The organism is Shewanella livingstonensis (assembly GCF_003855395.1).
GTDB classification, from domain to species: Bacteria; Pseudomonadota; Gammaproteobacteria; order Enterobacterales; family Shewanellaceae; genus Shewanella; species Shewanella livingstonensis.
This window is the reverse complement of sequence record NZ_CP034015.1, coordinates 4,263,295-4,320,965: the sequence shown is the minus strand read 5'-3', so window position 1 is coordinate 4,320,965 and position 57,671 is coordinate 4,263,295. Positions and strand designations below refer to the sequence as shown.

General features: G+C 41.7%; 52 protein-coding genes (2 of these 52 only partly in view). 16 read left to right on the top strand and 36 right to left on the bottom strand.

Translation table 11 applies throughout. The annotated features are described in order from the left end of the window. Nucleotides 1–237, top strand: the 3' end of a protein-coding gene (locus EGC82_RS18770; protein ID WP_124732102.1) for a tetratricopeptide repeat protein. 534 nt of this gene lie to the left of the window's left edge; 237 of the gene's 771 nt are visible here — the last part of the coding sequence; the start codon falls outside the window, past its left edge; it ends in the stop codon at nucleotides 235–237. A gap of 214 nt (nucleotides 238–451) precedes the next feature. On the opposite strand, the gene EGC82_RS18765 is transcribed toward EGC82_RS18770, so the two are convergent. From EGC82_RS18765 to EGC82_RS18755, 3 genes are all read right to left on the bottom strand, one after another. Next, nucleotides 452–1,348 carry a phosphoribulokinase gene (locus EGC82_RS18765; protein WP_124732101.1) on the bottom strand — a complete coding sequence of 299 codons (897 nt, stop codon included), beginning with the start codon at nucleotides 1,346–1,348 and terminating at the stop codon, nucleotides 452–454. A gap of 139 nt (nucleotides 1,349–1,487) precedes the next feature. Next, nucleotides 1,488–1,730 (bottom strand): YheU family protein, encoded by a 243-nt coding sequence (locus EGC82_RS18760; protein ID WP_124732100.1) that lies wholly within the window; start codon nucleotides 1,728–1,730, stop codon nucleotides 1,488–1,490. Between the two features lie 12 nt (nucleotides 1,731–1,742). Further along, nucleotides 1,743–2,756 carry a hydrolase gene (locus EGC82_RS18755; protein WP_124732099.1) on the bottom strand — a complete coding sequence of 338 codons (1,014 nt, stop codon included), beginning with the start codon at nucleotides 2,754–2,756 and terminating at the stop codon, nucleotides 1,743–1,745. Nucleotides 2,757–2,868: 112 nt separating this feature from the next. Here EGC82_RS18755 and EGC82_RS18750 point away from each other — a divergent pair, with 112 nt between their 5' ends. Further along, nucleotides 2,869–3,381 carry a TAT leader-containing periplasmic protein gene (locus EGC82_RS18750; protein ID WP_124732098.1) on the top strand — a complete coding sequence of 171 codons (513 nt, stop codon included), beginning with the start codon at nucleotides 2,869–2,871 and terminating at the stop codon, nucleotides 3,379–3,381. 22 nt (nucleotides 3,382–3,403) lie between these two features. Continuing rightward, entirely contained in the window at nucleotides 3,404–4,993 is a 1,590-nt protein-coding gene (locus EGC82_RS18745; RefSeq protein WP_124732097.1) for a GMC family oxidoreductase, read from the top strand. Nucleotides 4,994–5,172: 179 nt separating this feature from the next. Here EGC82_RS18745 and EGC82_RS18740 read toward each other — a convergent pair whose 3' ends face one another. Continuing rightward, nucleotides 5,173–5,643, bottom strand: coding sequence for a TIGR02444 family protein (locus EGC82_RS18740; protein WP_124732096.1), 471 nt, complete (start codon nucleotides 5,641–5,643; stop codon nucleotides 5,173–5,175). Nucleotides 5,644–5,717: 74 nt separating this feature from the next. Next, on the bottom strand, nucleotides 5,718–7,625 hold the full coding sequence (locus EGC82_RS18735) for an ABC transporter ATP-binding protein (protein WP_124732095.1): 1,908 nt from the start codon (nucleotides 7,623–7,625) through the stop codon (nucleotides 5,718–5,720). Nucleotides 7,626–7,801: 176 nt separating this feature from the next. Here EGC82_RS18735 and EGC82_RS18730 point away from each other — a divergent pair, with 176 nt between their 5' ends. After that, the gene (locus EGC82_RS18730) at nucleotides 7,802–7,999 is read left to right on the top strand and encodes a YheV family putative zinc ribbon protein (RefSeq protein ID WP_164839165.1); all 198 of its coding nucleotides are present in this window, start codon (nucleotides 7,802–7,804) and stop codon (nucleotides 7,997–7,999) included. Between the two features lie 45 nt (nucleotides 8,000–8,044). Here the strand turns inward: EGC82_RS18730 and EGC82_RS18725 are convergent, their stop codons facing one another. From EGC82_RS18725 to sfsA, 8 genes are all read right to left on the bottom strand, one after another. After that, the gene (locus EGC82_RS18725; protein ID WP_124732093.1) at nucleotides 8,045–8,563 is read right to left on the bottom strand and encodes a DUF4124 domain-containing protein; all 519 of its coding nucleotides are present in this window, start codon (nucleotides 8,561–8,563) and stop codon (nucleotides 8,045–8,047) included. 480 nt (nucleotides 8,564–9,043) lie between these two features. After that, entirely contained in the window at nucleotides 9,044–9,898 is an 855-nt protein-coding gene (panC, locus tag EGC82_RS18720; RefSeq protein ID WP_124732092.1) for a pantoate--beta-alanine ligase, read from the bottom strand. Between the two features lie 93 nt (nucleotides 9,899–9,991). Further along, the gene (gene panB, locus EGC82_RS18715; protein ID WP_124732091.1) at nucleotides 9,992–10,786 is read right to left on the bottom strand and encodes a 3-methyl-2-oxobutanoate hydroxymethyltransferase; all 795 of its coding nucleotides are present in this window, start codon (nucleotides 10,784–10,786) and stop codon (nucleotides 9,992–9,994) included. 62 nt (nucleotides 10,787–10,848) lie between these two features. Further along, nucleotides 10,849–11,340: a 2-amino-4-hydroxy-6-hydroxymethyldihydropteridine diphosphokinase gene (gene folK, locus EGC82_RS18710; protein ID WP_124732090.1), complete on the bottom strand. Its 492-nt coding sequence runs from the start codon at nucleotides 11,338–11,340 to the stop codon at nucleotides 10,849–10,851. A gap of 5 nt (nucleotides 11,341–11,345) precedes the next feature. Next, nucleotides 11,346–12,647, bottom strand: coding sequence for a polynucleotide adenylyltransferase PcnB (gene pcnB, locus EGC82_RS18705; protein ID WP_164839246.1), 1,302 nt, complete (start codon nucleotides 12,645–12,647; stop codon nucleotides 11,346–11,348). 241 nt (nucleotides 12,648–12,888) lie between these two features. Further along, nucleotides 12,889–13,770: a tRNA glutamyl-Q(34) synthetase GluQRS gene (gene gluQRS / locus EGC82_RS18700; RefSeq protein WP_124732088.1), complete on the bottom strand. Its 882-nt coding sequence runs from the start codon at nucleotides 13,768–13,770 to the stop codon at nucleotides 12,889–12,891. A 138-nt stretch (nucleotides 13,771–13,908) separates the two neighbouring features. Next, complete coding sequence (gene dksA / locus EGC82_RS18695) at nucleotides 13,909–14,352, bottom strand: RNA polymerase-binding protein DksA (protein ID WP_124732087.1); 444 nt, start codon at nucleotides 14,350–14,352, stop codon at nucleotides 13,909–13,911. Nucleotides 14,353–14,470: 118 nt separating this feature from the next. Further along, complete coding sequence (sfsA, locus tag EGC82_RS18690; protein WP_124732086.1) at nucleotides 14,471–15,175, bottom strand: DNA/RNA nuclease SfsA; 705 nt, start codon at nucleotides 15,173–15,175, stop codon at nucleotides 14,471–14,473. Between the two features lie 144 nt (nucleotides 15,176–15,319). Here sfsA and pepB point away from each other — a divergent pair, with 144 nt between their 5' ends. Continuing rightward, the gene (gene pepB / locus EGC82_RS18685) at nucleotides 15,320–16,594 is read left to right on the top strand and encodes an aminopeptidase PepB (RefSeq protein WP_124732085.1); all 1,275 of its coding nucleotides are present in this window, start codon (nucleotides 15,320–15,322) and stop codon (nucleotides 16,592–16,594) included. Nucleotides 16,595–16,638: 44 nt separating this feature from the next. On the opposite strand, the gene thpR is transcribed toward pepB, so the two are convergent. Next, complete coding sequence (gene thpR, locus EGC82_RS18680; protein ID WP_124732084.1) at nucleotides 16,639–17,235, bottom strand: RNA 2',3'-cyclic phosphodiesterase; 597 nt, start codon at nucleotides 17,233–17,235, stop codon at nucleotides 16,639–16,641. A 185-nt stretch (nucleotides 17,236–17,420) separates the two neighbouring features. Here thpR and EGC82_RS18675 point away from each other — a divergent pair, with 185 nt between their 5' ends. The 3 genes from EGC82_RS18675 to mrcB all read left to right on the top strand — a co-directional run bounded on the left by EGC82_RS18675 (nucleotide 17,421) and on the right by mrcB (nucleotide 24,752). Further along, nucleotides 17,421–19,670, top strand: coding sequence for a putative bifunctional diguanylate cyclase/phosphodiesterase (locus tag EGC82_RS18675; RefSeq protein ID WP_124732083.1), 2,250 nt, complete (start codon nucleotides 17,421–17,423; stop codon nucleotides 19,668–19,670). 146 nt (nucleotides 19,671–19,816) lie between these two features. Further along, nucleotides 19,817–22,384 carry an ATP-dependent helicase HrpB gene (hrpB, locus tag EGC82_RS18670; RefSeq protein WP_462939091.1) on the top strand — a complete coding sequence of 856 codons (2,568 nt, stop codon included), beginning with the start codon at nucleotides 19,817–19,819 and terminating at the stop codon, nucleotides 22,382–22,384. A gap of 67 nt (nucleotides 22,385–22,451) precedes the next feature. Beyond that, entirely contained in the window at nucleotides 22,452–24,752 is a 2,301-nt protein-coding gene (gene mrcB / locus EGC82_RS18665; RefSeq protein WP_124732082.1) for a penicillin-binding protein 1B, read from the top strand. A 127-nt stretch (nucleotides 24,753–24,879) separates the two neighbouring features. On the opposite strand, the gene EGC82_RS18660 is transcribed toward mrcB, so the two are convergent. The 8 genes from EGC82_RS18660 to EGC82_RS18625 all read right to left on the bottom strand — a co-directional run bounded on the left by EGC82_RS18660 (nucleotide 24,880) and on the right by EGC82_RS18625 (nucleotide 31,689). Beyond that, nucleotides 24,880–25,707 (bottom strand): ion transporter, encoded by an 828-nt coding sequence (locus EGC82_RS18660; RefSeq protein WP_124732081.1) that lies wholly within the window; start codon nucleotides 25,705–25,707, stop codon nucleotides 24,880–24,882. 130 nt (nucleotides 25,708–25,837) lie between these two features. Further along, the gene (locus tag EGC82_RS18655) at nucleotides 25,838–26,173 is read right to left on the bottom strand and encodes a hypothetical protein (protein WP_124732080.1); all 336 of its coding nucleotides are present in this window, start codon (nucleotides 26,171–26,173) and stop codon (nucleotides 25,838–25,840) included. Nucleotides 26,174–26,196: 23 nt separating this feature from the next. Then, on the bottom strand, nucleotides 26,197–26,850 hold the full coding sequence (locus EGC82_RS18650; protein ID WP_124732079.1) for a hypothetical protein: 654 nt from the start codon (nucleotides 26,848–26,850) through the stop codon (nucleotides 26,197–26,199). Between the two features lie 6 nt (nucleotides 26,851–26,856). After that, a complete protein-coding gene (locus EGC82_RS18645; protein WP_124732078.1) occupies nucleotides 26,857–27,546 on the bottom strand; it encodes a PspA/IM30 family protein in 690 nt (229 codons plus the stop codon). Between the two features lie 10 nt (nucleotides 27,547–27,556). Further along, entirely contained in the window at nucleotides 27,557–27,970 is a 414-nt protein-coding gene (locus EGC82_RS18640; RefSeq protein WP_124732077.1) for a YjfI family protein, read from the bottom strand. Between the two features lie 79 nt (nucleotides 27,971–28,049). After that, on the bottom strand, nucleotides 28,050–29,810 hold the full coding sequence (locus EGC82_RS18635; RefSeq protein ID WP_124732076.1) for a polyamine aminopropyltransferase: 1,761 nt from the start codon (nucleotides 29,808–29,810) through the stop codon (nucleotides 28,050–28,052). Between the two features lie 3 nt (nucleotides 29,811–29,813). Then, the gene (locus EGC82_RS18630) at nucleotides 29,814–30,713 is read right to left on the bottom strand and encodes a DUF350 domain-containing protein (RefSeq protein WP_124732075.1); all 900 of its coding nucleotides are present in this window, start codon (nucleotides 30,711–30,713) and stop codon (nucleotides 29,814–29,816) included. 13 nt (nucleotides 30,714–30,726) lie between these two features. Further along, a complete protein-coding gene (locus tag EGC82_RS18625; protein ID WP_124732074.1) occupies nucleotides 30,727–31,689 on the bottom strand; it encodes a hypothetical protein in 963 nt (320 codons plus the stop codon). 157 nt (nucleotides 31,690–31,846) lie between these two features. Between EGC82_RS18625 and glnE the strand changes: the two genes are divergently transcribed. After that, the gene (glnE, locus tag EGC82_RS18620) at nucleotides 31,847–34,702 is read left to right on the top strand and encodes a bifunctional [glutamate--ammonia ligase]-adenylyl-L-tyrosine phosphorylase/[glutamate--ammonia-ligase] adenylyltransferase (RefSeq protein ID WP_124732073.1); all 2,856 of its coding nucleotides are present in this window, start codon (nucleotides 31,847–31,849) and stop codon (nucleotides 34,700–34,702) included. Nucleotides 34,703–35,081: 379 nt separating this feature from the next. Here the strand turns inward: glnE and EGC82_RS18615 are convergent, their stop codons facing one another. Then, on the bottom strand, nucleotides 35,082–36,035 hold the full coding sequence (locus tag EGC82_RS18615) for a sodium-dependent bicarbonate transport family permease (RefSeq protein WP_124732072.1): 954 nt from the start codon (nucleotides 36,033–36,035) through the stop codon (nucleotides 35,082–35,084). Nucleotides 36,036–36,247: 212 nt separating this feature from the next. Here EGC82_RS18615 and EGC82_RS18610 point away from each other — a divergent pair, with 212 nt between their 5' ends. Beyond that, entirely contained in the window at nucleotides 36,248–36,532 is a 285-nt protein-coding gene (locus EGC82_RS18610; RefSeq protein ID WP_124732071.1) for a DUF3081 domain-containing protein, read from the top strand. 50 nt (nucleotides 36,533–36,582) lie between these two features. Here the strand turns inward: EGC82_RS18610 and zapE are convergent, their stop codons facing one another. Further along, nucleotides 36,583–37,776, bottom strand: a complete 1,194-nt coding sequence (zapE, locus tag EGC82_RS18605) for a cell division protein ZapE (RefSeq protein ID WP_124732070.1) — start codon at nucleotides 37,774–37,776, stop codon at nucleotides 36,583–36,585. 139 nt (nucleotides 37,777–37,915) lie between these two features. On the opposite strand from zapE, the gene EGC82_RS18600 reads away from it, so the two are divergent. Continuing rightward, the gene (locus EGC82_RS18600; RefSeq protein WP_124732069.1) at nucleotides 37,916–38,710 is read left to right on the top strand and encodes a polymer-forming cytoskeletal protein; all 795 of its coding nucleotides are present in this window, start codon (nucleotides 37,916–37,918) and stop codon (nucleotides 38,708–38,710) included. Between the two features lie 118 nt (nucleotides 38,711–38,828). On the opposite strand, the gene EGC82_RS18595 is transcribed toward EGC82_RS18600, so the two are convergent. The 3 genes from EGC82_RS18595 to EGC82_RS18585 form a co-directional block, all read right to left on the bottom strand. Further along, complete coding sequence (locus EGC82_RS18595) at nucleotides 38,829–39,743, bottom strand: L,D-transpeptidase family protein (protein ID WP_164839244.1); 915 nt, start codon at nucleotides 39,741–39,743, stop codon at nucleotides 38,829–38,831. A gap of 167 nt (nucleotides 39,744–39,910) precedes the next feature. Continuing rightward, nucleotides 39,911–41,461 carry a nitric oxide reductase transcriptional regulator NorR gene (norR, locus tag EGC82_RS18590; RefSeq protein WP_124732067.1) on the bottom strand — a complete coding sequence of 517 codons (1,551 nt, stop codon included), beginning with the start codon at nucleotides 41,459–41,461 and terminating at the stop codon, nucleotides 39,911–39,913. A gap of 129 nt (nucleotides 41,462–41,590) precedes the next feature. Beyond that, nucleotides 41,591–43,873, bottom strand: coding sequence for a nitric-oxide reductase large subunit (locus tag EGC82_RS18585; RefSeq protein WP_124732066.1), 2,283 nt, complete (start codon nucleotides 43,871–43,873; stop codon nucleotides 41,591–41,593). Between the two features lie 435 nt (nucleotides 43,874–44,308). On the opposite strand from EGC82_RS18585, the gene slyA reads away from it, so the two are divergent. The 4 genes from slyA (at nucleotide 44,309) to EGC82_RS18565 (ending at nucleotide 48,060) form a co-directional block, all read left to right on the top strand. Continuing rightward, on the top strand, nucleotides 44,309–44,788 hold the full coding sequence (gene slyA / locus EGC82_RS18580) for a transcriptional regulator SlyA (RefSeq protein ID WP_124732065.1): 480 nt from the start codon (nucleotides 44,309–44,311) through the stop codon (nucleotides 44,786–44,788). A 1-nt stretch (nucleotide 44,789) separates the two neighbouring features. Beyond that, nucleotides 44,790–45,848, top strand: coding sequence for an HlyD family secretion protein (locus EGC82_RS18575; protein WP_124732064.1), 1,059 nt, complete (start codon nucleotides 44,790–44,792; stop codon nucleotides 45,846–45,848). 152 nt (nucleotides 45,849–46,000) lie between these two features. Continuing rightward, nucleotides 46,001–47,029 carry a DUF2955 domain-containing protein gene (locus EGC82_RS18570; RefSeq protein WP_124732063.1) on the top strand — a complete coding sequence of 343 codons (1,029 nt, stop codon included), beginning with the start codon at nucleotides 46,001–46,003 and terminating at the stop codon, nucleotides 47,027–47,029. Between the two features lie 164 nt (nucleotides 47,030–47,193). Then, the gene (locus EGC82_RS18565; protein ID WP_124732062.1) at nucleotides 47,194–48,060 is read left to right on the top strand and encodes a tetratricopeptide repeat protein; all 867 of its coding nucleotides are present in this window, start codon (nucleotides 47,194–47,196) and stop codon (nucleotides 48,058–48,060) included. A gap of 98 nt (nucleotides 48,061–48,158) precedes the next feature. Here EGC82_RS18565 and EGC82_RS18560 read toward each other — a convergent pair whose 3' ends face one another. The 3 genes from EGC82_RS18560 to EGC82_RS18550 form a co-directional block, all read right to left on the bottom strand. Next, nucleotides 48,159–48,374: a TIGR02450 family Trp-rich protein gene (locus EGC82_RS18560; protein ID WP_124732061.1), complete on the bottom strand. Its 216-nt coding sequence runs from the start codon at nucleotides 48,372–48,374 to the stop codon at nucleotides 48,159–48,161. Nucleotides 48,375–48,459: 85 nt separating this feature from the next. Continuing rightward, complete coding sequence (locus tag EGC82_RS18555) at nucleotides 48,460–49,065, bottom strand: HAD family hydrolase (RefSeq protein WP_124732060.1); 606 nt, start codon at nucleotides 49,063–49,065, stop codon at nucleotides 48,460–48,462. 24 nt (nucleotides 49,066–49,089) lie between these two features. Continuing rightward, nucleotides 49,090–49,698, bottom strand: coding sequence for a CIA30 family protein (locus tag EGC82_RS18550; RefSeq protein ID WP_124732059.1), 609 nt, complete (start codon nucleotides 49,696–49,698; stop codon nucleotides 49,090–49,092). 330 nt (nucleotides 49,699–50,028) lie between these two features. Here EGC82_RS18550 and EGC82_RS18545 point away from each other — a divergent pair, with 330 nt between their 5' ends. Continuing rightward, a complete protein-coding gene (locus EGC82_RS18545; protein WP_124732058.1) occupies nucleotides 50,029–51,162 on the top strand; it encodes an endonuclease/exonuclease/phosphatase family protein in 1,134 nt (377 codons plus the stop codon). Between the two features lie 201 nt (nucleotides 51,163–51,363). Here EGC82_RS18545 and pepN read toward each other — a convergent pair whose 3' ends face one another. The 6 genes from pepN to EGC82_RS18520 all read right to left on the bottom strand — a co-directional run. Further along, nucleotides 51,364–54,027 carry an aminopeptidase N gene (gene pepN / locus EGC82_RS18540; RefSeq protein WP_124732057.1) on the bottom strand — a complete coding sequence of 888 codons (2,664 nt, stop codon included), beginning with the start codon at nucleotides 54,025–54,027 and terminating at the stop codon, nucleotides 51,364–51,366. Nucleotides 54,028–54,103: 76 nt separating this feature from the next. Next, on the bottom strand, nucleotides 54,104–54,697 hold the full coding sequence (lpoB, locus tag EGC82_RS18535) for a penicillin-binding protein activator LpoB (protein ID WP_174839654.1): 594 nt from the start codon (nucleotides 54,695–54,697) through the stop codon (nucleotides 54,104–54,106). 49 nt (nucleotides 54,698–54,746) lie between these two features. Further along, complete coding sequence (locus EGC82_RS18530; protein WP_208646910.1) at nucleotides 54,747–56,117, bottom strand: COG3014 family protein; 1,371 nt, start codon at nucleotides 56,115–56,117, stop codon at nucleotides 54,747–54,749. Continuing rightward, nucleotides 56,111–56,629: a peptide deformylase gene (def, locus tag EGC82_RS21385; RefSeq protein ID WP_208646909.1), complete on the bottom strand. Its 519-nt coding sequence runs from the start codon at nucleotides 56,627–56,629 to the stop codon at nucleotides 56,111–56,113. Before def ends, EGC82_RS18530 begins: the two co-directional genes overlap by 7 nt. A 225-nt stretch (nucleotides 56,630–56,854) precedes the next feature. After that, nucleotides 56,855–57,067, bottom strand: coding sequence for a SlyX family protein (locus EGC82_RS18525; RefSeq protein WP_011638679.1), 213 nt, complete (start codon nucleotides 57,065–57,067; stop codon nucleotides 56,855–56,857). Nucleotides 57,068–57,087: 20 nt separating this feature from the next. Further along, a protein-coding gene (locus EGC82_RS18520) for a WD40 repeat domain-containing protein (protein ID WP_124732056.1) crosses the window boundary here: on the bottom strand, nucleotides 57,088–57,671 show its 3' portion. Its footprint extends 388 nt past the window's final position; the window shows 584 of its 972 coding nt (coding positions 389–972); its start codon lies beyond the right edge, outside the window — the gene reads right to left on this strand; the stop codon is at nucleotides 57,088–57,090.

Here is a 57,671-nt window from a genome sequence, read left to right as displayed (position 1 = left end):
GCTGTGTCGATGTCGCTAAAACTACTGGAGCATAACCAAAATGATCCTACAGTATTAGATAACCTTGCAGCAGGATATGCTGAACTTGGTGATTTTTCTGCAGCGATAGATGCCCAGAAAAAAGCGATAGATGCCTTAAAGGATAACCCAGAGATTGTGCGCAGCGATGAATTTATTTTACGTTTGAAGCAGTACCAAAAAAATCAAGCTTACCGGGAAGTTATTCCTCTTATGTAATAATTTTTGAGCAATTAAAAAGTGTTATTTGCTCACGTTGGGGATGGTAAAACGTGATGTTAACACCTAAAAGTCGGCCTTGTTTGGTTTCGTTGATGTGCTTAATGCACTAACAGATCAAAAAGGGGGAATTAGCACCTCAAGCACATCAACTGCCGTTCTTTCGCTTGAAATCACGATACGGCTATCTTAATTGTTGTGACTTAAATCAAGCTTAATCGGACTTGATGTCATCAAGGTTTTGCAACTCTAGACGTTTATCCATTAAGTCTTTAACCAAAGGCGTTAAAATTAATTCCATTGCTAATGACATTTTACCGCCAGGCACCACTAGTGTGTTAACGCGCGACATAAATGAGCCTTGGATCATGTTGAGATAATACGGAAAATCAACATTGTTTATGCCACGAAAACGGATGACTAAAAAGCTTTCATCGAGACTAGGAATATCCTTAGCACTAAAGGGATTCGAAGTGTCTACTGTCGGTACGCGTTGAAAGTTAATGTGAGTTCGCGAAAATTGTGGTGTCATGTGTTTGATGTAATCGTCCATACTACGGACTATCGAACCCATTACTTTTTCACGACTATGACCTCTATCATTCGTGTCGCGAATTATCTTCTGGATCCACTCTAAATTGACAATGGGCACCATGCCTATCAGCAAATCGACATGTTTAGCCACATCAGTATCTTCTGTTACTACACCACCGTGTAAGCCTTCGTAATACAGCATATCGGTATTGGCTGGTAAATCACGCCACTGCGTGAATGTACCAGGCATTTGGTTGAATGGAACGGCTTCGTCAAAGGTGTGCAAGTAACTGCGCGTTTGGCCATTACCGGTGCTACCGTAGCTGGTAAAGCACTCTTCGAGCTTTTTGAAGTTATTCGCTTCAGGACCAAAATAGCTTAAATTACGATTTTCAGCCTGTGACTTTCTAATTAACACTTCCATTTCAGCGCGGGTGAAATTATGAAAACTGTCACCTTCAACAAATGCAGCATTAATACCCAACTGTCTAAAAATATGAATAAAGGCTGTTGTGGTTGTGGTTGTGCCAGCACCAGATGAACCGGTTACAGCAATAATAGGGTGTTTTGCTGACATGTTATTTGCCTAGGTAATATTGTGGACGCGAAAAAACGAGTCACTAGTTATACGGTAATCATCACCTGTGGGTCAATTATTCACAGGTAACAATGTTATCATTTTGGCGCACTATCTCGTTTTTGCATTAGTGCGATCCTTAAGATAGCCGTGAAATATGTTCACGTTGTCTAATGGCTATAGACTCATCTTCTTCACTAAACTCGACAACTAATTCGCCCTTTTTAAGCGCAAGCTTACATTGTTCAATGGCTCTGGTTAATTGTTGCTCGTTAGCATCACTAAAACTGCCGTCTTCAAGTTGCGATAATAGATACTCTTTTATCATACGTTGAAGTACTTCATGGGGTAATGACAGTAGCGCTTCATAAGGCACAAGCATGGGTATTTCCTATTAATGGCTTACTGAAGGAGAGGATTCGTCCGGATCTAATACTTTACCACTAGCGGATAAAATAAACTCGATAATACGATGCTCGAGATAAAAACGTGGTTTCCAAGGCCAACCACCTTCAATAAAACCCACATGCCCACCAAATTGATGTAATTCGTATTCGACCATAGGTGACAATTGATCTTGATTTGGGATCACCTCATCAGTCATAAACGGATCATCTTTGGCATGGATAACTAGTGTGGGTTTGGTAATATATTGTAAATAATTAAGGCCGCTAGCTTGTTGATAGTAATCATTAACGTCAGTAAATCCATGTAATGGTGCGGTGACTTTATCGTCAAACAAATAAAAGGTATTGAGCCTTTTAAGCTGCCCTTTGGTGATGGGCATTTGTTCTGTTAAGTTTGCTGTGTTAATTTTATCGAGCATTTTTTGCTGTAAGCGTTTAATTAAAAAGCGCTGATAGAGAGTTGAAAAACCACTTTCTAGGCGTTTGGCACAAGCACCTAACCTGAGCGGGGCTGACACCACTACGGCTCGTTCTAGTAAGCTCTGTTGTCCAGTACTACCTTGATATTTGGCCAATACATTGCCGCCTAAGCTGTAGCCTACAGCATACAGTGGTGAGTCTGGATAGTAGTGTTTTAGTTGCCCTAAGGTATACGCTAAGTCGTTAACATCGCCGCTATGATAACTGCGAGCTAAGCGGTTAGGTTCACCGGAACACCCTCTATGATGATGAACAACAGCAGACAGTTGAGCTTTTTTTGCTTCAATAAGCATTCTGCGCGCATAGTGTGATTCTGTGTTACCTTCAAGACCATGAATAATAACTAAGATGGGCTCGCCATTTTGCGCTTGGCCCAACCAATCTAAATCGATAAAATCACCGTCTGGTAGCTCTTGTCGTTGCCTAAATGTCGTTGGTCTGGCCACTTTGAAAATAAACGGCAAAATCGTTTGTACATGCGGGCTAGCAGCCCACCAGGGCGGTGTGAACAAGGTTTTCATAAAAGGAAGGTTTCTGTAATTGTTTGTGAAAATTTAAACGTATGTTTAAATGTTACTCATGCCACTCTACCACATAAAAAATACACACAACAATAAACTCAAGGGGAAGTAAATGAAGCGGCGTACCTTTCTCACCGGTGCTTTTACTGGAACAGCAGTATTAGCATTAGGTGTTAACTTATATTTGCCTAACATCACAACTTCTTCGGAGGATATTCATCACCGAGTATTATTCAGTGTGTTGATCCCGGTATTCTTAGATGGCGCATTACCTGAGGTTCCTAGTCATAGAGATCTCGCGATTAATCGTACTTTAGATGCCATTTCTCAATCAATTATCCATCTGCCTATTGAACAACAACAAGAGTTGATGGAGTTATTAGATTTACTCGAAGGCCGCTTTGGACTGTTGCTTTTGAGTGGCAGTATGACACCGCTGTTAATGCGTGAGCCACAGCAATTAATAGACATGCTAGAATTTTGGCGCAACAACTATCTAAATATGTTAACAACCGCATATAGCGGATTACGTGAATTGATTATGGCAAGCTATTACGCCTGTCCGGAACATTGGGGTAATTTACGGTATGTGAAACCCACTTTCTTGGTGCATAACGCGCATTAACCCTAGTGTAAGGAGTATTCCCTTGGCCATTATTGATCCTATTATTACCGGATTAGGTGCTGGTTGGCATCATATTGATGCTAGTACCTTAGAAGTCGATCGTCACTTTGACGCTGATGTTGTGATTGTTGGTACTGGCGCTGGCGGTGGTACCGCGGCAGAAATATTAACTGAAGCTGGATTAAAGGTGATAATGATTGAAGGCGGATCGCTTAAGTCATCAACACACTTTGATATGGAAGAACGTCACGCTTATCCTAACTTGTATCAGCAAGCGGCTGCGATGAAAACCGCAGATAAAGGCATTGGTATATTTCAAGGCAGAACGGTTGGTGGTTCAACTACAGTGAATTGGACTACATCAATAAGGACTCCAGAACAAACACTGGCTTTTTGGGAGCAAGAAAAGTCGGTCAAAGGATTATCTTCGCAAGCGTTACTGCCTTGGTTTGAGCTAATGGAAAAGCGGCTCAATATTGAACAATGGAAATTTGAACCTAATCGTAATAATGGTGCATTGCGCGAAGGTTGCGAAAAATTAGGTTGGGATTACACTGTCATTAAACGCAATGTCAAAGGCTGCTGGAATACCGGTTACTGCGGCATGGGTTGCCCTGTTAACGCCAAGCAATCGATGTTGGTTACTACCATACCCGCGGCGCTAGATAAAGGCGCGACGCTCATTTCTCGCGCTAGAGTGGTTAAGCTGGAGCACAAAGGCGATCAAGTCGTGGGCTTAACTGCCCAGGCATTAACGGAAGGCTTAATGCCGACGTCTGTGAACATTACCTTTACGGCAAAGCATTATATTTTAAGTGCTGGTGCTATTCACACGCCCACTATTCTAATGCGCTCTAATACACCTGATCCACATAAGCAATTAGGCAAAACCTTTTTACATCCCTCACTGTTATCGGGAGGTATATTTGATGAACAAATTAACGGTCACAGTGGCGCACCGCAGTCTATTTATTCCGATGAATTTGTTTGGCGTGATGGCGCGGCTGGCGATCTAGGCTATAAACTTGAAGTGGCACCTGTACATCCGGTACTAATCGCCTCAAAAACCATTGGTTATGGTGTTAGCCACGCACAATTAATGGCTAACTTTAACCAAATGCAGGTCACCATCGCGCTTATTCGTGATGGTTTTAATCAGCAATGCCCTGGTGGGCAGGTACGGTTAACCGATACGAGCTTTGCATTAGATTATCCGTTAGGCCAAGGTTTTTGGGATGGTGCTCGTCGAGCATTTTTGTCCATGGCTGAATTGCAGTTTGCTGCGGGGGCTAAAAAGGTATTACCAATGCATGATGGCTTGTCATTACTTAATTCGTGGAGTGAAGCAAAACAGGCTATTAATGATGTCGATTTAGGTTTATTAAAAACCATCGTCGCATCGGCTCATGTTATGGGCGGTTGTGCTATGGGCGAAGATAAAGCGCTTTCAATGGTCGATACTTTTGGTTATTCACATTATCTTGAAAATTTATCGGTGATGGATGGCTCAGTATTTCCAACCAGCCTGGGTGCGAATCCTCAGTTGTCTATTTATGGTCTTGTGGCGCGTAATGCTACGGCATTAGCCCAAAAGCTGACTCAAACTAGCTAGTTAAACTTATGCCATACACCACAGATAGACGGTGTATGGCTTTGAATATTCTGAGATGACATACAATATTGTTGTCATTACTGTTTATGTATTTATGTTTAATATTGCCCTGTAATAGCTTATTTGATGGTTAATCGTGTCGCTGGTGGATGAATGCTATTGGTACGAATAAGAGCCTATTAGGTTAACTCGGCCATAATGCTTTTATTTAAGCCAAATAAGCCAAGGTAGTGTTGTATATTTGCGGATTCAGAGCTATCACCGACTTCAGTGTTGACCACCTTGCCGTTCAATAAATTCAATTTATGCAATAACATGTATTGAGATTTACGTTCCATAATTAACTCTACGTCGAGCATTTTCTGATATTCGTCATTATCTAAATATGCTTTAGCGATTCGACGTAAACGCCGATAAGGTTGCAATACATTCGCTTCCCATTGCTCTACGACTTCGGTTAATATTTCCCACTCTTGTTGCGTTAAGGTATAAAGCTGTTGATCGAGGTATTGAGCTAATAATAAAATATTAACATTTACGTGATAATTGTCTTGTAGGTGTATATAAAAATTAGGATTAACTAAATAATTTTGCTCACAATTACGCCAAATAATGTGACTAAAGGTTTGACGATTAACAGGTCGCGACATATCGCATTCCTTGTTGCCTTTGTGGCGTTAATCAACACCACAAATGACAATAAAATAATAATACCAAGTATTGATTAAAAATCTTGTTCGATAAGCTCAATTTGCTCTTGAATATCTAACCAGTTCATTTCACTTTCATCCATGGTCTGGGTCAACGTAGTACGTTCGTTAAGAACGTTAGTCATTTTAGCTTTGTTTTCAGCTTCATATAAGCTGCCATCGGCTAATTCAACTTCTAACTCAGCTAATCGGGTGTTAATTTTCTGTTGTTGGGTTTCTAATTTTATTTGTTGTTTTTTCAGTGGTGATACTCTTTGGCGCAGTTCTGCTTCCATTCTTTTTTGCTGCTTTTTATCCACCGCATCACCGCTGGTGGCCGCATCCGTTTTGTTGTTGGCTTGCGCCTGTTTCGCGGCATCGAGTAACCATTGATGGTAATCATCTAAGTCGCCATCAAAAGGTGTCACAACGCCTTGATCGACTAGGTAATAGTCACTACAACTCAATCGTAATAGGTGCCGATCATGCGACACTATGACCATAGCACCTTCAAAGGTTTGCAATGCCATAGTGAGCGCGTGGCGCATCTCTAAATCAAGATGGTTGGTCGGTTCATCGAGTAACAATAGGTTTGGGCGCTGCCATACTACTAATGCCAATACCAGACGTGCTTTTTCTCCGCCCGAAAATGGCCGTACTGGCGATAAGGCCATATCACCATTAAAGCCAAACCCACCTAAAAAATTGCGTAATTCTTGTTCGCGAACACTTGCTGGCGCGAGTCTAGCCAAGTGTTGCATTGGAGAATCATCAAGCGTTAAAAATTCAACTTGATGTTGAGCAAAATAACCAATATTTAATCCCGGATTAGGTTGATACTTACCCGTTTTGGCTTGTAACTGGCCAGATAATAGTTTTATCAGGGTCGATTTACCAGCACCATTTCTACCTAATAAACCAATACGGGCGCCAGGAACGAGGTTTAATTCCACTTGCTTTAGGATGGTATTATCTTCGTAACCAATAGAGACATTTTCCATTACCACTAATGGGTTCGGTAGCGCTTCTGGTTCTCTAAAGGCCATTTGAAATGGATTGTCTACTTGTGATGGTAATAATTCGGCCATGCGCTCAAGCGCTTTTAAGCGGCTTTGTGCTTGTTTAGCTTTACTGGCCTTATAGCGGAAACGATCAACAAATGACTGCATATGCGAGCGCTCTTTTTGCTGACGCTCAAAGGCGACTTGCTGCTGAGCCATACGTTCAGCCCGTACCCGTTCAAAAGAAGAGTAGTTACCTTTGTAGTAATTTAGTTTGTGATTTTCAACATGGACTATTTCCCCGACAATACCATCGATAAAGTCACGATCGTGGCTGATCAAAATTAACGTGCCCTGATAGGATTTTATCCAACCTTCTAACCAATACATGGTGTCTAAGTCTAAGTGGTTAGTTGGCTCATCGAGTAACAATAAGTCTGAGCGACATAATAGTGCCTGTGCTAGGTTGAGACGCATACGCCAACCGCCAGAGAAGCTTTTTACCGGGTTACTTTGGTCTGCATCCTTAAAGCCTAGGCCGGCTAATAGCGCACCTGCTCGAGCCTTAATGGCATAACCGCCAATGGCGTCAATTTTTCCATGTATAAGCGCAATGGCATTGCCGTTATTGTCGGCTTGAGCTTTTTCTAGTTGGGCTTCTAAATCACGGTATTCGGTGTCGCCATCAAGCACATATTCTAGTGCTGACACATCTAATGCCGGTGTTTCCTGTGCCACAGAGGCTACTTGCCAACCCGATGGGAAACTAAATTCACCTTTATCCAGATGTAAATGACCCAAAATCAAGGCAAGCAATGATGATTTACCTGTACCGTTGGCGCCGACAAGGCCAACCTTGTGTCCGGGATAAATAGTCAGTGAGGTTTCATCGAGTAAGGTTTTACTGCCGCGAATTAACTGAGCTTGGCTTATGTTGATCATTAATTACAACTTGATACTTAAGAATAGAATAATAGTGCAGATAATATCGCATATACGATTTATTTCCCACAATCACGGGACTCATGTGGACTAATCATGGCAAAATAGACGTATAAATCGAGTAAAGACCTTATTAAGTCAATCTCTCATTCGGTAAACACTAAGTCGAGTAAATCATGACCAAAATTAAAAAGCGTTTTGTTGCAGGGGCTAAATGTCCTAAATGCAGTGCTAAAGACAGTATTTTATTGTTTAAAGAAAATGGTATTGAAACTGTTGAATGTACTGAATGTGAGTATCGTGAGCAACAAACGGATATTAAAGTGCCACAAAAGACTACTGGCAGTATGATTGGTGTGTTTAAGCCTGATTAAGCTATCTATTCGCGGGACGGACCTCAACACTGGTGAAGGTTGAGGTTAGTTACTCATATATTCATCTGGTTGTGTTTCAGCTGATATCTTCATTTTATGTTGATTCAATATCTGAATAACATCGATGTTATTGTTAGTTAGGTCATTGAAGCGAGTATTAATTTCTTGTAATTCGAGTCCATAACTTGGGTCGTCTTTAGGCTTAGTTTGCCAAAAACGTTTACGATCAAGCTTCTGTATTTCGCTAGCACGTAATATTTCAAAGTAACTATTTTCTTGTTTTAGTCGATACATTTCACCATCAAGTAACTGCAGTAATTTCTCTTTAGAAATGGTTTGCTTATTAAGCAGTGCTTTTAACGGGTCTTGTTTGATTTCGCGCTTGTCGGAGTCGACTTCGGTGGTAATCCCTAATTGGTATTCAATTTTATGCTGGCGATATTCCTGCGGACAGACTGTTTGGCTGAAAACAACTTTTTCATCCATCATACATTTGTAAATAGTATTAGCTTGAGCAGTAAATGCGCTCATGGCGAGTACGATGAATAACAGTCTTTTTGCCATGCGGCCACACATCCTTTTGTTGTCACTATTACGGTTTTGATATCAGTAGTTTACGTTTTCGCTATTAGATTCCATCGACTAGTTTATGTCGCTTAACAGCAGACTACCGTGTCTAGCTGCTAATAGTTATTTACTGGAAATGCACTACCCGTTTCTTGCTATTGCGATCTCTTTTCAAGCGACTTATTTTACTAATGTTTTACTTAGACAATAGCATTAAATAGATTAGCATATTTTTTTGCTAAGTTAAGTAAGACATTAGCCATACTCGCTAGCGGATATTTCATACAACATAATTATACTTGGCTATCAATATAGCGATATTAACGTCGCTAAAATGATTATATCGCTTAAATATGGTTCAAGTTTATCGATAAAACCAGTTTTTGACACTAAAAATTTCAATAAAAACAATCTTATTTATTTTATTAGATTAAGTCAAAATTAAGTGGTTTTACAGGTAAATATTAATTTACCTGGTTAGTTTGTATGACGAGAAAATGTCACATTATCAATTAAGCGAGCCTTACCGAGATATGCTGCAGCAATAACGACTAACGCGGTATCCGCTGCTGTAGCTTGGCGCAGTGTATTAGCATTTCTTACTTCGAGATAATCTGGAGTAAAGCCAGCGTTAATCAAAGATTGTTCAGCTGTTGCAATGGCTTGTTGCGTTGGTTGGTTATTTTGTATTGCATCAACAATATTATCTAATGCTTGTTTTAATGTCGCCGCCGAGTGTTTTTCATCCGTAGTTAAATAGCCGTTACGCGAGCTCATCGCCAGACCTGATTTTTCTCGGATAGTCTCAATACCAATGACTTCAATCGGCATTGATAAATCTTCAACCATGGTTTTAATTATCATCAATTGTTGAAAATCTTTACGGCCAAATAAGGCAATATCGGGTTGCACAATATTAAACAGTTTGGTGACAATCGTTGCTACGCCGCGAAAATGACCTGGACGACTCGCGCCACATAATTCATCACCAATATCAGGTACTTCTACAAATGTTTGTTGTGAAAACCCCTTAGGGTAAATAATCTCGGCCGTTGGAGTAAACAGTATTTCTGCTCCGGCAGCCATTAGCTTGTCGCTATCTTGTGTCAGAGTGCGTGGATAGCCGTCTAAGTCTTCGTTGACACTAAATTGCATTGGATTAACAAAAATAGACACCACCACATGATCAGTGCGCTTTTTAGCTTCATTCACTAGGGTGACGTGACCTTGGTGTAAGTTACCCATTGTAGGAACAAAGGCAACAGTTTCGCCTTTACGACGCCAAGCACTTACATGTTCGCGAATAGTTGAAATAGCAGCGGTGGTAATCATTTTCTGTTGGAACCTTAATAAAAAATCAATGTCGTCAATTGATGTGCATGCAATGCATGGTTACATGAATCGCTTAGCTTTTCAGTGAGGCGATCAGCTAAATGTATGCTCTTCAGCAGGGAATGTGCCATTAGCTACTTCATCAATATAGGCTTTGATTGCCGAGCGGATTTCACCGGTTTGTTTAAGGTAGTTTTTTGAAAAACGTGGAATATAACCACTGGAAATACCTAACACATCATGCATAACTAGGATTTGGCCATCAGTATCAGCGCCAGCGCCAATACCAATAACTGGAATGGTTAATGCTTCAGTAATGGCTTTAGCCAGTGAAGCCGGAATACATTCAACCACTAATAATTGTGCGCCAGCAGCCTGCAATGCTTTAGCTTCATCTAGAATGCGTTGTGCGTTATCAGCATCGCGACCCTGTATTTTAAAGCCGCCAAATACGTTTACTGATTGTGGGGTTAATCCTAGGTGAGCACAAACTGGAATGCCGCGTTCGGTTAACATTTTTACGCTTTCAAGTAGCCAATGTCCGCCTTCTAATTTAACCATGCTGGCACCTGCCTGCATTAATATTGCCGCGTTAGCCATAGTTTGCTCTGGGGTGCTATAACTCATAAACGGCATGTCTGCGATGAGTAAAGCGCGCGCAACACCACGTTTAACACAAGCGGTATGGTAGGCAATATCAGCAATAGTTACTGGCAAGGTATCGTTATGGCCTTGAAGCACCATACCGAGTGAATCGCCCACTAAAAGTACATCCACACCTTCGCTGTCAAATGCGCCGGCAAAACTAGCGTCATAAGCTGTTAATGCGGTGAACTTTTTACCTTCTTGTTTGAACTTGATTAGGGTCGAACTGGTGACTTTTGACATAGTAGGCTCTTAAAACAATATTGAAATACTAAAAGTTGAGCTTAATGTTCTGTCCGTTAAGATCAACTTAAATCGATAAGCTTTTGCAATTCATCACGCATTGTCACACTAATAAGGCTTTCAAGGCTTGTATTACACGGCAATATTAGCGTGGGTGCGATATCTGCTAATGGTACTAACACAAAACTGCGCAGCTTCATGCCATAATGAGGCACACAGAGCCGAGGTTGGTTTATATGTTGTTGCCCATACAGTAACAAATCTAAATCTAAGGTACGAGGTCCCCAGTGTTCAAGCCGAAGACGCCCTTGTTGTTGCTCTATATGCTGTAAAGCATCAAGTAATTCAATCGGCTGTAGCGTGGTTTGAAACCCCGCGACAGCATTAACATAATCGGGTTGGATAACATCGCCCATAGGTTTAGAGCGATAATAATCTGATACTGTAAAAGTATGGTTTAGCGCCAATGTTTTTAGCGCTGTCATTGCAAAGTCAAGTTGTTGTTTTGGCTCGGCTAAATTAGCGCCTAACGCGACATAAACTTGTACAGCCATAATAATTATTCTTCCGCAGGCTTAGCTGCTGGTTTACGGCGACGTTTACGCTGTGGAGCATTTCTGTTGCGAGTATTGCTGCCTTTAATACTTTTTGCTATATCGCTACGGTCAGTTTCATCAGCTTCTACAAACGCCTTCCACCATTCCGCTATCTTGGCGATATTCCCTGCTTCAACTTCACCGCGCAGTAGCAGTAAATCATAAGCGGCTCTGAATTTAGGATGCTCTAACAGTTTAAAGGCTCGTGTGCCTTGACCGCGCTCCAAGCGAAGTTGCAGTTGCCAAATGTCGCGTGCTGGAGTGCTAAATCGTCGTGGCAAGCTAATTGTGAGACATTGTTTTTCAAGCACATCACCCATTGCAGCAACATATGCATCGTAATGGGTTAAGCCACTTTCAATGGCAATATCATCAGCCCGTTGTTTAACCGGGTACCACAAGATTGCAGCAAAGAAAAATGCTGGGGTAACGGTTTTATCTTCACTAACACGAATATCGGTATTACGCATAACGACTTGCAGCATTTTAGCTGTTTGCCCTTTAGGCAACTCTTCGATTAAGGCGCTAACTTGTGGGAACAAGGGAGCAAATAAACCAAAACGTTGCATCATGTTGTAATTGGCTTCTGCCTTACCAGCAAAAAACAGTTTTAATACTTCTTCATACATGCGCGCAGCAGGGATATCACTTAATAATGGTGCAAGTGCCTTGATTGGGTCGGCAGTAACGGGGTCGATTTGCATATCCAGTTTAGTGGCAAAACGAACGGCACGAAGCATACGCACAGGGTCTTCACGGTAACGGGTATCTGGGTCGCCAATAAGTTTGATCGTTCGAGCATTAAGATCAGCTAATCCACCACCATAACTGCGAATAGAATAGTCGCTAATATCGTAGTAGAGCGCGTTAATGGTGAAGTCACGACGTTCGGCATCTTCATCGATCTCACCGTAGACGTTATCGCGTAATAAACGACCTTCAGCATTGGATTTCGATACTTTATCGTTGCTTTCATTATGGTGACCACGAAAAGTGGCAACTTCAATGACATCACGACCAAAAACGATATGTGCCAATCTAAAACGACGGCCGACTAAACGACAGTTACGGAATAGTTTTTTAATGTCATCTGGTGTGGCATTGGTTGCTACGTCAAAATCTTTCGGTTCAAGACCTAATAGAATGTCGCGTACACCACCGCCAACTAAATAAGCTTTATAGCCCGATTTATTAAGACGATAGAGTACTTTTAGTGCATTTTCACTAATTTGGCGACGTGAAATGGAGTGACCATCTCTGGAGATAATATCCAGACGTAAGCCATCTTCTTGAATGGGTTCTTCAAGGACTGGAGCTACTTTGTTGTTTTCAAATAGCTGTTTACAGAATTGGCTAATACGGCGAAAAATAATACACCTCGGGATGCTAAAATAATTTGATTAAAAATCTGGCGGGTATAATACATTAAATGTGACCTAATGAGTATACGTGCAGCTGTGCTAAAACGTGCTTAATGCAATAACTTATACCAGAAGAGGACGATAGCTAGTTATTTATTGTCGATAATATAATTTCTTTCTCGGCCGGAATGGCATTTAAGCTAAATTGCTTTACTGCCTGTTTAAGCATGACTTCAACTGAATCTACATCAACGAGTGGTTGGCCTAAAAAGGCGAGTGCTGCATTAATACTGGCTTGCGGATGGGTGATGTCGATGGCTGGAGCATGATTTTGCTTCGATAATTTAAAGCCTTTTTGAGTACAAACCAAAGGTAAATGGAGCCAGTTAGGTGGGGTGAGGTTTAATTGGGTAAACATGCTTATTTGTCGGCAACTGGCTTCAAGTAAATCGCATCCCCTGACCACTTCAGTAATACCTTGGCACGTATCGTCGAGTACAACGGCAAGTTGGTATGCATATAAATCATCGCTACGTTTGATAATAAAGTCTTCCTCAGCGAAAGCCTTATCAACAACGACATGGCCTTGAAGTTGATCAATAAAATGATCGACTTTAGCGTGATTACGAATACGGATCGCACCGTGAGTTAACCGAGGCTGATGCTGTCCACAACGACCATCGTACACACCGCCGCTAGTTTGAATTATTTTACGTGTGCATTGGCAATAATAAGCTTCATCACTTTCGATAAGTGCATCAATTAGGTCTTGATATGCCTGATGTCGTTGATGTTGGAATAGTGGCGTGCCATGCCAATGTAAGCCGTAGGCATCGAGAGTTCTTAGGATATTATCGCTGGCACCGGGAATTTCTCGTGGGGGATCTATATCTTCTATGCGGACCAGCCATTGGCCTTGTTGATTGTGTGCCCGCAGATAACTGCCTAGTGCAGCAATAAGTGAACCAAAATGCAGTGGACCTGATGGGGAGGGGGCAAAACGTCCGATATAGGAATTAGTACTCATACTTGAGGTTATATTTTTGGCTTACTAGAAATTTTTTGATCTCGTTCCACTCAAATTGAGCGAAACAATGACGTTGTTAAATACGCTGAACACAATAAAACAAAAGGGCGAGATAATCTCGCCCTAATTAATAACGGGTTAACCCGCCATTTGTTTTTCTTTTATTTCGGCTAGTGTTTTACAGTCGATACATTGATCTGCTGTAGGACGAGCTTCTAGACGACGGATACCAATTTCGATACCACATGAGAAACAAAAACCAAAATCGTCTTCTTTGATATTATGTAACGTCTTTTCAATTTTCTTGATCAGTTTACGTTCTCTATCACGTGCGCGTAATTCTAAGCTGAATTCTTCTTCTTGTGCTGCACGGTCGACAGGATCAGGAAAGTTTGCAGCTTCGTCTTGCATGTGAGTTAACGTACGGTCGACTTCTTCACGCAATTGGTTACGCCATGCTTCGAGAATCAATGTAAAGTGACCACGTTGCTTGGTATTCATATACTCTTCACCAGCCGATTCCTGGTAAGGATCTACTCCAGCGATAGCGAGTACGCCAAGTTTTTTCGTGCCTTGAGGCATAACGCATCTCCTGTAATCATTTGCGTTTTAAGGGCGTCTTAAATTTATGGCCGCTATCTATACCAGAAACTCTATAGCGTGGCAAATTTTTTACATGGTATTTAAGTTTTATTTTTATCTACACTATCACTTTACAGGGGATACTGATGAAACTTCCCTGTGGCGAAAGTTCTGTTTTATAAGCCAGTACTTCAACACCGCTTGCTACGGCTTGTTGGAGTAAGTCAGCATATTGTGGATCTATATGTCGCGCGGGTTGAACATGGGTTATGCCGCTGTGCTGTACCACAAATAATAATACAGCACGGTGACCCAATGTTACCATGTGCATTAGTTCTCTAAGATGTTTTTGTCCTCGAGTGGTCACGGAATCTGGGAAGTAACCTATTTGCTCTTCAAGTAAGGTACAACTCTTTATTTCAATATAGCACTCAGCTCGGTTTTGGCTAGTGAGCAAAATATCGATACGACTATTTTCATTGCCGTATTTCACTTCTCGTTTTAGCGTGTCATAACCTTGCAGTTCAGCTATTACTTGCTGTTTTATCGCTTCTTCTGCAAGAGCATTGGCTCTTCCGGTATTAATCCCTATAAGGTGTTGTTGGTCTGTTTGCATCAATTCCCAAGTATGGGCATATTTACGCTTGGGATTATCCGAGGTAGAAAACCACACTTTCTCTCCTGGGAATAAGCAATTTTTCATTGAGCCAGTATTGGGGCAATGAATGGTGATCTCTTGCCCATTAGATAGCTTGATATCGGCGAGAAAACGTTTATAACGTTTAATTAGTACACCGGATTCGAATTCGGGAGTAAATTTCATCAATGAGACATTTAATGAGTTGATTTACAACAATGCTAACAAACTTTAGCTTGGTTTATCGATTATGTTTTGTCTACACTACTGCCATTAGCTCGTGATTAAGTGCGAGTATTGTTGTTATTAGGCTTATTACAAGGGAATATTATGAATATTATGACCGTTACGCTCACCACCGAAGCCCCCGCCTCTCATTGGGGTAAAGCTGATGTGACCTTTCAAGGTTCTCTGGCAACGATTCATTTATCGGGTAGCGATGAACTGCGCCAAGTACAAATGGCCGCAAGAAAGATTCGTAACCAAGGCATTAATTATGTGCAGCTAGACGGCGGCTTATGGAACTTGCATTCACAGTGGGCATTTGCGCAAGGTTTTGCTACGGCTAAAGCAGGTTATCAAGTGGATTGGTGTGGTAATGATGCAGATAAAGAAATTTTAAATCATCGAGCTGTAGCAGCCCAGTTTGCTCGTAAATTAATCAATGATACTCCTGAAGATTTATCACCTTTATCGTTAGCAAATCAAGCCGCATCTTGGTTAAAAAACATTGGTGGTGACCATGTCAGTTTCACTATTATTGAAGGCCAAGAATTATTAGAAAAAAAATGGGTCGGTATTCATGCTGTCGGTCGTGGTAGTGAGCGCCCTCCTGCTTTATTAGAGCTTGATTTTAATCCGTTGGGCGCTGATGCGCCGGTATCGGTAGCATTAGTGGGTAAAGGTATTACCTTTGACTCAGGTGGTTATAGCCTTAAGTCGACAGAAGGTATGCTCGCAATGAAATGTGATATGGGTGGTGCTGCCACTGTCACAGCCGCTTTAGGATTGGCGATGAAGTCAGGCCTGAATAAACGCGTTAAGTTATTCCTATGTTGTGCAGAAAACTTAGTCAGTGGTCGTGCGTTTAAACTAGGTGATATTTTAACCTACAAAAATGGCACTACGGTTGAAGTTGTTAATACTGATGCCGAAGGGCGCTTGGTATTAGCTGATGGTTTACAAGCCGCATCAGAAACTGGCGCAGGCTTAATTATTGATGCTGCAACATTAACCGGCGCTGCAGTGATGGCAGTAGGTTCAAATTATAATGCGATTTTTTCACCACAAACAGCCACATTACAATTAGCACAAAAAAGTGCCGCTGCTGTATCTGAAAACGTATGGCCATTACCGTTAGATCCATGGCATAAAGATATGTGTCCATCAGCTTATGCCGATACAGCAAACAGTCGCCCAGTGAAAGGCGGCGGCGCAGGTGGAGCATCAAATGCCGCTGGTTTTTTATGGCGCTTCGTGTCACCACAAGCTAATTGGTTACATGTTGACTTAGCGGCAGCGTTTGAATCATCAGCTTCAGCTTTATGGGCTGCAGGTGCCACAACTCATGGTGTATTGACCATTGCCGAGTTATTAAAAGACTAGTCAATAGCCGTCTTCATTTAGAATAAATCTGCAGCCGTTGTTATTTAACTTCCTCTAAAATTAAGGGGTGGGATACTAAGTAACAGCGGCTTTTTATCATCTGCAATTAACGGCCAACTTTTGATAATTGAATAGTTAATTTGCTGTGAGTTATTGATAGATTGGTACAGATGTAAATGTGTCGGCGTTAAGGATAAGTTTGTGGTGCATCCCAATATTGGCAAATTTGTCATGTTAACATGACGAAATAAGCTGATGTGCGGCGTGTATTGGTGCTGGCTGACAAATAAGTTGTGCTGTTTGGCAATCGATATTAATGATTGAATCATAGCTAATAGCGGTTTGCTTGCTTGGCCTTTTAAGCAGATTAACTGTGTCGATTGCCATAACGCTAGAGTATCTAATGGTTGCTGAAAAATAGGTTTATGCATCAATCCAATCGCATTGATGATACTGGTGTAACTGGTCGGATCTACCTGGCCTAAAAATCCGAGCGTCATGTGTAAATTGGTATCGCTTACGATCTTTGCTTCATTGTTTATTAATAGCTTAAGCCTATGTTGTAGAAGTAATATTTTTTCTTCTTGTGACTTGTCTAAGCTAAAACCGACAAACAATCTTCGTGAAGATGTGGTCTGCATTCGGTTATCCTTAATTAGTAATGAGTTGAAACCCTGAGCCGAATAGATTATTAATACTGCTTGATATAAACAAATATCGTTATTCGTGAATGACTAAACTACACTTAAGCCAATGTTAACGATAATATAGCGCATGTTTTTTATTCCCAAGCAAATTGAATTGCTAACCTTGACTGAGTTGATGAATGGCCGATAGCACCCAGCAACTATTGAAAAGTGTTTTTACAGATGGACCTATTGAGGGTAATAACACTTCGGTGTTATCACTACTTAATCAAGCACTACAGTTAGTCTGCGACAGGCTAGAATGCAGTGCTGCATTTGTACTAACGAGTCAGTATGATAAATTATTTGCGGTTGATACTGATATTATCGACACCTCAGAGCAACAGTGTGTCAGTCATTTTGGTGCCTCTGCAGCAACTGAACAACAGTTTAATCAACTTTTAGAAGATAATTTATCGCTATGTGAATCGTTGTTTTTCAATCATCACCCCATCACTTACGCTTATACTGGTTATGCCGACGAAAACGCAATTTTAACCCCTCTTTTAGGCACTTTTAATGCCCTTAATATTGATTGTAAGCACCTCGCGCTAAGCCCAGTATTACAGGTTGGTAATGTAAAAGTTGTGTTAGGCACTCTGTGTGGTTCAGATGCTAATCCTATTATTAGTCAGCATGAAGACCCTTGTGTATTTGTGCAAAAGTTACTCGACGATACCGCTTATCAACTAGCATCATCACTTGAGTTACGTCGCTTAGCCGTGCTGCTAGATAGTAAAGATAAACAGTATCAAGAGTTGTTTCAGTTATTGCCGATACCCTGTGCGCTGATTGATTTACACAATAATGTTGTACTGCAAAATGACGCGAGTAAAGATACCCTGCCAATTAGTATTGGGCAGAGTTTGTTTAACTTGTTGCGCGAAGAAGATCATCCTCTATTGCTCGATACCTTGCACATTGTTCGTGAGGGTATTTTACGCCAAGCCTGGTGTGAAGTGCCGCTGCGAAATGGTGTGCAAATTCATTGGTACAAGTTTAGTTTTTGCCATGCGCTTAATAAACAGCAACAGTTATTATTAATGATTGAAGACGTCACTGAGCGCTATCGACTGGCTGATGAATTATCGTTCCATTCAAATTATGATGTGCTAACCGGGCTTCCCAATCGGCTACAGTTTGAAAATATGCTCGAAGAGTTATTAAACGATGAAGAGCAAGCTCCGGCTTGTATTGCTTTTCTTGATCTCGATCAATTTCAAGTAGTCAACGATCTTAGTGGTCATCAAGCTGGGGATTTATTATTGCAACAAGTAGCCACGCGATTAAAACAATTATTGCGAAAAGGTGATGTAGTTGCACGTTTAGGCGGTGATGAGTTTGGCTTATTGATGCATTACTCAGATATTTCATCAGCACAGCAAGTAGCGCAACGAATCTGTCAGCAATTGTTTGGTCATGAATTTATTTGGAAGGGTGTTAAGCATAATATTAGTGCCAGTATTGGTATTGCTAAAGTGGATTATATAGACCCTGATATTTATGGTGTGATGAGTAAGGCTGATGCGGCCTGTCGATTAGCCAAAGAAGAAGGTCGTAACCGTTGGCATTTTTATAATCCTGACGATCCACAAATGCACATTATGTATAACCAAATGCTTGCATCTGTTGATATTACAGGTGCACTAGCATTAAATCAGTTTGAATTATTTTATCAATTAATTGAGCCGCTGGATAAACCCGACACTGGAATACACATGGAGATCTTACTGCGCATGGTGCAAAGTGATGGCCAATATGTATCACCAGGAGTCTTTTTACCTGCAGCAGAACGTTATAATTTAGCGCCTAGAGTAGATCGTTGGGTGATAGATAACTTGCTAAAGTGGGGCGGAAATAATTTAGCCACATGGCATCAACTTTCCATGGTGTCGGTGAATTTGTCGGCGATGTCGCTGGCAGACCAAAAGTTTATGAATTGGCTTGAAATGCGCTTAATGGTTGAACCTGAATTGGTGAGTAAATTATGTTTTGAAATTACTGAAACCGCAGCAGTAAGCCAGTTAGATCAAGCTACCGGATTAATTGATCTATTACGACCATTTGGTTGTAAGATCGCTTTAGATGATTTTGGTTCCGGCTTTTCAAGCTTTGCTTATTTGAAATGCCTCGATGTCGATTACGTTAAAATCGATGGTCAATTTGTGGTGAATTTATGTGACAATCGCAGTGACAAAGCCATCGTGTCTGCAATTTGTCAGCTGGGTAAAGACATGGGCTTTGAAGTGATTGCTGAGTTTGTCGAAAACACTGATATTGGCCTATATCTGAAAAATATTGGCGTTGATTACGCTCAAGGTTATGCGATTAATAAACCGACGCGTTTAGCCGAGTTACAACACGGTTTGCGAACGCCTTGGTTAATATAAATGTGGTTGCTTGCCGTTATGTGTTCAGTACAGCTAATTAATTAGCAGATGAAATAGGCAATTAATGGCACCTTGAAACAATTATAGGTAAAATGAGCGCCAGAAAATAGCCGTAAAAGTTAATTCCGTTGACCTCAAAACAAGCATTGCCGCAAGCAGAATCACCGATTACCACCAAATTACCCATTCACGCGGTACTCAACTCTTTGCGCGCGCAGTTTGCTACCCATTGTCAAATTATTCTTGAAGCACCTACCGGGGCGGGGAAATCAACCGCATTGCCATTAGCGATGCTAGCTTGGCCTGAAATTAGTGGCAAAATTCTGATGTTAGAACCGCGTCGAGTTGCCGCCCGAAATGTAGCGCAATTTATTGCTCAACAATTGGGACAAACGGTTGGTCAACAGGTAGGTTATCGTGTGCGCGGTGAGTCAAAAGTCAGTGCTCATACTCGATTAGAAATTGTCACCGAAGGCATTTTGACCCGAATGATCCAACAAGACCCTGAACTTAGCGGAATAGATGTGGTTATTTTCGATGAAATACATGAGCGTCATCTGCCGACAGATTTAGGCCTAGCCTTAGCATTAGAAGTGCAGCAATCATTGCGTGAAGATTTACATATTATTGCCATGTCTGCGACCCTGTCTGGTCTACCGCTAAACACATTAATGCCCGCCGCTGCACAGATCCACAGTGATGGGCGCAGTTTTGCAGTTGAGATTGCTTATCAGCCTTGCCCAAGTCAGCAATTATGGCTTACGCACATGTCACGGGTGATCATTGACACCATCAGCTCAACTGAATTGGCAACCTACCAGCATGGTAGTGTATTAGCTTTTTTACCAGGTAAAGGTGAAATTCGTAAGCTTGCGGGATTATTGCGCGAGCGTTTGGATGCATCATGGCTTATTTGCCCTATGTATGGCGACTTGTCGTCGGCAGAGCAAGATCAAGCCATTCGCGCTGCAGAGCCTGGAAAACGTAAGATAGTGCTGGCGACCAATGTGGCCGAATCAAGCTTAACTATCGAAGGCATAACCCTAGTGGTAGACAGCGGTTATCGACGAGAAGCGAGTTTTAACCCCAAAACAGGCGTAACACGCCTAGGGCTTAAGCGCATTAGCCAAGCGTCAGCTATTCAACGTAGTGGCCGTGCAGGGCGTTTAGCGGCCGGTTATTGTGTGCGCTTGTGGAGCCAAGAAGAACACGGGCGCATGCGCAAAGTTGATGAGCCTGAAATTACTCAAGCCGAATTAACTTCGATGGCACTTGATTGCGCTACCTGGGGAGCTAAATCATTTGCGGAGTTATTATTATTAACACCACCGCCAGCCATCCATGAACAAGTCGCATGGCGATTATTACAACAACTTGAATTGATTGACCCAGAGCGTAAATTAACCGCGTTAGGCCATGATGCCTATGCACTAGGTTGTCATCCGCGTTTAGCGCATATGCTGCTTAAAGCCAAACAACTTGTTCAGGATACTCATCAGCCGCAACTGTGTTTATTGGCCTGTGTGTTAGCGGGCATTATTGAAGCCCGTGGCTTACCCAAAAAAGGCGCTGATATTCATCATTATTTGAACGAGGCTTTACAGGGGCCAATTAAGCAACAAGTTAGGCAATGGCAGCAGTCCTTGGCGATATCGGGTCAAGTTGGTGAAACAATACGTAATGCATCGACTCGTGATATTAGTTATTTGTTAGCACTTGCTTACCCTGACCGTATTGCTAAAGCTCGGGGTAATGAAGGCTTTTTATTAAGTAATGGTACAGGTGTGGTGATCCGTGCCGAAGATAGTTTGGCGCATGAGCCTTGGTTAGTGGTCGCCGACTTTCAAGAGACTCAAGGTCGTAATGCTGGTCAGGTTTACCTCGCTGTAAGGTTAGATGAACGTTTGTTTACTGCAGAATTAGCTTCGTTAGTAACCACTCACATTCAAGGTGGTTGGGATGATGCTAAAGGGCGGTTTTTTGCAGAGAAACACACCAAAATTGGTGAGATTATTATTAAAATCGACACCGGTCTGATACCTGAACGGGTACACATTACCGCCGCATTATTAGAACAGATCCGTATAAAAGGGTTAACAATCCTTAATCGCGATGATGCTTTAATCCAGTTACAATATCGGGTTGAATTAGCCCGACACTTTGCGCCAGAGCATGATTGGCCTTGCTTAAGTGATAAGTATTTGTTGGCGACATTAGAAGATTGGCTTGGACCACATTTAGATAACATTCGTTCATTAGCCGCATTGGCTAAAGTGAGTGCTTATGGATTAGTTAAGAACTTGCTCAATTGGCAACAACAGCAACTGTTAGAACAATTGGTGCCGACTCATTGGCCGATGGCAACCGGAACTAGTGCGCCGATCCGCTATCAGATGCCTCTTGACGCCGACGGACATTTTTATCATAACCATCAACAACAAGGCCGAGCTTTATTAAGTGTACGCCTCCAAGAAGCATTAGGTTTAGCGCAAAGCCCAACAATATTACACGGTAAAATGACCGTAACGATGGAGCTATTGTCGCCAGCACAGCGCCCATTAGCCGCGACGGCAGATTTAGCCAGTTTTTGGCAGGGCCCTTATACGGATGTAAAAAAAGAAATGCGCGGTCGCTATCCAAGGCATTTATGGCCAGACGATCCGGTCAATACTGTGGCAACAAAATTTACTAAAAAGAAAACACCAGGCGTGTAAATAAGCAATATTGCTTATTAATAACATGTAATAATTCAGCGTTATATGGAAAATGAAACCATTATTTATGACTAAAAAAACCAAAAAGTCTTCGGCAACCACCAAAAAAAGTGGCCCATCTTGGTGGCAAAAACTGTGGTCACTTACATGGAAACTATCCATTGTCGGTATCGCTGTAGTGAGTTTTTATGCCATCTATTTAGATCAAATTATTGCTCAAAAATTTGAAGGTCAAAAATGGCATTTACCTGCGCAAGTTTTTAGTCGTTCAATGGCTCTGTATCCAGGGGCTGCAATAAACCATCCTCAGTTAATGGCCGAACTAAAACTACTTGGTTATCGTAAAGTGGCTAATCCACGTCAAGTAGGTGAGTTTTCAGCATCCAGCACTCGTATTGAATTATGGCGTCGTCCATTTTTACATCCAGAAGGTAATCAAGCTGAGCAGCAAGTAATGATTAGCTTTGACTCTGAAGGTGTTAGCTCGGTTAAGAGGATGTCTGATAAACGTGAATTAGCGGTATTTCACTTAGAACCGGTATTACTTGATCGGATTATTGCCGGCGATGGCGAAGATCGCTTATTTGTGCGAACGCCAGAGATGCCATCGATGATCATTGACGCGCTGATTCTGGTAGAAGATCGGAGTTTTTATGACCACTTTGGGGTTAATCCTCTGGCTATTGCACGTGCTGCAGTCGTCAATATTACCGCGGGTCGGACGGTTCAAGGTGGTTCTACCTTAACCCAACAATTAGCCAAAAATTTCTTTTTAAGTAGCGAACGCTCAATTGTGCGTAAAGTGCGTGAAGCCATCATGGCATTGATTATCGATTTTCGTTATAGCAAAGATGAGATTCTAGAAGCTTACCTCAATGAAGTCTATATGGGCCAAGATAAAGCCCGTGGTGTACATGGTATGGGTCTGGCTTCACAATTTTATTTTGGCCGTCCTATAGGCGAGCTGACCGTATCGCAGCAGGCCTTTTTGGTGGCAGTAATTAAAGGACCTTCTTATTACAACCCTTGGCGTTATCCTGAACGAGCCCAAGATCGACGTGATTTAGTCTTACGCTTACTAATGGAAAGCGATAAATTAACTGTTGCCCAATATAAAGCCGCTACAGAGTCACCTATTGGCCTACGCAGTGCTGCAAAATCAGTACACCAAAAATTACCGGCATTCTTTGCCGTGGTAAAACAAGAGTTACGCGACCGTTATGGCGATTCGTTACTGAAACAATCTGGCGTTAAAGTGTATACCACACTTGATCCTATGGCCCAAGAAGCCGCCGAAAAAGCGGTGTTGTCTACCATGGCATCATTAGATAAACGAGCTAAAAACGTTCAAGTCGGTATGGTTGTTACTGACAAATATACCGGCGGTATTGCTGCCATGGTGGGTGATAAACAACCCAGTTATGAAGGTTTTAACCGTGCGGTAGAAATTAGACGTCCAATCGGTTCGTTAATTAAACCATTCGTGTATGCCAGTGCATTACGTCAAGCTGATAAGTTTACCTTAGCAACACCTATTGATGACAAACCTATCACGTTAACAAATGAGCAAGGTAAAACCTGGTCTCCTAAAAACGTAGATAAAAAATTCACTGGCCAAGTGCCTTTATTAAGCGCCTTTAAAAACTCAATGAATGTTCCTACTGTCAATGTCGGTTTGGCTGTTGGAGTAGAGAAGGTTGTTGCAACGTTGAAAAAGTCAGGTTGGAATGATGATGTCTCGCCATACCCATCAATGCTTCTTGGTGCGGTAAATGGCTCACCATTAATGGTGGCACAAGTTTATCAAACCCTTGCCGATGAAGGACGTTATCGAAAGTTATCATCAATTACCGCAGTGCTAGACAGTCAAAACCAAGCATTAGATGTGAGCCGTGTACCATCGTCGATGGCAATCGATCCAGCTACCGATTACTTAGTCCAATATGCAATGAATCAAGTGGTGCTTAGTGGCACAGCAAAACGTTTAGGCGCTGCGTTTCCTGGAGTACGTTTAGCCGGTAAAACCGGTACCAGTAATGATAGCCGCGATTCGTGGTTTGCTGGCTTTGATGAGCGTAATGTAGCGGCAATTTGGGTCGGTCAAGACGATAACAGTAAAACTGGTTTATACGGTAGCAGTGGTGCTATGGCAGTGTATCAAGCTTTTTTACACGAACGTCCGCCGCTTAGTTTACGTATGATGCCCGTCAATGGGGTCATCAATGGTTATTTTGATCGTACAACGGGTGCGGCTATGCAAGGAAATTGTAATAATATTATTGGTTTACCTGCATTAGATTCTAGCTACCATCCGGTAGCCAATTGTGGTGAATCATTGTCTTGGTGGCAGAAGTTAGTGGGTCAATAATAATGGCTTGGTTGATAGTTTCTATAATATAAATACATTTTAGAATGCAACCGGTGAATACAAAAAAGCCCAAGGTATAAATTACCTTGGGCTTTTTATTGAGCTTAATATTGGTTTAGTTTTATGATTAATTCTTATCTAGCTGGTGTCTTAGTTTGGCGATTTCATCCAACATTTGTTGTTGGTTTTGTTCCATTTTAAGCTGGTTTTGCTGCATTTGTTCCAGAGCCTGATTTAATTGGTCATTAATCTGTTCTTTATGTGCAGCTTGAGCTTCTTGTGCTTCGTTACGTTCTTGTTCATCGGGAGCAACGAAAACAGATGCCATGTAACCAGAGATAACGCCAAAAAAGCTGACCCCACTGATAATCACCAGCCCACCAATGACATGACCAATAGTACTGACGGGATAAAAGTCACCGTAACCGACCGTGGATATGGTGACTAATGCCCACCAAATAGCTTGTTCTGCGGTTTGAATGTTGGCGTTAGGTTCTGCGCTTTCGACTAATAAAATAAGCACCGATGCGGTGGCTAAAATTAATACCATAGCGACTAATAAACTGGCTAGAGTAGATTGCTTTCGTTGACGTAATAATGGGATTAATAAAGATCTGCTCATGCGGATCAGTCGGATAACTCTTAATATTTGAAATATGCGCGCGAAGCGAAGTGCTTCAATGGCTGGAATACTGGCAACAAAATCTATCCAATGATGCCTAAAGTAATAGGCTTTATTACGTGATTTGTATAAGCCATGGAAAAACTTAAACATAAAAATAACGCATATCGAACTGTCGATATACAGTAGTACTTTGTTGGTTTCAGCATCTAATTGACCAAAGGTAATTGTCAGCACAATGATCACTGATACTAGGGATAACACCATCATAGCAAGTTCGAATGGACTGGGACCATCGACGTTTTTGATCGACCAACGTTTTGATTCGAGCATGTAGTTAAGTCCGCTTACATTCGTTAGCCGTCAGGCTTGGTGAAGTGATTAAACTTATCATAACAAAAAACGCACAAGACGGATGCCTAGTGCGTTATTTTTAGTTGGTGTTATGTGATAAGACCAGTATTTATTTTGATGCTTTAGTATCAACGAAATGGACTAAGTCATCTAATACGCGCTTCTTAATTTCCAGTTGCGATTCATTCTCTAAACCGTATTTTTGCGCTAAAATAACGTAGTCTTCAGCATTTAATGACACGGTTAAGCGAGGACGCTTAGGACGTTTAGAGACTGATAATCCAAGTATAGTCCTAATTTGGTCTGAAGGGCTGACGCCTTTGTCTAAAGCCGCTTTTCGGATTGAGTATTGAAACTTCTCATCCAGATCAAAAGCCACTTGAGTTGCTTTGGCCGCTTGTTGGTTTTTAAGCCATTTCTCTGGTAACGGTTTGCCTGAACTCATTAGAAAATCGTCTCCTACTTGTATCAGCTTGCTGGCCAGTAATCTCTAATATCGGTCAATGGGCGATATATCGTCAGCATCACTTCAGTATCGCCACTTTCGTAAACTTCAACATCTACCGCGTGAGAGTCTGCAGCATTAACTAAGCTATAACCTTCAAAACCTTCACCGCGAGCATCATCGTCATTTTGAGGAGGCTTTAAGTCCCGGTAGTCTTGACGATGGAAGTAACCAAAACTTGCAAATTCAACTTGATGATATTCATCACTGAGCCATTTATCCAATTCAGTGGTTAACTCTGCTGGAAGTGCTTGTACTGCGAGTATTGCTTTGCCTGGCTCTTCAAATACCTCAGCAAAAGCATCAAGGTCAAACAATTGCTCAACTACTTCGCGATTGATTTTCATTGAAATGCTTAAATAAGATTCGTCTTCTTGCACGTAGGATAAAAAGATTGCGGTGCCGCTGTGGCCACGTAATAAGAATTCACAAAGCTGCGAGCGCTGGTATTCATAAGTATGAATAGCCTCGACCTTAAGCTGTTGCCCACGCAAATGCGTAGGCAAAGCAAAACTGTCATCAAAGGTGATCATATCACCTTTGAGCAGTTTATTAGGATGGTCAAGCTGACGCTTCGGGGCTTCTTTTTTGCCGAATAGGCCGCTAAGAAATCCCATAGTCGCTTAGCCTTTTCGTGCTTTAATGCGATCTAACACTGCATTAGCATTGGACTTTTGCTCACCAATACCTGCTTGAGCGAGTTTGTCATGTAATGACTTATCACTATTTTCTTCAGCTAACGTTTCAGATGCTTTTAAGCGATCATCAAATTGCTGTTGACGTGCCTTGATACGCTCAAGTGAATCTTTAGCATTGAGCAACTTTGAGTTGCTTGATGCAAATGAGTCGGTAATAGTTGCAGTGGCTTTTTGCACACTTTCAGTGGTTTTGACCATAGTTAATTGACGTTGATAATCATTTAACTGACGCTCGGTCTTTTTGACTAAGTCTTTTAAACGCACTGCATGTGAGCTAAAGCTGTCGTTAGCTGTCTGCTGTTCAGCTAACTCTTCATCTAGCTGAGCAATCTTTTCAGCAATTTCAATGGCTAATTCTTCATTGCCTTTATCCAGCGCTTGGGTCACATAACCTTCGTGCTCAACAACGCTACGCTTTAAGCGATCAATTTCACGGCTTGCTTGCATTTCTTTGGCCATGACGTCAGTTAATTCACGTTTAGCGCGAGTTAAATGTTTTTCTGCATCACGGATTTCTTGTTCAAAAATACGGGTAGAATTTGCGTCAACGATATTCTGGCCAACTTCAGTTGCACCACCACGAAACGCTGTAAGAATCTTGTTTAGAATGCCCATAATTGGCTCCTTAGAGTAAAAATTCGACGAGTTCGTCGATGACTTCCAGACAGTTGTCTGACAGTACTGCTAATTCTTGTTCAATTTCTTCCATGCTTGATAGCACAGACAATGCACCGTAAACCACATATTTATCATCAATTTTAGCAAACGATGATAATGGCATTGGAATGTTGAGCTCTAACATGGTCTCGAACATTTCAGCGCGGCGGGCTTGGTTTACTTCGTTTTCGCCCCACAAATAACTGATACACAATATTTGGTTGTCAGTTACTGATACAAATACCGGAATTTCTTCTCGGCCGACAATATTGACTTGTAACACTTCAACATCACCGTCAATCGGATAACAATCAAACTGAAAACCGGTTTTGCTGTTATCGCATAGTCCGCTTAGGTGACTTGCAATGGTATGGATGTTCATATTCGTCCTTAATTGACATATTATGTCTGTGAGTAAAGATAGCATCTAGACATAATATGTCAAGCGCTATCTGGTCCAATTAAAAAAGATTAATTACTTCATTTTCTGACCAAGCCGCTAAATGATAGTAATACAGCTGTAGTGAACCAATCTCGTTCACTTTGATTTTATCTATATCGGCATAGAAATTCTTTGGAAACTCAAATGAAGCGTGTATCAGTCCTGGGGTTAGCCATTCTTCAGGTACTGGTATATCGGTTAATGCAGCAAGACGTTGCTGCGGGTTTTTACCCATTTTACTGCCAATACTCCAACCCCATTCACCAAAGCTAGGCACATTATGGTGATACTGTTTTACATTAAACCCTGATGCAGTTAGTGTTTTGCCAACCGATATAAACGCTTTTGGCGCATGATAAGGAGAGGTTGATTGCACCGTTATCACGCCATCGGCGCTAAGTAATTCATTAAGCTTACGATAAAATAAGTCTGAATACAGTTTGTTTAAATCAGGATGACTTGGGTCGGGTAAGTCAACAATGATGGCATCAAACATTTGACCATTTTGAATTAGCTTATCAACCCCATTAAATGCATCGTCCACCATTAAGGTTAGGCGTGGATCGTTTAAGGCGTCGCCGTTTAATGCCAGTAATGCGTCACGTAAGCGTTGTGGCATATCTGCTGGTGGCGATTTAAATAATGCCAGTAGATCCTTATCTAAATCCATTAAGGTAACCGCTTTAGGTTGCCATTTGAGCACTTGTTTTAGCCCCAAGCCATCACCACCACCAATAATTAATACGTTATCGTGTCGTGCGCTGGCAGCCAATGTGGGATGAACCAAAAAGCTATGGTAGATATGTTCGTCGCTGCTAGAAAATTGTAACCGACCGTTGATGTATAAATTATAAACGGGAGGTAAACCACCGCCGCGCAAACGCTCAGTAAAATTGAGCTGCTGAAAACGGGTCGCTTTGGCATACACTACATGATCTTTATACAAAAGATTATTAAAATGCTGTTCCCATGTAGGGCCTTTAACGGCTAATAACCCAATCACCACACTGGCAATAATATGGCCTATAAGCAGTAATTTAACATGATTTATTTTTGACCAAAAACGCCAAATAAACACCAGTCCAGCGAGTAGGTTAACGCTCGCTGTAAGTGCGGCAGCTAATTGAATATCAATGGCCAGCATAAAACCGACCCAGATAGCAGCGCCTATTCCAGCGCCAATATAATCGGCACCATATATAGTGCCGGCATTATGCAGTAAGTGTGCTTCAGATAAAGATTGCCGAACGCGAGCAATAAGTGGAATTTCCATGCCAATCATTAACCCGAGTAATACTCCCCAAACATAAGGTAAATATGCACTGAGAGTTTGCAAACTGGCAATAAATCCACCATTGGGTAAATGATCCGGCGGTAGGCCCAGTGTATTGGCGATGGTTAACGGCAATTGTTGACCGAATCCGATGACAGCAGCGGTAATGATAATGGCAAAAGAGCCACACAGTGCTACGGTTAATTCGAGCATGGCAAAGCCAGTAAAAGCGCATTTTATTTTACGTGCGGCAAAAGCGCCCACCCCCATAGACACAATCATTAAGCCAATCATAGTGTAAATGGCGGCTTCTAATGCACCGAGAATACGACCCGCATAGTGTGATAATAAGTATTCATAAATAAGACCGCATCCCGCCAATGAGGCCATAATGCCGAGTAATAAAGCGTCATCAAACCATGATACTTGACGAGATGGAGGAGAACTTTGCTGCGAGTCCCCCAGTGTAGTGTTAGCGGGAAGATCGCCGAGCAAAGGTGTTGTCATAAATTAAGCCATTAACGCCGTGAGAATAAGGGCAACGGCAATACTAATTGCCATTTCAACGGCTGCAATACCGATGTTTTGTTGTTTCTCAACTTCTTCAGCAAGATTGATACCGGCTAACACCAGTTTTTTCACTATGGTTATTAGTAATGACAATACCACCAGCATGATCAGTGAGAATGCGCACCAACCAATAATGTTGCTTACATGGGCTGTTGGATCATAAGCAATAAAATGACTCGCCGCATTAAAGCTTAGTGCCATGGCGATCATGTAGCCGCTGTGACGAAGAGCTAATGCCGTTTGGCCCTGAGTTAATGCTTGTTGCATTGACGCGCCTTGATTACGTTTGGCATAACGCTTTTCACGTAGTCGGGTTAGTATCACTAACATCAGTTGTGAGATCAAAAAGGCACTAAAAATAGCGATAAAGGTATCTAGAGTAATATCTTCAGCCCACATTAATACCGCACGGATAATAATGGCAGTGGCTATAGCCGCAGCAGCATCAACCACAGCAACAGAAATATTACCTTTAAGAATCTCATCGTTTTTAGCAAATTCATTTAAGGCGATTTTATCATGTAGAAAACGGCCTAACTTAATCAGTATTAAGCCAAACAAGCCGTATGCCGACATGCCTATAGCTTCGGTTAAGTAAGACGGTGCCGCTTCGCCAGTGATGGCGCCTGTAAGCACAATACCTAAAGCCGCCACAGCACCAGCAGTACTGATCCCAAAGGCAAAATTGTCGCGTTCGGCTAACTCTGCACTGCTGTTGACTTTAACGCTCCACCCCTGCAAATAACGCATTAGCGTCAGCAAAATAATAGCGATGGTTAAATCAATGGCTAAAATAATCGCCAAATGTTGAGTTAAGCCATATTCTTGAAAAAATGTCATGGTGAGTCCTTACCTATTTTCCACGGCGAACACCGCGACTAGTGCGGCTGCTTGAGTTACGGAAACTGCTGTCTTTTGAGTAGCTCGAACGAAATTTTCTACTCGCGCTCTGAGTGGTGCTATTCGCTTTGGGTGCACTGGTGCTTTGGCGTGACAAGCTAGTAGAACCTGTTCGAGCTTTAGCATAAGGGCTATCGAATCGTTTCCCTTGGCTATTAAAACGTTTTTTGGTTTGCTCAAAAGTTTTTGCTTGTGAGCTTGCTTGTTTTGGTGAAGTGTAACGGTACCGTCCCACATCATTATAATAGCTGTAACCACGATTACCTGACCAACTGCCGTAACCTATTGGGCGCGAAAAATTAGAAAACATCGCGTACATGCCATACCAAGCCCAGATAGAGGTACCACTTGAATTATTTTGCCAGCTGCCGTAAGCCGGATTACCAACAAGTTGGCTACCCGCACCGCTGCCATCAGTGCCATTTGCCAAGGCTTCTGCCTCACGACTAATAGCATTAACTCGAGCGAGTTGCCCTTTAGACATATCGGCAACAACATTGACTGGGTCGGAAAGCATATCGTTATACAAGCTAGTGTCTGCGGCTTGATAAATATTCTGTGCTTCTGCTAACTGTTGGTCTAAATCAATAAAATTAGCGCTGTCGTTTAAATCTTTGTAACGACGCGTTAATGACTTAAACATTGGCCCTTCAGTGCTGGCATCTTTAGCCAGCTCTTCTAGTAATGGGGTTAAGTCGGATTGACGCTGAGCGAGAACACGAGTGTATTGTTTGAGTAACGTCGCATTGCGTAACTGATTGTTATCGAGCGAACTGGCCAACAGGTCAAGTCGTTGTTGGGTCAGTTGCTGGTACTTAGCAATTTGTTCCGGTCTATCGTCGCCGCAACCGCCAAGGGCCAGCGTGACAAACAATACCGTTATCAATGTGAGTACACGGGGGAGGTGACCTACCATGTTTTCTCCAAAATGTAGATTTTTCATGTGCTAATTCAATATGACACAGGTTATAGTAATCTCAGTGTCAATGATATTAATCTGATCATTTGACTGACTGATAGATATACCATTCACGACATAATATGTCCAATGTTCATTTTCTTTAGGGGTCATTATTGCCATGCAAAACCAAAGTAACAAGGTATTATCTGCAGCGATGCTAGACAGCGCAGATCGTTACTGGTTAAGACTCTGCGATGTTTGGCCAGAAGCGAAAACCACTCTGACAGCCATACAACAGCAACAGTTAACGGTCGTGTTTGGATTGAGTGACTACGCAGGTGAGCAGCTTTGTCGTCATCCAGAATGGATTGTGCAGTTATTTGATGGTCTATTAGATGATGTGGTGCGCAGTGAATTTGATGCTGAGTTGCATTCGCTGATAGCGGACTTAACACAAGAAGAGCAGGTTAAGTCGGCCTTGCGCCGCTATCGTAACCTACAGATGGTGCGTTTAGCCTGGCGTGACTTTTTAAATTACACTCCAGTCGAGGAGTCTTTACTCGATTTGTCTGCATTAGCAGAGGCATTAGTGATTGCTGGACGCGATTGGTTATATCAAGAGATGTGTTTGCAATATGGCACACCAACGAGTGCAGAGGGTAAGCCGCAACCCTTATTGATTTTAGGTATGGGAAAATTAGGTGGGCGTGAACTAAATTTTTCATCAGACATTGATTTAATTTTTACCTTTCCAGAACATGGTGACACGGTTGGCGGAAGGCGGACTCAGGCAAATCAACAATTTTTTATTCGTATGGGACAGCGCTTGGTCAATCTACTCGACCAAGTGACCGTTGATGGATTTGTCTTTCGCGTCGATATGCGTTTGCGTCCTTATGGCGAAAGTGGTCCATTAGTAGTGAGTTTTAGTGGTCTAGAAGATTACTACCAAGAGCAGGGGCGTGACTGGGAGCGTTATGCCATGGTCAAAGCTCGCGTGCTTGGGCCTTGGTCGGGCTATTGTGATGAGTTACATGACTTATTACGGCCATTTGTGTATCGGCGCTATATCGACTTTTCTGCGATTGAATCATTGCGTAAAATGAAGCAATTGATTGCTCAAGAAGTTAGGCGTCGACAATTAACCGATAATATTAAACTTGGCGCCGGTGGGATCCGTGAAGTTGAATTCGTGGTGCAAAGTTTTCAGTTGATCCGCGGTGGCCGCGAACCTGCATTACGTCAGCAAAGTTTATTTGGCGCCATTGATACCTTGTACAGCTTAGGGCAATTGGAATACTTAGCCGTCGATGAGCTTAAACACAGTTATATTATTTTACGTCGAGTGGAGAATTTACTACAAGCTATTGACGATAAACAAACGCAAACCCTACCGAATAATCAACTTGATTGGCAACGTTTATGTTACCCGTTAGGTATTGAAAACGAAGCTGAGCTACGCGAAAAAATTACCAGCGCAATGGCAACCATCCACGGTCATTTTAATGCTACGGTTGGCGGTACAGACAGCCACGAGCATAATGATCATTGGACTTCGTTATTTTGGAATGTGCAGCAAGATGAAGACGCTAATGCCTTGCTACAAGAACAACAAATTGATGATAGCGAATTATGGCCGTTATTAAGTGATTGGCATCAAACGGTATCGAAACGTTCTATTGGGCCGCGAGGACGTGAAACTCTTGACAAATTAATGCCTAAGTTACTTGAAGAGCTGGTGAGTCAGACTAAACCAAGTCAGGCATTTAAGCCGGTTGCCAAAGTGCTGGATAAAATCTTAACTCGTACCACTTACCTTGAGCTTTTATGTGAAAACCCAGGTGCCAGGCAGCAGTTAGTCAGTCTATGTTGTGCAAGCCCTTGGATTGCACGCGAGTTGGCTAATTTCCCCATGTTGCTCGATGAGCTAATTGATCCGTCGCAGCTGTATGACATTACCTCTATTGATGATTATCCTAGCGAATTACGCCAATATTTGTTGCGAGTGCCAGAAGATGACATGGAGCAGCAAATGGAAGCATTGCGCCAGTTTAAATTGTCACAACAGCTTAAGATCGCTGCAGCTGATGTGACCGGCGTTTTACCTGTTATGCAGGTAAGCGATCATTTAACCTTTTTGGCCGAAGCTATTATTGAACAAGTTGTGCTACAAGCCTGGCATCAGGTGGCTTCTCGCCATGGTACCCCTGAGGGAACAAGTCCAAGTAACATGGGATTTGCGGTGATTGGATACGGTAAACTAGGTGGTATTGAGCTCGGATATGGTTCTGATTTAGATTTGGTTTTTCTACACGGACATACAGGTGCTGGCAGCACTGATGGTGACCGTCCTATTGATAATGGTTATTTTTACCTAAAGCTAGCTCAGCGGATTGTGCATTTGTTTGCTACTCGCACTACATCAGGCGAGCTATATGAAGTGGATATGCGTTTACGTCCGTCAGGTGCTTCTGGTTTACTAGTGAGTGAAATTGAACATTTTGGTGCCTATTTACAACAAGAAGCGTGGACCTGGGAGCATCAAGCGTTAGTACGTGCCCGTTTTGTGTTTGGCGATTATTCGCTAGCAGGACGCTTTAGTGAACTGCGTGCGCAAGTATTGCAAATAGAGCGTGATAAAGTGCAATTGGCTAAAGCTGTCAGGGACATGCGCACAAAAATGCGTGAGCATTTATTGCATGGTGAACCTGAAATATTTGATTTAAAACAAAGTGCGGGTGGTATTGCGGACATCGAGTTTATTGCCCAGTACTTAGTCTTAGCCTATGCCCACCAATATCATGAATTAACTATTTGGTCTGATAATGTGCGCATTTTTGAGGTATTAGCTGAATTGGAGTTATTGCCTATCATGCAAGCTCAGCATCTAACTCAAACTTACTGTTGGCTCCGTGATGAAAATCATGAGCTTACCTTACAGCAGTTGCCAGGCAAGTTACCTAAGCAAAGTGTGCAGCCAAAAACTGATAGTGTCATTGAAATTTATAACGATATTTTAGACGTTTAATCATTAGGTAAGCGAAGTGGGTAACAAAACGGTTAACCACTTTGCTAACAGTGGGGTTGGTGCTTAGCCATTTAGCTTCCTTGGTAGTATTTTATTATTTTGTTTGTGGCGTTTACCAATACAGTGAAGAGTGATACTTGATAATAAAGACACTCTACAACGGCTCGATGATTGAAGAGGGTCGACATGATCGTTGAAGTGTATTTTGATCGAATTACTCGATCTAGCGATGCGATCAATACATCAATCGATACATTAATTGGTGTTTAGATAAACCAACACTAACATGATGGGCTAGCGCTGGTTTATCGTTACTATATATGACTCATTACAGTAATACTGACTATGTAAAATAGGCATTAAGCTTACGGGTTGTTGCTTAGCTTAATATTTTTTCAATCCATAATTGGTACATAGGTAAGCCAATCAGGACGTTAATTGGAAAGGTTACCCCGAGTGATGCCAACATAGCCAAACCAATATTCGCATCCGGGATGGCGGCTTTAATCGCTGCAGGTGCAGCAATATAAGATGCACTCGCGCTTAAGCCCGCCAACACTAAAATACTGCCAGAGGGTAAATCAAGTAACACCCCTAAACCAATGCCTACCCATGCCAATACAAATGGTGCAACCGCAGCAAAGACTAATAAACGCCATTGCTTGTAAGGAATAGGGAAACACACTTTAGCAGTGCTAATGCCCATTTCTAATAAAAATAGTGCTAATAATGTTTTAAATCCAGCCAGTAACATCGGTGTTAAAGGTGCCATGCCACTGGTGCCATAAAGCCAACCTATGACCACACCACCGCATAACAACACCACGCCGCGGCTTGTTAGGGCTTCATGTAAAATACTGCCAGCAGATGAATGTACTTCGTTACCGGCTGTTTTGGCTTGTAGGTATCGATGTAGCCACAACATAATGATAATAGCGGGCAATTCAAGCAATACTAGATAGAGGGTGGTTTCAGGTCGTAATGGCCATTGTGACTTATCAACCATGGCCATCACGACCGCAAACGTTCCTGCACTGACCGAGCCGTAATGGGCGGCAATACTAATGGCTTCTTTTTGCGGCAGTTTGATGAGTTTTCGCAGCAGTGGATACAAACTCAATGGGATGATGAACCCAAGTGCAATAACAGACAGTAATTCAGATATCACTAAGTTACTTGTTTCACCATGTAATGCCATGCCACCCTTTAATCCGAGGGTAAGCATTAGCAAAATAGATAAAGTTTCATAGGTCGCTTTGGGGACTTTTAAATCTGATTTGATTAATCCGGCAATTAAACCGAGGGCAAAAAAGGCAATTACAATATCAGGCATGGTATCGCTGCTATCTGTTATAAAGTATCGTGATTCTGCCTTGTTGTGTTAACAAAGGGAAATGTTTTAAGCGAAAAATAGACTACCCTATTGAACAAATCTAAGCGGATATATCGATTAAAAGCAGATCTGTTAACTACTGATCTATTAAGTACCGCTGGCGTATAGTATCTTTAAATAGCAATATAAAAATATTAACAGTAGAGCATTAAATGAAAAATGAAATTGATATTCACCGTGCACTAAAAGTGTTTAACAAAGTTACCCAATATGGCGAAAAACGCTCGCTCGAAGATGGCTATAGTGGTCATGATTATTGGCTTTGTGGCATTAGTGCACAAACGGACCATGATGGTTACACCATTACCTTGTCTGATGCCCAGGTCAGTTTAACGGTGTTTTTTCACAATAAGTATCAGTTTGAATACCCAACCAATGATGCGTTAGATAATTTTTTATTGCGTTTTAATGACGTTGAAAATTTTCAAGCATCTTAAGTTCATACCGGATTATTCAATACTTTTAACCCTAGCACACAGGTTTATTTTTACGCCCATTGTTGCATTTCAATTAGGCGACTATAAGTGCGTCTAAATTCGAACTGCAATGCGCCGTTAAGATATAAATCTTCTAAGTTGCAATGACTATTGAGGATTAGCATCACTTTTTGATCATATAACTCATCCACCAAACTGATAAAGCGTCGCGTGGGATCGTCTTCACTGGCATAAGCTAGTTGCCGCTCACCTGTGGAGGTTGCTAGTGCGCCATCTTCGGTGCCGCGTGCTTTAATCCAGCTTCGCACCTCACCACCTAATGTAGGTATATCGCTGAGTAATATGTGGCTAAATTGTCCGGCTAACTCAATATAATCTAATGCTGAACGTGGGCCTTCGCATAAGGCTGAGAATTCAAACCAAGCAAGCCGTCCATACTCTGCCTCAATGGCAATGTCACGATGATAAACCTCAATAAAGTGTGGCTGGTTTACCATGCAGGCACTAGCTTGTGGGTATTGTAGGCATAATAGTTGAAAAACAGCTTTAGGCTTTATTGATGATGGCAGTGTTAGCCAAGGTGTTGAGGTGGTTAATATTGTGCCGCTAGAGTGTAAACGGTGATCAATCTGGCCATTTAAATGGATCGCTTGAGTGTATTGTAAGAGCAGATCGATAGTGGGTAAAAAACGATCTCGCTGCAAACCGTTTTTATACAAGTCGACAATGGCTACATTTGATGTCGCCACTAAAGTGACGCCAGATTGAAATAATGTGTCAAACAAGCGGCCGAGTAAAATAGCATCACCAATGTCAGATACAAAAAACTCATCAAAGCAAATGACTGAATATTTGGCAGCGATCTGCTTAGCAATATGGATTAATGGATCGCGGATCCCCGATGTTTGATTTAATTGCTGGTGGATCATAGCCATAAATCGATGAAAATGCAGACGTAATATGCTTTTGTTCGCTTCAGGCTGTGAGCTACATAGGTTGTGGTCACAAAGACTCTGATAGAACAGGTCCATCAAAAAGGTTTTTCCTCGGCCAACATCTCCCCACAAGTACAAGCCACGGCTTATTTTACTCGTCGATAAACATTGCTGATAGAGCGCATCTAAGGCGAGTACTGCTTGCTGTTGCGCAGGGTCGTTAAGTATATTGTGTTGAACGCGCTGCTGGTAAGCTTGTAATGGTGACATAACATTTAAGGTAAATTGTTTAGCTAAATAGTATAGCATTAACAGTTGTCTTTATTATGAGGTGTATTTCCTTTAAGCTCTTGTGACAAAAAATAACAAATTATTAACTCTGAGTATTAACCTTAAATACTCATTCTAAGGACTAACCTTAAGTACTAATCCTCACAAGGACCCATAAATGAATAATAAAAATAAGGGTATAACCTATATTGGTATCGATATGGCATTGGAAGGCGATGTACGTCTCCAAGGACCTGCGGTGGTTGCAGGGCAAACTAAAGGCACGATTAACTCAACTGATCAAATTAAAATTGAACAGGGAGGCGTAGTTGAAGGTGAGGTTTTTTGTCAAGAAATGCGCGTCTCGGGTTTATTTAAAGGTAAATTACACTGTAATAAGTTGGTGATTGTTAGCTCGGGTATTGTAGAGGGTGAGGTGGCGAGTCATCAAATGGAAATTTATGATGGTGGTCAATTCGTCGGTATGCGCACCAAAGGGCCAGATGCTTCTGGGTTACCTCAAGCTGACATTGAGCTCACATCACATCAACAGGCGCATAAACCCAGTGGCGCCGCTAATTCGGTTTTTTCTGGGCGTAAATTAATTTACGCAGCCGTTGCGACTATCGTGATTATAGCCGCAACAGTTCTACAGCCAACGATTAGCAAGGTGTTAAACGGTGGTCAAATTTTGTCTGCTGATATCAATCAAGCTAACGTGGCACAATATCCACAATCAACATCGAGTGTGACAGAAGACAATGCAGCCGTGTTACTTCAAGAAATGGATCAACAGACTTCATTTGTAGAGCAAGCCGAAGAATTAATTAATGCCGGTCAAAGTGATATCAATGTGGCGATGGAAGATTTACATGCATTAGCACAAACCAGTGAAGCTTTGGGTGATAGTCAGACTACAAGTGATGATGTCGAACAACATGAGTCGACTTTAGTCATGCCAGATAAGCAATAAGTTTTCCTGTTAAGCGAGTATAAAAAATGGCGTTATTAATCCAGTAATTACTGAGTTAATAACGCCATTTTTTTATTGTGTTTATATAGCTAATTGGTCATAGCGAATAAACCGTAGCTTATGGATTAATGCGTGTTGGCATTCCGCTACGTTGCTCAAGCAATCGCTTTAATATAAATGAGTCAGTTTGTGGATGAGCCACAAAGCGAGTCATATCTCTATCGAATGATAATGCTACTGGTTCTGTCGAATCAAATTCAGCTTGAGTGCGTGATAGTGGCTCATGAACTTCTAAGTAGCGGTTACCATCAGGCTCTTCCGTGGCTTTAATTGGTTGGTTAATAAACTCAACACGTGTGCCAACCGGTACGCTATTATACAAATGTTCAATGTCTTCATCTCGTAAACGAACACAGCCAGAACTTACCCGTAAACCAATACCAAACGTGGCGTTAGTACCGTGAACTGCATACAGGTTACCTACATAAAGGGCGAATAAACCCATTGGGTTGTCTGCGCCTGCTGGCCATACAGCCGGTAATGTTATCCCTTTAGCTGCGTATGATTTACGAATATTAACCGTAGGTGTCCAAGTGGGGTTAGCGCGTTTACGTTGTACTGTTGTTACCCAATTTTCAGGGGTATCTTTACCAATTTGACCAATACCAATCGGCAATACTTCGACAGTATTTTTACCCTTCGGATAATAATACAAACGCATCTCGGCAGAGTTAATGACCACACCTTCTCTTTTAGCGTTAGGTAGAATTAGCTGATGCGGGATCAATAAAGTGCTACCCGGTTTAGGCAAAAACGGGTCAACACCTGGATTTGCTTCTAATAAGTTAGTGAGCCCTAGTTGAAATTGCGAAGCAATTTGCTCTAAGGTCAGCTTTCCTTCAGGAACAACATAGTATTGATTCTCACCCACTAAATTACTGTCTTTAGCAGGTAGACGATATTCAACTGCAGTACTTGAAAAACTTAATACAATGGCAGTCGCTGCAATTAATGTAGAACGTAACGAATTTATCATAAGAGTTATATCATTCCAAAAACAGGCGTTATGTTAGTCAGACTACAATATCTTGCCTAGTTTGACTATTTTGTACAGATTATTAGTACAGGTCATTTGTACATATGATTAGGGCGCATCCTTACTTATTACGTCTAATATTTCAACTGATTTTTTCACTTTTGTTATTTTAATCCCAAGCGTTTAGCCAGTCGATGTAAGTTACCTGAGTCTATTTGCAATTGGCGTGCGGTTGCAGCCCAATTACTGTCTTGTTGTGTAAATATTTGCTGGATAAATTGATTTTGAAATTGATCTGTTGCATCACGTAAACTTGTTTGTGGTAAAGATGTTACCGACTGTTTAACGCTAAGTTTTTTGTTCGAATAAGTAACCGAGTGCGAAGTATCTGCAAACTCAAAATGACTATTTTTAATCATACACATGCCATCTTGTGGGCTTTGCGATTTGGCTAGAACGGCAGCTCTGTGAATAGCATGATCAAGCTCACGTATGTTGCCAGGCCAATCATATTGTTCCAGCAATTGCAGTGATGCTGGCTCAAGCCCTAAATGAGTTAAATGTAATTGCTGGCGATAGCGTTCGATAAAGAAGCCTGCTAATAAATGTATATCTTGCTGGCGTTCTCTTAGCGGGGGAACCACTAGGGGAAATACGCTTAAGCGATGATATAAATCGGCTCTAAATCGTCCAGCTAACACTTCGCTTTTAAGATCTTTGTTGGTGGCCGCAATGATACGTACATCGACTTTTAAGCTGCGATCATCACCGACTTTTTGTAAGTCACCGTATTGCAGAACTCGCAATAACTTGGCTTGTAAGTTAAGCGCTAGCTCACCAATCTCATCTAAAAATAATGTGCCTTTGTCAGCAGTTTCAAATTTACCACTACGATGACTGATAGCCCCGGTAAAGGCACCTTTGACATGACCAAACAGTTCACTTTCGGCAACAGATTCAGCCAGCGCGGCACAATTTAAATATATCAATGGCTTATAGGCTCGCACCGATTTTTGATGGATTGCTTTGGCTATCAGCTCTTTACCAGTCCCGGTTTCTCCTAAAATCAATACATTGAGTTCAGTTGTTGCTACTACCTTGACCTCATTAAGTAGAGATAAAAGATTATCTGCCTGGCCGATGATTTCGGTTTCTTCGTCTAATTGTCCTGATGGTTTAGCGTCGGGAATGGTAAAGTTAGTTGCTTGCTTTTCTAGTTTATCAATCAATAATGCATTGTTTAAAGACACTGCCGCAATGGCACTAAAACTGCGTAGTTCATTATTGGTGAATTGATCAAACTTGTGTGGGTCGAGCGCATCAATAGTGAGAGCGCCAATAAGTTGTTCATTAGCAAATAACGGCAAGCCGATACAAGCATGCACTTTTAAGTCGCCGTCTACATTGGGGATCAAGCCATCGTAAGGATCCGCAAGTTGGCTATCTGAAGGGAAACGGACAATATCTCCAGCTCGCGCAATGGCTTCAAGCCTTGGGTGTTCGTTGATAATAAAGCGTCGTCCCAGCACGTCTGGACTTAATCCATCAATCGCTAAAGGGGTAAATTGATGACCTTGAAATGATAAAAGCGCCGCAGCATCGCAATCGAGGGTCTCTCTTACTGTGGTTAATAAACGTGAAAAACGATCGCGATTAGACAAATTAGCGGTAATATCAAGTGCGATACGAGTTAAGTCTGCTTGACTCAATGCCATGTCAAACTCCAGTTAACAACAAGGTGATGTCATTATGACAAGTGTAAATATAACAACAAGGGTAAAGGAGACATTGTTAGCACAAAAGGGGCCACAAAGGCCCCTTTTGTGATATTAATCAAAACATGCTTATGCTATGCCAGCGGCTTGTTTTGCTTTTACGCTTTTGCTGACAATAGCTTTCTTGATGATGTCAAATAAGAACAACGCCATCAATAAACCACCAATGCTGAAGATGATGTCACCAAACATTCGTGTCCATACTAGACTCTCTACTAAGTCGCTGTGGATCACGGCAGGTGAACGAGCATACCAATAGCCGTGGTCAATGACCGCAAAGAACTGCACAATACCGACGGGCAATAATGACATAAACAGCATTGCAGCTAAGCCAATATTTAATGTCCAGAACGCCCCTTTAAGGTATTTTTGGTTCCATTGCATATCGCCTGTTAAGCCACGTAGACAGAATAACATTAGTCCAATGCCTAACATGCCGTATACGCCCATAAATGCACCATGAGAATGTGTCGCTGTAGTGTTTAACCCTTGGATAAAATAGAGTGATATAGGTGGATTAATTAAGAAACCTAATACACCTGCCCCAATTAAGTTCCAAAATGAGGTTGCTACAAAGAACATAATTACCCAGTGATAACGTTCCATCCACGGGCTTGCTTTACGTAAACGATAGGTTCCCACGGCTTCAAAACCAATTAACGCTAACGGCACAACTTCAAGAGCCGAGAATATGGCTCCCCAAGCTATGACGGAGGTTTGGGTACCGGTAAAGTATAAGTGATGTAAAGTACCGATTAAGCCACCAGTTAAAAACACCACGGTGGTGAACAATACCGCACCGTTGGCACTGCGTGCACGGATAAGACCTAAGCGAACTAACATTAATGCAATGACGGCAGTGGCAAATGTTTCAAAGAAGCCTTCTACCCATAAGTGCACTACCCACCAGCGCCAGTATTCAGCTATGGCAAGATTTGAGTGTTTACCCATAAATAGGCCAGCACCATAAAACAAACCGATGGCGACACAAGAGGCGTACAGAATCCAAATCGCCGGTAGTATATCGCTGTTAACTTTTAATGCTGGGCGCATTGCTGCAGTGATTAACACGGTCCAAATTAATAGACCTACAAACAATAGTATTTGCCAAACTCGGCCTAAGTCAATGTACTCATATCCTTGATGTCCAAATAAATAGTTCATGTCGAGATCAAAGTATTGTTGTACCCCAAGCCATTCACCAGCCATAGAACCGAGTACGACAACGACTAACGCAACCCAAAGCACATTTACCCCTAAACGTTGATACTTAGGTTCGTATCCTGAGAGTGCCGGAGCAATATATAACCCTGTGCCTAACCATGCAGTAGCAATCCAAAATACTGCTAGTTGAGTATGCCAAGTACGGGTAACAGAATAAGGCAGAATTTCAGATATTGGGAAACCATAAAACTCTTGGCCTTCAACTGCGTAATGGGCTGTAATACCGCCCACTAATATTTGCAGTAAAAATAGCCCAATTGCAGTAACAAAATACTTGCCGACGGCTTTTTGTGATGCTGTAGGCTTAGTAAAAAATAATGGATCACCTTTGGCTGGTTCAGGTAATGGTTCTTCTTTGCAGGTGGCGTGATGCCAAGCCAACATACCAATACCAAGAAGCAGTGACACAAGGCTTAATACTGACCAAACAATGTTATCAGAAGTCGGTACGTTGCCGATTTGTGGATCGTATGGCCAGTTATTGGTGTAAGTGTAATCATAACCAGGGCGCTCAGTTACCGCAGCCCATGCCCCCCAAAAGAGGAAGGCATTTAACAATTCACGATGTTCAGCATCAGTGATAGTACCTTCTTTCATTGCGTATTGTTCGCGCAATGAGCTCAATGCAGGATCATCACCAAATAATGATAAATAGTGTTTTGATACTTCATTTATCGCCGCAATTCGAGTCTTCGATAGGGTGACATTGGTTTGATTTGCGGCACTTTCGACAACGGTGTTATGGCGAATATCATCTCTCAAGCCTTTCTCTAAACCAGCTTGCTGTTCTGAATCGAGTTCAGTGAAATCACGGTTATAGCGCTCGTTTGCGGTTATTGACAACCAAGCTTGCGCTTCACGGTGCAACCAATCAGCAGTCCAGTCAGGTGCGACGTAAGAGCCGTGCCCCCAGATTGATCCCAATTGATGACCGCCCATAGAACGCCAAACGAGTTGACCTTGTTCAATATCATTTTGGGTGAATACAGGTTGACCACTGGTGTCAGTAAAAGCCGTTGGAATAGGCGGTTTTTCTCGATATATGCCACTGCCTAAACTGAGTAATACAGTAAAGGAAGCAACTAGCACAATTAGCAGTGCAATGCCGATAAGTTTGTTTTTGCTCATGAGTCCTCTTAGCGCAAAGTCATTTTGATACAGTCAAACTGACAGTGCACAAGGCGAGCCAACTATTATTATAAATATAAGCTATTGATATTAATAATTTTAGTTCAATTTTTATTTAGAGGGGCAGTCATTTAGACAGTATTTAACAATTGTAAATATGACACCGCTGTCATATTTACAATTGTTAAACGTGATCATCATCACCTTGTTTTATTACAAAGGGAGAATAGATAGAACATTTGGAGTATGAATAGATAAAGCCGATGAGAGGTATTTTAGGTAAGGCTAATATTAAGTTTATTGTATTTTTAATTTATATATCAAGTACTAAGTTTATTTGCTAAGTATTTTTAACTTCGAGTAAGCAATTGAGCTATTTACTTAGCATGCTAACTAGTTATAATGCTTAGCAAGCTAACTAAATGGCACATTAATATGTATAAAGAATTAGAGCGACTAAAAGAGCTGCATCTTGCCGAGCAACTAGGCCGACTGCATCGATTATGGCGCACAGCCGCCGATGTTGAATTAATTCCTCTTGGGTTAACTCATCCTCGTTGGACTGCGTTGTGGAAGTTATTACGCTTGGGCGATAATGTTAGCCAGAAAGTACTAGCCGATGCATTAGAAATCGAGCTGCCATCGTTAATGCGTACTCTGGGTCAATTAGAGGAGCAAGCTTATGTCAAAAGACGTTGTTGCGATAACGATAAGCGTGCTCGCATAGTGAGTTTGACTCCGCAAGGAATCGATATTCTTAAACAAATAGAAACACGGATTATGCAAATCCGTGCTGAATTACTCGATGGCATTAGTAGCCAAGAATTAAGTGAATTTGAACGTGTGATCAATCTGATTAGTGACAATGCCTTGGCTAAGCTTAATCAGGCTACCGACCCTTTTGGTGAGAAATAACATGACTCCAGATCAACAATTTGCCCGTCTCGTTAAAATAGCGATTGCGATGTTTGTATTAGTATTCGGTTACTTTATGTTTGCCGATGCTGTCATGCCAATGACGCCACAAGCGATGGCAACACGAATGGTCATTAAAGTCACGCCACAAGTGAGTGGTAAAATTGCGACTATTGACGTTGAAAATAATCAACTAGTGGCTAAAGGTGATGTGTTATTTAGTATCGATTCAGCCCCTTATGAGTTAGCCGTTGAACAAGCCCTATTAGCGTTAGAGCAAGCAAAACAAGATAATGCAGAACTGGATGCCTCGATATTAGCAGCTAAAGCTGACGTGCAAGCAAATCAAAGTAGTGCCCAGCAAAAAAGTAGCGAAGCAAAGCGTATTGATGCCCTGTATTCTACTCGGGGTGTGTCACAACAATTAGCCGATCAAGCTCAAAGTGATGCGGCAACAGCCAAGGCCAACTTACTTGCCGCTAAAGCTCGCTTAACTAAGCTAACCGTCAGCCGTGGGCTTAACGGCGCAGACAATTTAAAAGTTCGCCAAGCTCAAAACCGTTTAGCTCAAGCCGAGCTAAATCTGTCATATACCCACATTCGTGCAGATCAAAATGGGGTAGTAACCAACTTACAGTTAGAAGTTGGTAGCTTCGCCACTGTTGGCCAGCCGTTATTGGCCTTAGTGTCAGAAAATGTCGATATAATTGCTGACTTTAGAGAGAAAAGTTTACAAGGTATTGAGCCACAATCAACCGCACTCGTTTCGTTTGATGGTCAGCCTGGGCGTTTGTACCACGCTAAAGTGAGCTCTGTAGATGCAGGTGTGAGTGCAGGGCAGTTTGATGCCAATGGTCGTTTGGCTGATCCACAAGAATCAGCTCGTTGGGTACGCGACGCACAGCGCTTACGTTTACACCTTGAACTTGACCAACAAGCCATTAGTCTATTGCCTGCGGGGGCTCGTGCAACGGTGCAATTAGTGCCTAATAGTTGTTTGCTTGGCTTTCTTGCCAAGGTGCAAATTAAGGTCATTAGTATGCTGCACTATATATATTAATAACTTATTAAATTTAATGATCATTTCCCTAATCCACCATAATGGCTACCTATCCTTGTTGATGTTAATGAGCTGGCTCAATAATCACATCAACAAGGATAGGTTCTTTATTTTTATTGTGGAATATTTTCTCCTACGTGCAGGTATGTTAAATGTTGTTACGTCATAGTCCTCTGACTACAAACGATTTGCGTCAATGTTTGCGCATTGCAACAGGCGCCACACTTGGGTTTGCTATTTGTAAAATTTTCGATTTAAGTTATGGAGTGTTTTTTACCGTAACGCCAATGTTGTTGTTAGGCTTAGTGCCTGTTATGAATGGCCATGCCATGCGTCAATTATTAGCGTCATCGGTAATGGCCGGAATTGAGGTCGGTATTCTCGGAGGTTTATTTGGTTCCCATCCAGGGATGATATTACCCATCGTTTTTGGGCTTTTTTTGTATCGATTTGCCGCAATGTCTCGTGGTAGTTTATTCTTGTTCGGTGCAAATGGGGTGATCAGTTTAAGCATTATGCTGCACTTTGCCAGTTATCCGAGTGTGGACATTAATAATCTTATTTTTAACAATTTTTGGGCGACAGCTGCATCAGTCATCATTGCTTATGCCATGACAGCGCTTTGGCCAGATGTTGAACCTCGTCCACCAATGGCTGTAGTCGTTAAAGCGCCTAACCGTTTGCGCCATGAGGCTTTGCTTGGCGCATCCATTGCCACGGCATCATTTGTAGCCTTCCAGGTATTTAATTTACGTGATTCGATGTCAGCCCAAGCTACTACGTTATTATTATTATTCCCAATGCATTGGAATGGTGCACTTGGTTATGCACGAAAGCGCGCTATTGGTACCTTGTTTGGGGTAACGTTTGGTTTACTTGGCCAAGGGTTACTTTATGACTGGTCTGGGTTATTGATTTTTGTGATACCGCTATTATGGATAGGCTTAATGTTATTTAGCCAGGTGCATGTGAGAGAGGCGAGTGGTTCAGGGGTAGGGTTTGGAGCCATGACGACTCTAGGGATATTATTTGGCCAATATTTAACCCCAAACAATGACTTAGTGTTTAGTGCTTTATACCGTGTCAGTAGTATTTTAGTGGCCATAGTGGCGACATTATTATTATGTTATTTGGTACATCGTTTACTGAACCAATTTGAAGCCACTCGGTTTGGTGTTTAATTTTTTAGGTTATGTATTAATTACCACTGAACATTATGACGGTGCTTAAATGTTAATTTACGGTTAAATTTAACCGCATTCTGTTTGTTTATTACCCATTTATACTATAGACAATAGTTACTGAAGCACTAATAGTATAAAAACATTCACTAAATGGAATTAGCATGATGCACCATAAAATAATTATTTTTAGCTTATTACTTAGTTTTGTTATTTTTGCCCCTATTAAAAGTGAAGCTAGTCAGCTCGCTGAGTGTAAAACCTCTGATTGTGTTGAGTATTTTAAAGCCTACCGTATTTTAACCAAACGAGGTCATTCTTCAGCGATGGCAATGCTAGGCGAGTTTTACTATGCGGGTTATGGCACCGACAAAGATTTAGACATGGCATTAAAGTGGTACCGACGAGCTGGCAAGTATGGCGTTATGGATGCTAAGTACAAGGCTGGAGTGCTGTATTTACAGGATACTCATTTGAAAGATATTGATGAGGGTATTGATTACTTAGAATACGCTTCAAATAGAGGCCACTCTCAATCGTCGTATTTATTAGGAAAAATGTATTTAAGTGGTGGCATGGTAAAGCAAGACATCGAGCTTGCTGATAAATATCTTGCTCAAGCTTATAAAGATAAAAATCTAATTGCTATGGATTATGGGCAGCAACTCTATTTGCATGAATCAACTAAAGACTTACCGCTTACCCAGTTGTACGCTTTAATTTCAAGAGATGTTGTCGTATTAACTCCTGGTAATATTGCTTCAACGGAACAATCTGTAGCAGTGAATTTTCCTAAAGATGAAATGGAAACTCTCGATGTTAAAATGGATACCTTTGAGGGTATGTTTGGTTCTCATATAGGACAGCTCAATAACATGATCCCCGATACATCAAAAGGCACAGGATCAAACATTGCTGGACAAACTTGTGCCCAAATGTGGGGATGCAGTACTGAAGGTGATAGCTTACGTATTCGTGATGTGCTGTTATCTGATTGGGGTCTTGAGACACTACAATTTAGACTTGAGTAAGTCACTATATAGATCTTATCTCTCACCGGAATGAACTCTTTTAAGGTTAAATTTTTTGAAGAAAAAGTGATTCAAGGTACACCGCCTGAGTCACTTTTTTATTGCCAGCCTACTTTCCAAAGCTGTGAGTTTTTCAGATCGCGCCAGTCTATGGCAAATTCTTGCGCATTTATTTCTGCTCTAATTATGCATTCAATCACATTTTGCTGCTCGTCATATTCTGCTTTAATAACACTAAAATGTTTCAGCTTGTGAACTACGTTAACCTTAGTCCATTTACTATTGAGTAATTTTTTGGGATGAATCGGACTCATATTAGTCTCCATATTAACACTCTTGCTGTTGTTAGTATGATTACTCATACCATTACTATGGTTAGTCTTTCAATGCGTATTAGTATTAATCGCTTAATGCCTGACTAACTAATAATTGCTGTAATTGACTTAAATCTTCGATAACCATATCGGCTAAATGTTGATATTTACTGTTAATCCCATGGTTAATAAAACAAGCAATCATACCAGCATTGTTTGCTGCTTGAATGTCATATAAGTAATCACCAACATAAATAATCTGCTGTGGCGAAATCCCCCATTGTGTTGCTATCGCTAATAATGCATCTGGAGCCGGTTTAGCAGGATAATCTTCTCGGGTTATCACATGAGCAATAGCAATATTATTTTGCTTAACTTTCATTGCACTAGCGGCCAGGCTATTGCGAGTGACTATCGCCATGGGTAGTTTTACCGCGGCAATGGTATTAATCAGTTCAGCCATACCTTTGATGGGTTTAGCATTCACAGCGTCTTGGTATTCGTGGTCTAGAATAATTTGGTTGGCGCTTGCTTGAGCGAGTTTGCAGCTTAACTCGTCGACGTATTTAAGTAGGTCTATGTCATCAGGACAACCAATTTGCTGACGTATCAGTTCAAAGTCTAAACTTGACTCAACTAAGGTGCCGTCTAAGTCAAAAATAATGCCTTTTATTTGCATTGGTAAATTCAATTCACACCCTTATTGTTTGAATATTTATCGGCTAAATTGCATTGAATGCAACTCAATTGAAAATAGGCCTTGTTGTTTTTGTGCCACTAAAAATCCAACACGGTTAATATCATCAAAATGTAATGCTGGCGCATTTGTCACCGTTCGTCCCCTGAAGCTAACCGTAAAATCTGCTGGGGTAAAAGTATGTTGGGTCATGGTATCTGCGTGAGTGGTAAAGTTAGCCACATAGGCTTCACCGTAAGATAAATTAGGTGTTTTTAAACGAATTTGATAGGTTTTTCCGTCCCCTTTTACGGCTAGGCTGAGTACTGATGCTGCTATAAGTGGATGTTTATAGCTCGACTCTGTCGATGCAAATCCGCCATTGTTTTCTAAGGACACTGTGCCTGTAAATAGCAACACTTGCTGGTTTATTTCAATATTGCTTTGTGAAACTCCGCCCATTACAGTGTCATTGTTGATGTCCCATGTTGCAAAGTGACTCGGATCAGTAAAGTTAAATAACATATTGTCCTCACTGGCACTCCATGCAGGGTGGCCAACTAATAATATAATACCGGCTATAGCACGAATGCCTATTGGTGTTTTTTGGCTGATGTGCCTGTCCTGTTTATTGAGCAATACCATCATATACTCCTATTAATTATAGTTCGATAAGCGCATGCGCTATTGCTAAAAAAGCCTTAAAAAAAATGGCTTATCAGGGTGAGGGATAAGCCAAAAAAGGTCTTTCGGAGGAAATTTACCGACTACATCGGGTCTAGCAACATGGGGTTTTAGTTAATCAGCGACTAATTAACGCTGCAACTGTTATCTATTACGGAGGCAAGTAAATTTAGGTTCAATTATTTTTAGGTTATTTTGTCTATGTTGCATTAAACCTATTCAAGTTTAGTTATATTCGACAAACAAGAATGTTGCCAGTACCCTTAATACCAGTTTTATAGAGAGCAAAATATTGTGGAAGTACACGATGTATTATCAGTTCAGTCACCTGCGCTTACCTTTAGTGTGGTAAGCATTAATTTATTTAATTTTATTGAACCGCCTTACGCCTACTACGACTTTGAAAACATCTATAGTGATAAGCAATGGCAAAAAAAGTGTGCTTGGTTAAGTGACTTTATTGACCAAACTCAAGCCGATATTATTGCTTTTCAGGAAGTCTTTAGTCCCGATGCCTTAGCTAGGTTGACAGAGTCTTTGGGTTATAAATATTTTGCGGTATTAGATTTACCTGAGGTCGTCAGTGACTATGTGTATCGTAGCCCTGTGGTGGCTATTGCATCAAAGTATCCTATTATTGATTCGGTTAATGTGGTTCCAGATAAACAATGGGTGAACCAGTTAGGGTTAGCCGAGTCATTTAGTTTTAGTCGTAAACCTCTTAGAGCTACTATACAGTTACCCATTTTTGGCCCTTGTGATTGTTATGTGATTCATCTTAAGTCTAAACGCAGTGGCGTGAGTCGTGACGATATCAGTGAGAGCGGTTTACAGGGAGGTCCTGACTTTGTCGCAAGACAAGTGCTAGGGCGCTGGGCTTCAAGTTTACAACGCGGCAGTGAATCAGCCTTGTTGTGCCATCAAATGTTGATGAGGCGCCAACAAACTCAGCAACCTTTTATGCTAATGGGAGATTTTAATGACACCATGGGCAGTGAGCTCTTAGCTGCGTTTAATAATCAACTACGAGTGTTTCGTAGTGATATTGAAGATCCTGGGTTAGCTAAGTTAGGTGAAACCTCATTGATGGCAGAATTACACCAAAGCAGTTTATTTGACAGCTACGAGTTGTTTATTGCCGCAACCAAACGTAATGCGACCTTGGCCCAAGATGAGTTTGAATCGAGCGCATTAGCTGATGAGCAGCCCCATCCAGTTAGACAACCAACGCATTATTATGGCAACAGTGGCTCGGTGCTCGATTATATATTGGTGTCGAGTGAGTTTAATCCTACCCAGCAGCAAAACCTGGCCCATATTATTGACTATCAAACATTTGATCGCCATCTGGTTCGGCCTGACTATGAACGCGATAGTGACAGTACCGATCATGCTCCAGTGATGATGAGTTTCAGTGTGCGTAGTTAGTCGTATTTAATCGGGTTATTGGGGCGCAAGCGCAAGTGATGTGCCCGGCAAATAGCTGTTTGAATATCGTTTATACCCCAGACTGACATTATTCCTGCATTAAGCGATAAAAAAGGCGCTGATACTTATCAGCGCCTTTTTTGTGTCATTGTCTCGTGCAGCAATAGATTAACCCTTAATGGGATAATCTATTGGTCATCGTTACTGTAAGCTTTGTTTTATTTTTACGCAGCGCTGCTCTTCTTGACGGGTTTCAAGGAGTGCTCGGCGTGCTAATTTAGATAAGCCTGTTTGCGTATCTAAGGCATTGCTAATCGCATTAATGTTGGCTGAGCTGCACTCTGTCGGAATAAGTGCTGCAGCAAAACTGCGCATAAATACCGGTCCTTTATCGTCCATTAACGGTAAGTTGGCAAGGCGTTGCTCCGCGGTTGCTGCACTTAATAGCTTTTGCTCTGCAGGGTAGAGATTAAACATCGCAATACGCACTTTTGAGAACGCCATGCTGTCATTATGTTCAATGGTATTTAACCACTGGCGTTTAAGCGATGACTGCGGACGAATTACTTCAGCTGCAATCGCTGCTTTCTCACCTGAGTCAGATTGATCAAGATGCTTTTCTTGAGCAAGTAATGCCCTAGCGTCACCATAATCATAACGATTTAACTGGCGGATCATCGCCCAACGTAAGTCTTGATCTATGCTTAGGCCTTTAATATGGTTTTTACTTTGCAGTAAAGATTGAATGTGCTTTAACGCATCACCATGGCTAGATAGACTAATATAAGCATCGAACCAACGGCGTTGGAAGTCACGATTACGATAGCTTTCCATGCTCATGCGCAAGCTCATTTGACTCAGTGCTTTGGATATTTTACTGGTATAACTTGCATGCATTGGCGCCATAAGATCAAGGTAGTTTTTAGCTTGCTGAAGATTACCAAGTACTTGACCTAATATGGTGTAGTCTTTTTCCAGAGGTGCGTTAATTAATGCAATATTTAAGAACTGTTCCAGTGATGTATTACCATCAATGACGCTGTCCCACATACTTTGCCACAACATAGAACGCAATAACGGATCGCTCACTTGGCCTAGAGACTGTTTGGCTGTGTTAAACGAAGTTGAGTCTAGCTCTACTTTAACAAATCCCCAATCATCGTAGTTTGGATAAACTAAATCTGGGCAAACCTCACCAATTAATTGTGCCACTTCGGTATAAGCACCTTGGTATGTAACAGCAATCGATTGTTGCTTTTCCAATCCATAACGTTGCTTGTTAAATAAGCCGATTTGTACCCGTTGTTCACGTAATGTTTGATGTTGGCTGTCATCGGCTGTTTGAACTAGGGCAAATGAGTCTATTTGATTACCTTGGCAAGTATATTGCGCCTTAATAGTATTTACACCCGCGGCATACAACCATTCTTTGGTCCACAGCGATAAATCACGGCCACTGGCTTTAGCTAGACTGTTGATAAAATCATTGAGTTCAGCATTTTGATAACTGTACTGTTGTAAATATTGGCTCACACCACGGCGGAAGGTTTCTTCCCCGAGTAGATGACGCAACTGCTTAATGGTTGATGCACCTTTTTGATAGGTAATGGCGTCGATATTATCAAAGGCATTTTGGCTGGTGGCCACCGGTACTTCAATTGGGTGAGTCGTGACTAGGCTGTCTTGATGGTACGCAGCTTGTTTGCCTGAAGCATAAAATGTACGCCATGCATGGCTAAACTCAGTCGCTTCGCTGGTAGCAAGCGTACCCATAAATGAAGCAAAGCTTTCATTTAACCATAAGCCATTCCACCACTTCATGGTGACTAAGTCGCCAAACCATTGATGCGCCATTTCGTGCATGATAACGCCCGCTAAACGTTCTTTTTGCTCGGCAGTCATTTGGGCATTAAATAAGAATCGGTCTTCAGAAAAGGTAATTGCGCCGGCATTTTCCATTGCACCGTAAAGAAAGTCAGGCACTAATACTTGGTCATACTTTTTAAATGGATAGGCAATACCAAAGTAGCGATCAAAAAAGTCTAAACCTTGTTTGGTATAGGTAAACCAATCTTGCGGTGTGACTTGGTTAGCAACAGACTGACGCGAAAATAAACGCATCGGGTAACGGCCTGAGTTATCTTCCCAAACATGGTATGGACCTGCGTGCATAGAGAAGTTATATGGGCTTAATTTGGGCGTAGCAGGGAAGGTCCATAAGTTAGTATCGCCTTGGTCAACCACATTGGTTTCACGCATGGCACTGATCACTTGCCAGTCTTTAGGTGCATGGACATTAATTTGATAACTGGCTTTAAGGTCGGGTTGATCAAATACAGCAAACATTTGCTGGGCGGCAGCAGGTTCAAAATGCGAGTACAGATACACTTTACTGTCTACAGGGTCAACAAAACGATGCAAGCCCTCGCCATTCGTGCTGTGTTCGCGGGTAAACTCCACTTCAACGGTGTTGTTGCCACTCACCAATAGACTTTGGTTGAGCACGATATAAGCGCCATTATAATTTGGATATACCTTGGTGCCGTTAATGGTAAATTGCTTGATATTGGCTTTATTAAGATCGAGCGTCAGTGTTTTAGGGACGCTGCTTAAGTCAAAGTGGACAACGGATGTTGCACTGAATTGGCTGTGCTCACTTAAAAAGAAGGTTAGCTCATATTGTGCGTTTGATACCACACTGGATCTAGCTTGTGCTTGCACTTGACTAATGTAGGCTGAGCCATCTCGTTGTAAGGATGCGGTTGAAAGCGAGCTACTGCAGCTAATAACGCTAGTACAACATAATGCGATGAGACTGGTTTTGATAACCCGAGGACTAAATAATTTAGTGGATAACAATTTCACGTTAGTGTTCCTAACTTCTTATTAGATTTATGAAAAAGCCGACAACAATGTCGGCTTTAGTGCTATTAGTAGAGATTTATAAGCCTAAAAATGACTTTGATTTCATCTTACGGATTTCTTTTTCATCTGACCATTCAATTAAGCCAGTTTCAAGATCCATTAACCGCATGGTCATTTTATAGTACACGTCTTTAGTACTGCCATCTTGTTTAACGATGCTAGACAAGTTGCCGTAAAGCATATATTGCGCACCAATTTGACGACCAAATTTAATGGCTGTTGATGGATCTACCATGCCGGCATTATTTTGATAATCAAGTTGCTTACGAACAGTATCAACCTTCGTCATATCAATAAAGCGGAACTTACCAGAGCGCAATAACTTGTTGCTAATGGTGTCGGTCACTGATTCTGTATCAATATGCTCAGAGGTTTTATTTTTGATTTTATCAACAAATACAATTGGGCGATTGCTTTGTGTCATAACCACAACCGGTGGAAACGCCATCATGCTATCGACCATTTTAGCGGCAATAACTTGTAGATCGGTTGAGCCAAAGTTTTCGTTTACTGTTTCGACTTCAGTGGCGTCGCCATACTCTACTTTAGATTGACAGGCGCTCAGCCCCATCACTGCTGCGAGTACAAATATCAGTTTCAAATTTTTCATAGTAAATTCCATTGGTGATGAGTGACAGTTGATAAGTTATTATCGTCTATCAGATGATTATCGAATAAAAACGGGTACGATTTCCAGTCTCTATTGCCCAAATTAATGTTGTACGGTTTGGTTTTACGTCAATTTTTACATTTTGACTGTTGTTTAAGTGGATATTATAGCTGCCACCATCGACAAATTGTCGCGCAATTTGCGCTTGCCTTGGCAATGTTAACCAGCTTCTGCGGTCGGCTTGCTCGGTGACAACATTAAATATTTGCATCACAATTGCTACTGCATCAACTTGATTATTGGCGCGTTGACTGCTGCTTTGTACGCTGCGGTTCATTTGATACTTAGCATAAACTCTCGCAGCTTGGCGAAACAAGGCCGCAGGCAAATCTTCTTTTAATGCATTAATGGCTAACGCATCAATATTGGCAATGGTTTGGGCTGTTAATGGTGCCGCTAATCCTTGAATTTGGTCGCTATTGGTTAATTGGCGTTGTGCTTGGTAAGTCGCTAATGATGCTGATTGTATATTACCGTTGATGGGGAAGGGTACCGTAATACTTTGTTTTTCAGGTACAAAACCACGTTCAATAATAAAAACGACTTGGCCCTGCTCCGATGTAGGTAATACGGCCTCTCCCCAACGGCGTTTAAATTCGTCGTATTGAGGCATGCCCAGTTGTTTGGCTAAGCGGACTAAGTCTTGTTGTAAAAAAATGTTATCAGGGGTGATTTGTGCTGCTTTTCGATAATCAATAAAGGCATCATTAGGTTCATTAGCCAGTTCGTGTAATAACCCAGTAGTGTAATAACTGTAAGCATTTAGAAATGAGCTAGTGACACTTCCAGCATCTTTACCTAACTGTTCCACTTGGGCGTTAATTGTGCCATTGGCCATATCTTGCACAGACTTCTGCGATTGTTGATAACGCGCTTGTTCAAGGCTTTGCAGTTCATTACTGCGACGGACCTCTACTAATGCACCTTGAGTATCGCCACTGAATAAATAATTTAGCGCCTGGTATTGATGTAACATAATACGCTCATAACCCGGACCTCGATAAGGAATAGCATTATCGTTTAGTAACAGGCTGCTTGCGCCAGCGCTTAATTTACTGGCACTTACAGTGGCTTTATCATCAAACACTTGGTAAGCGTCAATAGCCTGTTGATAGTAGGTTTTACTGCGAGTAAAATCGCCCGCGACTTGCATAATACGGCCCGATTCTTGGGCATAAAGTAAGCCATCATTACCGCTGATATTATCCGCTAACTCGGTAATGTTTGCCGCGGGAGTTTCGTTATTGAGCTGCTGTTTGAACGGAGCAATTTGCGAAGGATAATTGACAAATACACTATTGAAGGCACAACCCGACAGCCCAAGACAGAAGATCAATCCAGTGCAAAGTATTCTTAACATTGACTCACCTGTACCTGTACCTGCGGTGTGGTGAGGTTAATCCGTTCAAGCAAGGTTATGCCTTGCAAGTGATCATATTCATGTTGAAAAATGCGCGCAACAAATCCGGTTAATGTTTGCTGATGTAATTGGCCGTCTAGAGACTGATATTGCACCTCAATTTCACTGTGTCGCGCAATAGATAGCCGCTGACCTGGAACAGATAAACAGCCTTCTATGCCCGCTTCTGTTGCAATAGATACCGATAAAATTTGAGGGTTAATTACTACAGTAGGGGCCATTGAGGGGGCATCGGGATAACGTTCGTTAGGATTGGAGGCCATAATAAACATTGCCGCTCTATTAAACACCTGCGTGGCAGCAATACCGACGCCGTTTGCGCCTAACATAGTGTTAAGCATGTTATTGGCTAGAGTGTGTAATGCCTGATCAAATGCCGTCACGGGCTCAGCAATTTGAGTCAATATCTTTTCGCCTGTGGTGGCAATACTGAGTAATGGCTTTAGCTGCATAGGTGACGGCTGTCCTTGTTATTGGTGTTTGTTGACGACTAATATTTATCTAAGTAATGATTTAACATCATTACTTACTTAATCGTTATTACTTGTTAATAATACCACTCAAACTGACTTATAATTTACTTGGTTTCGATTAAGAGTCTAGATTATATTTGCTGAGTCTAAGGTTATTATGATAGTAATCGATTAGCCTGAGTTAGGTTATTTCACTGCAAGTAATTAGTAATGTGGTGGTGGGGTCTCTTCTGCTGAAGACGCCATGTTACTGGGTTCAATAGAATGCAGTTTATTAACCATTAATAGCATTTGCTGTTGTTGTCTGGCAACTAATGCATTGAGTTTTATCACTTCTTGGTTTAACTCTTCAATGGAGATATCTTGAAATGATAGTTTCATTTCAAGATCATCAATCTTTTGCAAAACGCTTTCCATGTAGACCTCTTATTAATTCATTACTGTTGCCAATACTCAATCAGACCTTGGCTGCTGATACTGACGATTGAGCCTGGTGCTGTCATTGCAGCTGAGTATACTACAGCGCCTTTGTTTTGGGTGTTTTTACTCAGCTGAACTTGCCAACGAGAAAGTCGTTTACCTGAGTTTATTTGCCATAAAAAAATTTCTCTTGATGGCGTTCCTGTGAGTAATTGTTGATCATTATTAACAAAGCGAGCGCTAGAAAAGTTCATTTGACGTCGATTAATATCCAGATGACTGATGGGAGCGCCAGTATCCGATTGCCACAGGGTGGCATTACCCGTTATATCACTAGCAAAGGTAAGTGTCGCGGTATCATTAATCAGTACTTTAGTGATTCGAGATGTTAACTGCCATTGTTGCAATGGTTGACCCGTTTGGGCTTGCCAAAGAATCACCTTACCATCATTACCGCCACTCAATGCGCTGTTACCATCTGCGCTAATCGATACACTATTGACCTTTTCTTGATGACCCAAAAACTGAATTAAGTGCGATTTTTCTGGTGATAATGACATTACGGAGCCATCAACTAGGCCAACCAATGTTTGGCCTGTAT

Excerpts from the sequence above, each read along its gene's own strand:
- EGC82_RS18755 (WP_124732099.1), bottom strand. The coding sequence starts at position 2,756 with ATGAAAACCTTGTTCACACCGCCCTGGTGGGCTGCTAGCCCGCATGTA.
- EGC82_RS18725 (WP_124732093.1), bottom strand. The coding sequence starts at position 8,563 with ATGGCAAAAAGACTGTTATTCATCGTACTCGCCATGAGCGCATTTACT.
- EGC82_RS18525 (WP_011638679.1), bottom strand. The coding sequence starts at position 57,067 with ATGGAAAGCGTTTTGCAAAAGATTGATGATCTTGAAATGAAACTATCA.
- EGC82_RS18565 (WP_124732062.1), top strand. The coding sequence starts at position 47,194 with ATGATGCACCATAAAATAATTATTTTTAGCTTATTACTTAGTTTTGTT.
- slyA (WP_124732065.1), top strand. The coding sequence starts at position 44,309 with ATGTATAAAGAATTAGAGCGACTAAAAGAGCTGCATCTTGCCGAGCAA.
- panB (WP_124732091.1), bottom strand. The coding sequence starts at position 10,786 with ATGTCAAAAGTCACCAGTTCGACCCTAATCAAGTTCAAACAAGAAGGT.
- mrcB (WP_124732082.1), top strand. The coding sequence starts at position 22,452 with ATGACTAAAAAAACCAAAAAGTCTTCGGCAACCACCAAAAAAAGTGGC.
- EGC82_RS18655 (WP_124732080.1), bottom strand. The coding sequence starts at position 26,173 with ATGAGTTCAGGCAAACCGTTACCAGAGAAATGGCTTAAAAACCAACAA.
- folK (WP_124732090.1), bottom strand. The coding sequence starts at position 11,340 with ATGGCTGTACAAGTTTATGTCGCGTTAGGCGCTAATTTAGCCGAGCCA.
- EGC82_RS18560 (WP_124732061.1), bottom strand. The coding sequence starts at position 48,374 with ATGAGTCCGATTCATCCCAAAAAATTACTCAATAGTAAATGGACTAAG.
- EGC82_RS18765 (WP_124732101.1), bottom strand. The coding sequence starts at position 1,348 with ATGTCAGCAAAACACCCTATTATTGCTGTAACCGGTTCATCTGGTGCT.
- sfsA (WP_124732086.1), bottom strand. The coding sequence starts at position 15,175 with ATGAAATTTACTCCCGAATTCGAATCCGGTGTACTAATTAAACGTTAT.
- EGC82_RS18635 (WP_124732076.1), bottom strand. The coding sequence starts at position 29,810 with ATGACAACACCTTTGCTCGGCGATCTTCCCGCTAACACTACACTGGGG.
- EGC82_RS18735 (WP_124732095.1), bottom strand. The coding sequence starts at position 7,625 with ATGATCAACATAAGCCAAGCTCAGTTAATTCGCGGCAGTAAAACCTTA.
- EGC82_RS18575 (WP_124732064.1), top strand. The coding sequence starts at position 44,790 with ATGACTCCAGATCAACAATTTGCCCGTCTCGTTAAAATAGCGATTGCG.
- EGC82_RS18600 (WP_124732069.1), top strand. The coding sequence starts at position 37,916 with ATGAATAATAAAAATAAGGGTATAACCTATATTGGTATCGATATGGCA.
- EGC82_RS18750 (WP_124732098.1), top strand. The coding sequence starts at position 2,869 with ATGAAGCGGCGTACCTTTCTCACCGGTGCTTTTACTGGAACAGCAGTA.
- gluQRS (WP_124732088.1), bottom strand. The coding sequence starts at position 13,770 with ATGAGTACTAATTCCTATATCGGACGTTTTGCCCCCTCCCCATCAGGT.
- panC (WP_124732092.1), bottom strand. The coding sequence starts at position 9,898 with ATGATTACCACCGCTGCTATTTCAACTATTCGCGAACATGTAAGTGCT.
- EGC82_RS18585 (WP_124732066.1), bottom strand. The coding sequence starts at position 43,873 with ATGAGCAAAAACAAACTTATCGGCATTGCACTGCTAATTGTGCTAGTT.
- norR (WP_124732067.1), bottom strand. The coding sequence starts at position 41,461 with ATGGCATTGAGTCAAGCAGACTTAACTCGTATCGCACTTGATATTACC.
- EGC82_RS18645 (WP_124732078.1), bottom strand. The coding sequence starts at position 27,546 with ATGGGCATTCTAAACAAGATTCTTACAGCGTTTCGTGGTGGTGCAACT.
- pepB (WP_124732085.1), top strand. The coding sequence starts at position 15,320 with ATGAATATTATGACCGTTACGCTCACCACCGAAGCCCCCGCCTCTCAT.
- EGC82_RS18760 (WP_124732100.1), bottom strand. The coding sequence starts at position 1,730 with ATGCTTGTGCCTTATGAAGCGCTACTGTCATTACCCCATGAAGTACTT.
- EGC82_RS18610 (WP_124732071.1), top strand. The coding sequence starts at position 36,248 with ATGAAAAATGAAATTGATATTCACCGTGCACTAAAAGTGTTTAACAAA.
- EGC82_RS18730 (WP_164839165.1), top strand. The coding sequence starts at position 7,802 with ATGACCAAAATTAAAAAGCGTTTTGTTGCAGGGGCTAAATGTCCTAAA.
- EGC82_RS18740 (WP_124732096.1), bottom strand. The coding sequence starts at position 5,643 with ATGTCGCGACCTGTTAATCGTCAAACCTTTAGTCACATTATTTGGCGT.
- EGC82_RS18675 (WP_124732083.1), top strand. The coding sequence starts at position 17,421 with ATGGCCGATAGCACCCAGCAACTATTGAAAAGTGTTTTTACAGATGGA.
- dksA (WP_124732087.1), bottom strand. The coding sequence starts at position 14,352 with ATGCCTCAAGGCACGAAAAAACTTGGCGTACTCGCTATCGCTGGAGTA.
- EGC82_RS18530 (WP_208646910.1), bottom strand. The coding sequence starts at position 56,117 with ATGTTAAGAATACTTTGCACTGGATTGATCTTCTGTCTTGGGCTGTCG.
- EGC82_RS18570 (WP_124732063.1), top strand. The coding sequence starts at position 46,001 with ATGTTGTTACGTCATAGTCCTCTGACTACAAACGATTTGCGTCAATGT.
- EGC82_RS18630 (WP_124732075.1), bottom strand. The coding sequence starts at position 30,713 with ATGACATTTTTTCAAGAATATGGCTTAACTCAACATTTGGCGATTATT.
- def (WP_208646909.1), bottom strand. The coding sequence starts at position 56,629 with ATGCAGCTAAAGCCATTACTCAGTATTGCCACCACAGGCGAAAAGATA.
- thpR (WP_124732084.1), bottom strand. The coding sequence starts at position 17,235 with ATGCAGACCACATCTTCACGAAGATTGTTTGTCGGTTTTAGCTTAGAC.
- EGC82_RS18625 (WP_124732074.1), bottom strand. The coding sequence starts at position 31,689 with ATGGTAGGTCACCTCCCCCGTGTACTCACATTGATAACGGTATTGTTT.
- EGC82_RS18660 (WP_124732081.1), bottom strand. The coding sequence starts at position 25,707 with ATGCTCGAATCAAAACGTTGGTCGATCAAAAACGTCGATGGTCCCAGT.
- lpoB (WP_174839654.1), bottom strand. The coding sequence starts at position 54,697 with ATGAAAAATTTGAAACTGATATTTGTACTCGCAGCAGTGATGGGGCTG.
- EGC82_RS18640 (WP_124732077.1), bottom strand. The coding sequence starts at position 27,970 with ATGAACATCCATACCATTGCAAGTCACCTAAGCGGACTATGCGATAAC.
- EGC82_RS18650 (WP_124732079.1), bottom strand. The coding sequence starts at position 26,850 with ATGGGATTTCTTAGCGGCCTATTCGGCAAAAAAGAAGCCCCGAAGCGT.
- EGC82_RS18550 (WP_124732059.1), bottom strand. The coding sequence starts at position 49,698 with ATGATGGTATTGCTCAATAAACAGGACAGGCACATCAGCCAAAAAACA.
- zapE (WP_124732070.1), bottom strand. The coding sequence starts at position 37,776 with ATGCTATACTATTTAGCTAAACAATTTACCTTAAATGTTATGTCACCA.
- EGC82_RS18615 (WP_124732072.1), bottom strand. The coding sequence starts at position 36,035 with ATGCCTGATATTGTAATTGCCTTTTTTGCCCTCGGTTTAATTGCCGGA.